Genomic DNA, 52409 nt, shown 5'->3' on the forward strand with positions numbered 1-52409 from the left:
GAAGCACGCCGTGCCGGGCCTGGCCCCAAGCCCCGATAGACGGCGTCTTTAAATACCAAAGCTACCAATCCACCAAATCCCGTAAACACCTCGAACCCAAAAATACTCTAGCTACTCATCCATCTGAGATTGCAGATAATTCTGCAACCCTACTTGATCGACGAGCTCGATTTGCGTCTCGAGCCAGTCGATGTGCTCCTCGGTATCGTTGAGTATGTCCTGGAACAAATCGCGCGACACAAAATCGCGCACCGACTCACAGTACGCCATGGCTTCCTTCACGGTTTCCTGAGCGCCGGATTCCAGCGTGTGATCGCACTTGAGTATTTCCGGCACATTCTCGCCTATCAGGAGCTTGTGCAAGTCTTGCAGATTGGGCAAGCCGTCAAGCATCAAAACCCGTTCGATCAGGCGATCGGCATGCTTCATTTCGCCAATCGACTCTTCGTATTCGTGCTTGCCCAGTTTGTTCAGCCCCCAATGGCGCAGCATGCGCGAATGCAGGAAGTACTGATTGATGGCGCTTAATTCGTTTTTAAGTTGTTTATTGAGATACTGGATAACGGTTTTATCGCCTTTCATGGCCATGCTCCTGAATCAGTCGGTCGAGCGCCCGCCAACAGCTGGATACGCCTGCGACGCTAATGGTCTGTACCGATGTAAGCCTACCACGCTGACACGATATTTTCATTGGCGGAGCGCGCCTGAAACCGTCCGTCGAGCCTTGCAAGACGAATCTTGATGTAAATGCAAATGATTTAATTTGTTGGTGTGAATCAACAAGAAATGGCGGCGGAAACAAGCCTGCTGGCACCTGCCGCGCGCGCGAAGCGCGAATCCGTGTCTGAATTATGGCTGAATGACGTCGCGGCCAGCCTCGCAATGCGTTCGTTGCGGCGGGCCATTTTTATTGTAACTACTTGTGTTTAAAACCACGGGAACCGTAGTTCTCCAGAAGGAAGATCCGGCCAGGCGCCGACAGGCAAATCAGGCGCGGCGGGCCACGACTTCGATCAATACGGAGGTATCTGCGGTAGAGTCGTTAGCCGCGGCACCCACCAGCGCACCCGCCCCCAGACCATGTTCGCTGGCGGCGTGTCCTGCATGGCGCCCGCCCGGCAGGTATTCAGCGGCGGCTTCGGCGCAGCAACCGCAGCAGGTCGCCACCCCAAGTCGGGCTTGAAGGTCGGAAAGCGTGCTGGCCCCTTCGGCTACTGCCGATTGAACATGACGCTCGGTGATTCCGTTGCAGATACAAATGAACATGAGAATAATTATCATCCAAGATACAAAAAAAATCAATCCTGGCTGGATTCTTTTGACTCACTGTTGCTGACAGGCCTCAGGCCAGCGCCGCGAACCTGCCTAACGCAGCTCCAGGGAGGCCCTGGCCTTACGCAGCGAGGCTGGCTCTATGCCCGCCGCCTCGCGGTATTTCGCCACCGTACGGCGCGCAATCACAACGCCCTGCTCATTCAGCCTGAGCGCTATCTGGCTATCGGACAGAGGCTTTTTGCCCGATTCCTCGGACACCAGCTTGAGGATCAGGGACCGTACAGCCGCCGCCGAAGTGGCCGTGCCGTCATCGGTGCCCAACGCAGCGCCGAAAAAACGTTTCAGTTCGAAAACGCCCCAGGGCGTCGTCACATATTTCTGCCGGGTGGCTCGCGACACAGTCGACTCGTGCATCGCGAGTTCGTCGGCGATATCGCGCAACAGCAGGGGGCGCATGCCTTGCATGCCCTGCTCGAAAAACTCCTGCTGCCGATCGACTATGGCTTGCGTCACGCGCAAAATCGTCTCGAACCGCTGGCCAACGCTCTTGATCAATCCGTAGGCCTGCTGCAATTGCTCGTGCAGCAGGCCGCGGCCCTGCTCCCGGGCCAGCCAGTGCTCGTACTGGGCATTGACGCGCAAGCGGGGCATTACCGCGGGATTCAGGCTCGCCAGCCATCGATTCCTGACTTTACGCACCAGCACGTCGGGGTTGACATAATCGGCCAGCGAGCTTGCCCAGGCGCGTCCTGGCCTGGGTTCCAGCGCCAGGAGCACGCGATGCGCCCGGCTGAGGGTCTCGTGAGTGCAGGACAGGGCCTCGCACAATTTGCCCAAATTGCCCGACGCCAGCAAATCGAGATGCCGCCGGGCCAGTTGGCGGGCGCAAGCCACTACGGACGCATCGCACCCTTTTACGGCCTCGGACTGATCCATTTGCAACAACAGGCAGTCTGCCAGCGACCGCGCGCCTACTCCGGGAGGATCAAAGGACTGCAGCAAGCTCAAGGCTGTGGCCAGTTCATCGGCATCGATTTCGATCTCGGGCGGCAAACAGGCTGCGATTTCCTCCAGGGACGACAGCAAGTAGCCATTTTCGTCCAGTTCCTCGATCAACAGCGTTACCAGCGCGATATCCCTGGGTAGCGCCCGCGTCAGATGCAGTTGGCGCAATAAATGCTGCTGCAGGGTTTCCGCCTGCGCCGCCTCGGGCCGCGTCGGTTCGCCGTCAGGGTCGTCGCCGCGGTTGGGTAAAGCCAACAATGACCAGTCCTCGCGCGGCGAGTCGGGCTCGCCGGGTTCCGCATCGGCCGTATCAATGTCATACTCTTCCTGCCGTTCAAGCAAGGGGTTGTCCAACATTGCCTGGGCGATTTCATTTTCCAGATCTTGCGCCGATAGCTGCAGGAATCGAATCGATTGCTGCAGCTGAGGGGTCAGCGTCAATTGCTGATGATGACGAAGTTCTAGGGACTGGCGCGATTGCATAGGTACAATATTTTGCATGAAACAGAATTCAACACCACAACCCACTCGTCACGACGACTCCTTGCTGCGCAACGCCCTGCTCAAGCTTACGGCCACGCAAAAAATCATCTGCACGGTCGTCATCGCCGTGGTTGCGCTTGTCTGGTACGACCTTCTTAACCGTCTGGTGGCCTTTGGCCACGGTATTGATTACTCGGGATTGCACGCATTCGGGCCGCAAGCCGTGGAACTGCTGAAACAATACAACCCCTTCTTCTGGTGGGCGGTGGTGGCGCTTTGCACCCTCATTATTGCCTATTTTCTGTACCGCTTCGTACGCAGCAGCCAGCGTCAGGTGCGCAGCAAGCTGGTCAGCGCCGAAATGTTCGACGAACTCGTCACACAGCTCTCCGAACCCGCCAAAGAGGTTTTGCGCTGGGCCTGGCACGATCGCCGCGATCCCGTCAGCGTTGGCGATTTACAACATACGGCGCGGGAATTGCGGGCGCGCCGCGCCGCAAAAATCAATCTGGCGCGCGAGCACGCGCTGGCCCTCGATGCAAAAACTCCCGCTGCCTCCGATGGCAAAAACTTGCAATCTTCATAAAAATATGGTCGACTAGCGGGATGGAACCACGTATTTTTTCTCTCAAGACAAATACTCGCAGCTGCGCTGCGGGTAGCGTCGCGGGTTCCCGTCTCCTGGCTATCACGCTATCGCTGCTACTACCGATCGGTTGCCGGACCTAGCGTCCTGTGGCAGTTCGGCAGCCCTCACGCCACGCATTTTCCGTCACCAGTACATTCGACGCGCCCGAATTCATTAATTCCGCATCCTGGTGACCATGGCTGTAGATTTTGCTAAATAGGTGCAATATGCTTTCCACCCCCTCAGACAAATACCGTCCATTCAGTCCGTTCGCCCGTGAGTTCTCGGAGCGAACCTGGCCCAGCAAACGCATCACTCATCCCCCTATCTGGATGAGCACCGATTTGCGCGATGGCAACCAGTCCCTGATCGAACCCATGAGCGTGGAACGCAAGCTGCGTTTCTTCGAGCAGCTTCTGAAAATCGGCTTCAAGGAAATCGAGGTCGGTTTTCCTTCGGCCTCGCAAACCGATTTCGATTTTGTGCGCAAACTGGTCGACGAGCACCGTATCCCGGACGACGTCACGATCATTGTCCTGACCCAGTCGCGCGACGAATTGATACGCCGCACGGTCGAATCGGCAGCCGGTGCCAAGCAAGCCATTGTGCATATGTACAACGCATGCGCTCCAGCATTCCGCAAGATCGTCTTCAACATGAGCAAAGACCAGATCAAAGAGGTTGCGGTCAACGGCACACGGCTTATCAAGGAATACACGAAGCAGCACCCCGAAACCCAATGGCGCTATGAATATTCGCCTGAAGTATTCAGCACGACCGAGCCGGAATTCGCACTGGAAGTCTGCAACGCCGTCGGCGAAGTCTGGCAGCCCACGCCTGAATCGAAAATCATTTTCAATCTGCCCGCCACCATCGAGGCCACCACGCCCAATCTGTATGCCGACCAGATCGAATGGATGCATAAAAACCTGGACCGCCGCGACAGCGTTGTGCTGAGCGTCCATCCCCATAACGACCGCGGCACCGCCGTGGCGGCTGCCGAATTTGCCGTGATGGCTGGCGCCGACCGTATTGAAGGCTGCCTGTTCGGCAACGGAGAGCGTACCGGCAACGTCGATCTGGTTACGCTGGCGCTCAATCTTTATACACAGGGCATACATCCGGGACTGGACTTCTCGGATATCGATGAAGTGCGCCGCTGTGTCGAGTACTGCAACCAATTGCCGGTTCATCCCCGCCATCCTTATGCGGGCGATCTGGTATTCACGGCATTTTCAGGCTCCCACCAGGACGCCATCAAAAAAGGCTTTGCGCTGCAGCAGCCCGATGCCTTGTGGGAAGTCCCTTATCTGCCCATCGATCCGGCCGACCTGGGCCGCAGCTACGATGCGGTCATCCGCGTCAATAGCCAGTCGGGCAAGGGGGGCGTTTCGTACCTGCTCGAACAAGAGCACGGCCTGACCCTGCCGCGGCGCCTGCAAATCGAATTCAGCCGCGCCATCCAGCGCGTCACCGACGAAACCGGCGCCGAAGTCACGGCCGCGGCGGTCTACGATATTTTCAGCAGGGAATACCTCGAGCAGGAACATCCCCTGAAATTAATCCGCCATCGCATTACCGGCGATCCCAAGGCGAATGCCGGGCAACAATTCAGCATCGAAGCCGAGATCGAAGAAAATGGCGAAGTGCGTCATCTGGTCGGCAAAGGCGACGGGGCCATTGCCGCTTTCGTCGATGCCCTGAACCTGCCCATACGCATCATGGACTATCACGAGCATGCCATCGGCACCGGTACCGACACACGCGCCGCATCCTATGTGGAATTGCGGGTGGGCGATTCAGCAACAGGCTTCGGCGTGGGAATACACCGCGACATCGTTACGGCCTCGTTTCTGGCGATCCTGACTGCCGTCAACCGCCACTCGGCAACGGTCGACCAGGCCGCCGAGGTGCTGCTGGCTTAAATCGGGAATCGTTCGCAAGCGGGATCCGGTGGCATTGGCCACCGGACGCGTGCAAAGAAGTCCGGCCGCGACGGCCGGGCGCGGCACTACGCGGCTCTTACCACTTGGGGGCAGGCTCCCATAAAACATCGGTATTATGCTCGCGCGACAGTTTGAGCATGGCCAGCAAGGGCCAGGCACGACGGCGAAAGCTCACGGCCTGCGCAATGGGGTGCTCTCTGGAGTCGCTGTGATCGTCGTCGGAGAATTCCGACTCGGTATCGGTCGCAATCGCATTTTCGATGCCGGCAATCGCCGAACTGAGCTGGTCGCGCGTAATGACGCCACGCTCGGGCAAAGTGTCGATGTAGGGTTTGCCGGCCGCCTGCAATATGGGAAGCGCATGCTTTTCAAACATGAGCACTTCAGCCGCAGCCTTGGAATAAAAAACAACTAACATGCTTCGGTTTCCCTCAATGGACACATGGATACACTACCTGATCTTTCATAGACTGCCAAGCAGCAATATGAATGCTTTCCATTTTAGCGGAGAGCGTCATGGCACGGCACTCCCGGGCATTTTTATTTCTGCTTGCGCTGTCGGCCGGCATCCCTGCGTGGGCGCAAACGACCTGCGGCCCGTCGGCGCTGGGCGAACCTTGCGCGCAGGGCGGCATCGCAACGCTGCCCGGCAACAACGAACCAGGCCTGAACCTGGGCGTCGGCAACCCCATTCATCTGGTCACCGGCAATAAGTACCAGCAAGAAATCGATCTTCCCGCCAGCCGCCATGCCCCCGAACTGGAACTGCGACGCCACTACAACTCGCTGGACCGCCGCGATTCTGCGCTGGGGCCGGGCTGGGCCCTATCCTACGACACGCGCCTGTTTCACGCGGGCGGCCGCTGGCAAATCATACAGGCCGACGGCAGCCGCATCACGTTCACCCATACGGGGCCTGAACGCACGCGACATGGCACCCTGCAGGCCCAGGCACAGCAATGGATCTGGACATGGCCCAACGGTCAGCAAAATCATTTTGACCGCCACGGGCGCCTGATCCGCATACTATTTACAAAAGGGCGCACTCTCGACATCGAACGCCGGAACACAGCTGGGCCGGAATTCGGCACTATTTCCAGGCTGACCGCCGGGCATGGCCCCAGCCTGGATTTCGCTTACCAAATACTGAACAATCGGGCATACCTAAGCCGAATCGACACCCACGCCGGATCCTTTCACTACCACTATGAAGCCATTCCCGCCCAAACCGATGGCGCCCGCCCGTCCGGCCCATGGCGTCTGCAACGGGTCACCCGGCCCGACGGCATGCAGCGGCGCTATCTGTACGAACCCGCGCTGCAGGCGGGCCACCCTTTCCATCTGACCGGCATCGAACTCGTCTCGGCCGACGGGCAACACCGCCAACGCATCCGCACATGGGCCTACAACGCAGGCGGACGCGCCATCCTGTCGATCCGCGGCGGTCCGCAAGACACCCAGGACAAACTGCGCATCCGCTACCTGAGCCAAGCCGGTACGCACAGCGAAGGAATCACCGAAATCACGAACACAGCGGGGCAACGCACCCTGTTCCATACCGCACTGAAAGGCGGGCGTCAGGTGCTGCTGAAAGTCACGGGCGCTCCCTGCGCCGGATGTGCGGCGCCCGAAAGCCAGGCCCGCTACGACCCGCAGGGGCGTCTCGCGCAAATCAACGACATGACGATCACCCGATCCGCCTCGGGTGCAATCGAACGGATCGGCAACCCGTCTTCCGGATGGCCCGGACTGGTGCTGCATTACCAGCAGCCAGGCCACAGAACATCCTGGAGCACGCCCCTGACCGGCACCGAACTCACGCAGTTCGATGCCCGGCGGCGTCCCGCGAAAAAGGTGTTTGCCAATGGCGACCGCTGGGAATACGACTACGATTCGGCAGGCCGCCCGGTTCAGATACGGCAAAAAAACGCAGAAACGACGCAAAAAACCCGGCTCGGCTGGAGCGGACCGCTGCTGGCACGCATCAACCATCCCCACGAAAACGAATATCGCGGCTACGACTCGAAAGGCCGCCTGACCCAGCGCCGCATCGAACGCCCGTCGCCGGCCTGGGGCCCCCGCGTGCGTTACACCGAAGCATTCGACTATGACGGCGAACACCGCCTGACGCGGCATCATTTGCCTGAAGGCGGCGCCTTGCACTACCGCTGGGACAAGCACGGACGACTCCAGGCTATCGACTGGCAAGACTCACGGCAGCAAATGCACAGTGTCATCGCCGGCACGGCGCAACAACCCGGCTATCAGTACGGCAACGGCTTGCAACTGCAGGGCTTGCTGTCCGGGCGGCACGTCACCGATCTGGTCCTGCATCGCGGCACCGAGCTGATCTGGGCGCAGCATCAGTCCTACGACCGATACGGCCGCCTGCAACAAGAACGGCACAATGCGCCTTCGGAAAATCATGCCGAAACCTGGCATTACGCCTATGATGCCGGCTCGCGGCTCGCCGGCGCCCGGAAACTTGCGAACCCCGCCGTCTGGTATGCCTGGCATGCCGATGGCTCGCTGGCGGCGCACGGCCGGCCACAGCACACACTGAAGCACTCCATACAGCGCGACGCCAGTGGGCTGCCCAAGACCTATCAGGACTACGCCTTGCATTACGGGCCCAATCGGCGCCTGACCGCTGTAAGCCGCCGGGGCAAACGCCTGGACACCTACCGTCACAATGCCTTTGGCCAGCGCATTGCAAAAATCTCGACCGGCAGTCGTACCGATTACTTCTACTGGAACAACCAGCTTGTGGCCGAAGCCCGCCACCGCCAGCGCGCCGGCACACCCTCGGGGGCCGAAGGGTCCCATATCAGCCGCCGCTATATTTATGCCGGACATGCGCTGGTCGGTTTCATCGACTACTCCGCCGAACCAGGCACTGCGGGCGACGTCCCATCGGCAAGCTTGTACGCCGTGCATTCCGATCTGCTCGGCGCTCCGCGCGTCGTCACCGATGCCCAACAAAAAATACGCTGGCTGGCCACCTACAGCCCGACCGGGGCGGCCACGCGGGTCGCCGGCGACCTGACGCTCGATTTGCGCCTGCCCGGCCAAATTGCCGATCAAAGCACCGGCTGGCACGACAACCTCCTGCGCGCTTACCTGCCCGGCCTGGGCCAATACCTGGAACCCGACCCGCTCGGCCCCATTCCCGTCAACCAGGCGCTGGGCTATGCGAATCAGCGGCCCAAGCGCTACACAGACCCCCTGGGGCTGTTGCTGTTTGCCTTCGATGGCACCCGCAACAGTCCCGTGTCGCAAACCAATGTCTGGAAAATGAGCCAGTGGTACCAGGATGGCCCGGTTTTTTATCACAGCGGGCCCGGCAACCCGAACTACCTGGACTGGGACGCCATCACCGCCTACAACGCGCCGCGCATTATCGACGCGCAATGGCAGGCACTGCTCGACGAACTCGCCCGCCCCAGCCTGCTGCGAGAAACCATACCCATCGATATCCTGGGATTTTCGCGGGGCGCCGCCCTGGCACGGCACTTCGGCAATCAGATCAACCAATATGTCGAGAACGGCCTTTTTTCCTATACCGACAGCGCCAGGGGGCTGATAAGCGCCTGCGTCGACCTGAGATTCATGGGGTTGTTCGACACCGTCGCCCAGTTCGGCCTGGCGGGCATGCATAACACCAGCTACGACCTGAGCATCGCCGCCGCCTGGGAGTGGGTGGCCCATGCCGTCGCATTGCAGGAACGGCGCTGGCTATTTCCGCTCACGACCGCGGCCGACAGCCTCGGAAACAATACCATCGAAGCGCCATTTGTCGGGGCGCACGCCGATATCGGCGGAGGCCTGGCCATCGACGACGAGGGCCGCCCCAACTCGCGCGGCGATCTGTCCGATGTGGCCCTGAACTGGATGCTGTGGCAGGCGCGGGCCGCCTCCCTGCGATTCGATACCGCGCCCTTGGCGGATCGCGAAATTACCGAGCCCATCCTGCACGATCAGCGCTCGGCGCTGGCCCGCTCCGCACAGAACGGCGACCGGGCCGTCGACGCCGCCGACGGCTCCACGCAACTCACCTACCAGGACGACCACCCGCAACTGGGCAGGGCCCGCCGAGAAGTCACCGAACAGCTCATCCGGCGCATCCAGGACTGGCGCCGCAGCGATACCACCGAAGTCGGAAGCGTCGATATGGACGGCTATGCGCAATGGCTGCAAAACGAATTGGGCTGGCAGGCCTTGCCGGTATAAGAGGGCCTCCCCCTTCCGCTTCAGGACGCCAGAAGGCAAATCACGCTATCATTTATACCTTCCCGGTTTTGCCGCAACATGCAGTGCGCGGCCCGGCCGTTCCAATACTATCGGGGTCCTTCCGCCGCCCTGTTTTGCCAACTACAAAGCCTTATGCTCCCAGAGCAACAAAAACAGCTTATTTCATTGATACGGGCCGCCGTAGCCCAGATCGTTCCCGATGCAGCGCCCAATATCCTGCTCGAACGCCCTAAAGTGGCCGCCCATGGCGATATCGCCACCAATGTGGCCATGCAGATCGCCAAGCCAGCCAAACGCAATCCGCGCGAACTGGCGCAACAAATTGTCCAGGCGCTACTGGCCCAGCCGGACACCCAGGCGCTGATCGCGTCGGCTGAAATCGCCGGCCCTGGTTTCATCAATTTCCGCCTGACCGCCGCGGCCCGCCAGGCTGTCATCGCCCAGGTCTCGACCCAGGGCGATGAATACGGCACCCTGGCACCCACCGGCGAAAAAATCCTGGTGGAATTCGTCTCGGCCAACCCGACCGGCCCGCTGCATGTCGGCCACGCCCGCCAGGCGGCGCTGGGCGATTCGCTCTGCCGCCTGTTCAAGGCCCAGGGCTACGACGTTACCCGCGAGTTCTATTACAACGATGCCGGCAATCAAATCGATAATCTGGCCATCAGCGTACAGGCCCGGGCCAGGGGCATCGCGCCCGATTCGGATCAATTCCCCGCCGATGGCTACCGGGGCGACTACATCCTCGACATTGCCCGGGACTTCCAGGCAGGCGCCACAGTCCAGGCCTCCGACGGCATAGCGGTCACAGCCACCGGAAACGTCGACAGTCTTGACGACATACGCCGCTTTGCCGTGTCGTACCTGCGCCGCGAACAAGACCTGGATCTCCAGGCCTTCAGCCTGAAATTCGATAACTACTATCTCGAAAGTTCGCTGTACACCAGCGGCCGCGTCGAAAAAACCGTCCAGCAACTGATTGCGGCCCACCATACCTACGAAAGCGAAGGCGCGCTGTGGCTGCGCACCACCGAACTGGGCACGGGCGACGACAAAGACCGCGTCATGCGCAAATCCGAGGGCGGCTACACCTATTTCGTGCCCGATGTCGCCTACCACGTGGCGAAATGGGAACGCGGCTTTCACCGCGCCATCAACATCCAGGGCAGCGATCATCACGGCACGATCGCGCGGGTGCGCGCCGGCCTGCAAGGCCTGGGCCTGGGCATTCCCAAAGACTTCCCAGCCTATATCCTGCATAAAATGGTCAAGGTCGTGCGCGACGGCGTCGAAGTAAAAATCTCCAAACGGGCCGGCAGCTACGTCACCATGCGCGACCTGATAGACTGGGTTGGGCAGGACGCTGTACGATTCTTCCTGATTCAACGGCGCGCCGATTCCGAATTCGTCTTCGATATCGACCTGGCCCTGTCCAAAAACGAAGAGAACCCGGTTTACTATGTGCAGTACGCTCATGCCCGCATCTGTTCGATGCTGAACCAGTCCAGCGACCAAGCGGCGCACATTGCCGCCGCCGACACGCGCCTGCTCACGGCTCCGACCGAATTCGCCCTGATGCAGCGCCTGGCCGAATACCCGAATACGATAACCCTGGCCGCCCAGGAACTGGCGCCGCACCACGTCGCGTTCTGGCTGCGTGATTGCGCCGCCGATTTCCATGCATGGTACAACGCCGAGCGCGTCCTGGTCGACGATACTAATCTGAAACTGGCACGCCTGCGCCTGGCGCATACCACCCGCCAGGTGATCGCCAGCGGCCTGGCGCTACTCGGGGTATCCGCCCCCGAAAGGATGTAATCCGCTTCCATGGCACGTTCCACTCGCAAATCATCAAACTCCAGGTCCGGGGGCAGCACTCTGTTCGGGATGCTGGCCGGACTCATCATAGGCCTCGCCCTCGCAGCGGGTGTAGCCGTCTTCGTGGTCCGCGCACCCATGCCCTTCGTGGATCACGCCACTCGCGATCCGGCGCAAACCCTGCTGCCCGATGTCAAAGATGCACCCGATCCCAATATTGGCCTGTACGGCAAGGACGGCGTAGCTGGCGCAGTACCGACCGGACCCATGAATACCACACCCCTGCCCTTGCCCAATAACGCTCCCCAGGTTGCGGGCAAGCCGGCGGCACCGGCGGCCAACGACAACATCAGCAAATTGATTGCCACGCTGACCGACAACAGCAAACCCCAGGCGGCCAAGCCCGCAACGCCACACACGGCCCCCGCAGCCGGCCGAGCATCCGCCGCCGCGCCCGAGTTCAAGCCCGCACCCGCAGCCAAAGCGGCACCTCCGGCCAACACCCAGACGATTTATTATCTGCAGGCGGGCGCATTTCATTCCAATAGCGATGCCGAAGCCGTCAAGGCACAGATTCTTCTCCTGGGCCTGCCCGCCGAAGTCCAGAAGGCCCAGGTCAACGGATCAACCATCAACCGGGTGCGAGTCGGGCCATTTAAAGGTATAGATGAAATGAACCGGTCGCGTGCGCGGCTTGGCGAAGAAAAAATCGCGTCGGCGGTCATGCGCCAGTAAACGGGCTGCGTGTGCCGTTTAGATTTATCGCTGCACTGTTCAGAATTGTTGCGATTACCGGGCCTGTCGCGAGGCTTCCCTGAACTTGTCGCAGTCTTTGCTGTCTTAATTTTCTGATTTGTCCTGGATTACGAAACCATGTCGCTAAAAAATCTTTTTCTACGAGCAATGGCAGTCATCACCATAGGTTCTGGCGCCCTGTTCACCCCCCTTTCCCATGCCGCCGACGCCAGCAGCCTGTACGTTACGCTCGACCAGGCCCAGCCCTCCGACACGCCCGATAAAATCGAAGTGCTGGAATTCTTTGCCTATACTTGCCCGCACTGCAATGCCATCGAGCCCATGGTAGAGAAATGGGTCAAGACGCTTCCGCCCAATGTGGTTTTCCATGCCGTCCCCGTTGCCTTCAACGCCAGCATGGCCGATCTGCAAAAGCTGTACTACACGCTCGTCGCCATGAATCGCCTGGATCTCCACGCCGCCGTATTCAAAGCCATACATGAAGAACACAAGCCCATATACGACCAGAAAGCCATTACCGACTGGATCGTCAGCCAAGGCGTAGACCGCGCAAAATTCGAAGCCGTGTTCACGTCCTTCGGTATTCAGTCCAAAGTCACCCGCGCCAACGAACTGGCCAAAAGCTACCAGATCGAAGGCACTCCCAGCATTTCCGTGGCCGGCAAATACGTGACATCGCCGTCCATGACCCAAAGCTATGAAGGCACCATCCAGGAAGCGCAAAAGCTGGTCGAAATGGCCACGAAAAAATAAGCATTCTTGAAAACAGGCTTTCTTCTTTAACGCAACACTTCCGCCTCAAGCGGGGGTGGCGGCCCAGGCGGGGTGAGCGAGCTTGAGTCCGCCGCGGCCGCAGCCTGGACCGGACGATGCGAGCTCCACCCCGCCTGGGCCGCCACCCCCGCGTCGTCTAAAGAACACGCTAAATTCCTGGATGATCGTACGCCGCAATCACCCCTGCGCTTTAGCCAGCGCCTGGGCCAAGTCGGTGATCAGGTCGTCCGGCGACTCCAGGCCGATATGCAAACGCACCACGGCATTGGCGCCTTTCGTCCAGTACCCGTGGGCGGCCAGGGGGCCATGGTCCACCAGTTGCACCAGGCTTTCGAAGCCGCCCCACGAAAATCCAATGCTGAACAGCGTCAACGCATCGACAAACGCTCGCGCCGCGGCCGCACCCAGCTTAAGCTCCACAGCCATCATGCCATTGGAACCGGTGCAATCGCGCTGCCAGATCGCGTGGCCTGGATCCGACGGCAGGGCGGGATGATAAATACGCCCGACCTCGGGGCGGCTGGCCAGGAATTCACAAACCCGCAGGGCATGCGCGGCATGCTGGCGCATGCGTATCGGCAAGGTTCGCGCGCCCCGCAAGGCAAGCCAGGCATCGTCGGCACTGATCGAATACCCCATGGCATAGTGGGTTTCATTGATCCGCTGCACAATTGCCGGATCACGGGCCATGACTGCTCCCAGCATCAAGTCCGAGTGGCCGCCCACATATTTCGTGCCGGCCACCACCGAGACATGAGCCCCCAAATCGAGCGGACGATAAATGTAGCCTGAGCCCCAAGTGTTGTCGGTGACCAGAATCAAGCCATGCTGCCTGGCGAAATCGGCCAACGCAGGAATATCGAGCATCTCGAACAACAGGGACCCAGGCGACTCTATGTAGAGCACGCGCGTATTGGGCCGCAGTTGCGCCGCCAGGGCTTCGGGCGTGGCACGGCAGTAGCTGACCTGTATGTCCATGCGCTGCAACACGGTCTTGTCCAGATGGCGCACCGGGCCATACACGCAATCGGCCGCCAGCACATGCTCGCCGCTGTTGAGCAAGGCAAACAGGGCCAGGGTAATGGCCGACAGGCCTGAAGGCGCCAGGAAACTTCGGCTCGCTCCCTCCAGCTCGCAAAAAACCTGTTCAAGCGCAGCGTGAGTGTCCATGCCCACTCTTCCGTACGTGACGGTACGTTCGCCTTTGGCCTTGCTGGCCTGCGCCTGCTCAAGCGCGGCGAGCGAAGAAAACCGTACCGTGCTGGTGCGCATCGAAGGCAGGGCAACCGGAGCCGCCCCGGTTTTGGGATTAAACTCGGCAATGCCCGAGTGTTGCAGCAAGGTATCCAGGTGTGCGGGGGTCGAAGTATTGGCCATGATATTTTGTGGGTGTTGTCGAAACAGTGAAATTCGATTCGCTAAAGCTAACATATATTCAAGCTGCCAGAGCCGGCAGCCCGCTCTTTCTTAACCCAACCCGCCAAGTTCAATCATGCTGACCTACCAAATCGCACTGTCTTTTTTTGGCATCGCCCTTTTGCTGGCCCTGGCCCCGGGCCCCGACAATCTGTTCGTACTGATGCAGTCGGCCATGTGGGGCCGCGCCTCGGGCATGCTGGTGGTGCTGGGCTTATGTACCGGGCTGGTGGGCCATACCGTGGCCGTGGCCATCGGCCTGGCGGCAATCTTTGCCGCCTCGGCCGCCGCCTTCACCGCCTTGAAACTGGCCGGCGCCGCCTATCTGGTTTATCTGGCCTGGGGTGCATTCAGGGCTCGAGGGCATCTTTCCTCGCACGCAAAAATCCCGCGGCTATCCAATGGAAAACTTTACCGCCGCGGCATCATCATGAACCTGACCAATCCCAAGGTATCACTGTTTTTCCTGGCCTTTCTGCCCCAGTTCACATCGCCGGAGCGCGGCTCGGTCGCGCTCCAGACACTGCAGCTGGGCGCGCTGTTCATGCTGGCCGCCCTGATCGTATTCGGCTGTATCGCATTCTTTTCTGGCGTCTTTGGCGACCGCGTGCAAAATTCGCCCAAAGCCCAGCGCCTGCTGAATCGATTCGCCGGCGTGGTATTCCTGGGACTGGCGCTGAAACTGGCCTTCTCCAGCCGCTGAAACCGCCGCCGAAGTGATGGGCACGCTCGAATTTGTCTGCGGTGGTCACCAAGGACGACCCCTACGAACCCGCGCCGCGATGGATACTCCTACATTCGCGTAAACCGAATCACGCCATCGGCACCCGTTTCACGCCGAAGCTTGCCCTCGAAAAACAGCGCATGCAAATGAGCCAGCGCCTCTCCCATCGCAAACGTAAGCTGATGCGAATCCAGCTTGCGCTTGAACATCAGAGGCACCACGTCGGCCGTGCTGAGCGGCGTGGCACAGGCATCCAGCACCTCGTCGAGCCGCTCGGCATGATGCGCCAGCTGCTGCGCCACCCGTTCATGCAAGCCTTTGAAAGGCCGGCCATGCGACGGCAGGACCAGAGTATCCTCGGGCAGCGCATCGTACTTGCGCAGCGAATTCAGATACATAGGCAGTGGATTGGCATCGGGTTCGTAATCGAACACACTGATATTGGTTGAAATGCGCGGCAGTACCATATCGCCCGAAATCAGAATTTTCAGCGTATCGCAATACAAGGACGCATGTTCCGGCGCATGCCCGTAACCGGTAATCACGCGCCAGTCGCGCCCGCCTATCGAAATGCGATTGCCATCCATGATCCGGCGGAAACGCGCCGGGACCGCGGGCACCATTCCCGGATAATAATTGGCGCGCTGGCGAATTTTCTCCTGGGCCTGCGGGTCGGCCAGACCGTGCCGGATGAAATGCTCGACCGCCGCCTGCCCTCCCGGGCCACCGGCCGCCGAGTTGTCGATAGCCGGCCGCGACCATAAGCGCGCTATCGCATAATCGGTCATGGTCATCCACAATGGCGCATTCCAGCGCTCGCACAGCCAGTAGGCCAGGCCCACATGATCCGGGTGCATGTGCGTCACCACAACGCGCAAAACCGGCAGGCCATCCAGCGCATTTTCAAACACCCGCTCCCAGAGCACCTTGACCTCGTCGCGCGATATGCCGCAATCGACGATCGTCCATCCCTGGCGGCCGTCGATCTCATCGCGCAACAGCCACAGATTGATGTGATCGAGCGCGAAAGGCAGCGGCATGCGTATCCATCGGACCCCGTCGGCGACGGCCAGGGCCTCGCCCGGGGCCGGCTGCTCTTCGCCCCACGGATAAGTAAGTTTCTGTTCGTTCGGATTCATCGACGGCCTCCATACCTAAGCTTGTATAGGCTTCTGCGGCATATTATGGCATCATAATTTACGTTAACGTAAACGGCCAGTACAACCATGACCTCACCCACCTGGACCATCTCCGAACTCGCCCACGAATTCTCGATCACGCCGCGCACGATTCGGTTCTACGAAGATCAGGGTATCGTCAGCCCCAGCAGGGACGGCCGCAATCGCGTGTACCATGCGCGCGACCGCACCCGCCTCAAACTGGCATTGCGCGGCAAACGCCTGGGCCTGCAACTGGCGGAAATCTGCAGCCTGATCGATATGTACGACAGCCCGGGCGACACCACTGCCCAGTTGCGCCACTACATGGCCGTGCTCGAACGCCATCGCACTATTCTGGAACAGCAGCAACTCGACCTGGAAGAAACCCTGGCCGAGATTCGACTGCAACAGGAAAATTGCGAAACCCTGCTCGCCAGACACGACCGGAATCCGGCCCAGTCAAGCAAATCAGGGTAAGCCCTTATAGTTTACGTTTACGTAAACGTAATATAAATAGACTTTTACGCTCGGGATCGCCAAGCTCGCCGCGGTTACGCGCATAATTTGACCTCTGACCCAAGATACCGGAGACGACAATGAACCTTCCTGGCCTGAATTTCGACCTGGGGCAAGACCTGGACATGCTGCGCGATGCGGTGCATAGCTTCGCCCAGGCCGAGATCGCGCCGCGCGCCGCCGAGGCCGATCGCAGTGATCAATTCCCCATGGACCTGTGGCGCAAGTTCGGCGATCTGGGCCTCCTGGGCATGACAGTCGGCGAGGCCTATGGCGGCACAAACATGGGCTATCTGGCGCACATGATCGTCATGGAAGAAATTTCGCGCGCCAGCGCCTCGATCGCCCTGTCCTACGGCGCCCACTCCAATCTTTGCGTCAATCAGCTGCACCGCAACGGCAGCGAGGCTCAAAAACGGAAATACCTGCCCAAACTGATCTCGGGCGAACATGTGGGGGCTCTGGCAATGAGCGAGCCGGGCGCCGGTTCGGACGTGGTCAGCATGAAGCTGCGCGCCGACAAAAAGGGCGACCACTACGTGCTCAACGGCACCAAAATGTGGATCACCAATGGGCCGGACGCCGATACGCTGGTGGTTTATGCCAAAACCGATCCCGCCGCCAAACAGCGAGGCATCACTGCCTTTATCGTCGAAAAGGGCTTCAAGGGTTTTTCAGTGGCGCAAAAACTCGACAAGCTGGGAATGCGCGGCAGCCATACCGGCGAGCTGGTATTCGAAAATTGCGAAGTACCGCAGGAAAACATCCTGGGCGAGCTCAACGGCGGCGTCAAGGTACTCATGAGCGGCCTCGACTACGAGCGCGCGGTTCTGGCCGGAGGGCCGCTGGGCATCATGCAGGCGGTCATGGATGTCGTCGTGCCCTACATTCACGACCGCAAGCAGTTTGGCCAGGCCATAGGCGAATTCCAGCTGATACAGGGCAAGGTGGCCGATCTCTACACGACTCTGCAAGCCTGCCGCGCCTTCTGTTACGCGGTAGGGAAAAATCTGGATCGCCTGGGCAGCGGCCATGTCCGCGAAGTGCGCAAGGATTGCGCCGCCGTCATTCTGTATTGCGCCGAGAAAGCCACCTGGATGGCCGGCGAAGGCATACAGATTCTGGGAGGCAACGGATATATCAACGAGTATCCTACCGGCCGCCTCTGGCGCGACGCAAAGCTGTACGAAATTGGAGCCGGAACCAGTGAAATCCGGCGTATGCTGATCGGACGTGAACTGTTCAACGAAACGAGCTGACTCGCGCAGCAAGCGTCCCAATCCGGTGAGACAATGTCATGGTTAAACCAAGCCGCCTGTTTTCGCTAGCCGCAGGAGCCCGGCCATGACTTTCGTGGGCGACCACCAGTACGTCGAACCGGTGTCCCGGCGGGGCCTGTCTCCGCAGGACGTCGCAGGCGTCCTGCTGGCCGGCTTCGATCGCCACTATTCCTTGTTCCGCTATAGCGCCCAGCGCGCCAAATCCCTATTCGAATCGGGCAACTGGCGCAGCATCCAGCAGCTCTCGCGCGAACGCATCGAATACTACGACACACGGGTACACGAATGCGCGACCACCCTGTATGCCGCCCTCAAAGGCAGCGATGCCAGCCCGGCGGGAGCCTCGGCGCAGCAAAGCCTGACCCGCGCGCAGCTTGATTTCTGGCAAGCCGTCAAAGCCGAATTCATCGGCCTTCTGCTGGGCCACAAGCAACCCGAATGCGCCGAAACCTTTTTCAACTCGGTATCGTGCCGGATTCTGCACCGCGATTACTTCCATAACGACTTCCTGTTCGTACGGCCCGCCGTGGCTACCGAATACATCGACAGCAAAGTCCCCTCCTACCGGGTCTATTACCCCAATGCCGAGGGGCTGGAACAGTCGATCATCAGCATGGTGGCCGATTTCGGCCTGGCGGCGCCCTTTGCCGATCTGCCCGCCGACGCGCGCAAGCTGGCACGCATGGCCATCCGCCAGCTTGGGCGCGCCCTGGTCAAAGACGGCGGGCGGCGCATTTCGCCCGACTGCCAGATCCACGTCCTGAACTCGCTGTTTTTCAGGAACAAAGGGGCTTATATTGTCGGACGGCTTATCAATCAGAGCGCGATTTACCCATTTGCCATCGCCCTGCTGCACACCCCTTCAGGGCATATAAGCCTGGATGCCCTGCTGCATTCCAGCGACGACCTGAGCACGCTGTTCAGTTTTACCCGGGCATACTTCCTGGTCGATATGGAAACGCCCGCGGCCTATGTGCATTTCCTGAACACCCTGCTGCCGCGCAAACCCAAGGCCGAGCTCTACACCACCCTAGGCTTGCAAAAACAGGGCAAGACCCTGTTCTATCGCGATTTCCTGCATCATCTGTCGCACTCGCACGATGCCTTCGATGTCGCTCCGGGTATCAAGGGCATGGTCATGACCGTGTTCACCTTGCCGTCCTACCCTTATGTCTTCAAGCTCATCCGCGATCGCATCAACAAGGAAGGCATGGATCACGCCACAGTGCGCCGCAAATACCAGATGGTCAAAATACACGACCGTGTGGGGCGCATGGCCGATACCTGGGAATACTCGCAGGTCGCGCTGCCGCGCGCGCGCTGCTCGCAGGCCTTGCTCGACGAACTGCGCAGTCAGGTTCCGAGCCTGTTCGAAGAAAACGCCGATACCATCATCTTGCGCCACGTTTATATCGAACGGCGCATGACCCCGCTCAACCTGTACCTGGCGCGCGCCTCCGATGCCGCGCTGGACGCCGCCGTCAGGCAGTATGGCGATGCCATACGCGAATTGGCGGCCGCCAATATCTTCCCGGGCGACATGCTCTTCAAGAACTTCGGCGTCACTCGCCTGGGCCGCATCGTCTTCTACGACTATGACGAAATCCAACGCATGACGGAAATGAACTTCCGCCGCATTCCGCCCGCCCCCAACGAAGAAGCCGAACTGTCGGGCGAACCCTGGTATCCGGTCGGCGCCAACGATGTCTTCCCTGAGGAATTCCGTTATTTTCTGCTGGGCGACCCCCGCGTGCGCGGCGCTTTCCTGAAGTATCACGCCGAACTGCTGGAAGCCGGCTGGTGGCAGGCTTGCCGCGATCGGGCGACGCAAGGACGCATCGAGGATATTTTCCCTTACGATAACAACCGTCGGCTGCATCGCGCGGCCGCTTCGAATATTCCACTTACAACCACAAGCACGCCGCTTCAAGGAGCTAATCATGTCTGATCCCATCGTTATAGTCTCGGTTGCACGTACCCCCATGGGCGGTATGTTGGGCAGCCTGTCCGGCCTGGCCGGGCACGAGCTGGGCGCCGTTGTCATCAAAGCCGCGGTCGAACGCGCCGGCATTTCCGGCGAAGCCGTCGACGAAGTCATCATGGGCAACGTGCTGCAAGCCGGACAGGGCCAGGCGCCGGCCCGCCAGGCCGCGCTCGGCGCCGGCCTGCCGCTGGGCGTGGGCTGCACCACCGTGCACAAAGTCTGCGGCTCCGGACTCAAGGCCGCCATGTTCGGCCACGACCTGCTCGTGGCCGGCAGTGCCGATGTCGTCGTGGCCGGCGGCCAGGAGAGCATGAGCAATGCTCCCTACTTGCTGCTGCGCGGCCGCCAGGGTTACCGCTATGGCCACTCCACGGTGTACGACCACATGGCCCTGGACGGCCTCGAAGACGCCTACAAGCGCGGCACGGCCATGGGCGTTTTCGCCGAAGACTGCGCGGCCAAATACACTTTCACGCGCGAACAGCAAGACGCCTTCTCGCTCGAATCGCTGCGCCGCGCCCGCGCCGCCACCGCGGACGGCAGCTTCAAATGGGAGATCGCACCCGTAACCATCGCCGGCCGCAAAGGCGATACCGTTTTCGATACCGACGAAGCCCCCACCAAGGCCATGCCCGAGAAAATCCCCACGCTCAAGCCGGCATTCAAAAAAGACGGCACGGTCACCGCGGCGAATTCGTCCTCGATTTCCGACGGCGCCGCCGCCATGGTGCTGATGCGCGCCTCGACAGCCCAAAAACTGGGCGCCAAACCGCTGGCGCGCATTGTGGCCCATACCCAGCACTCGCAGGAACCCGGCTGGTTCACCACCGCGCCGGTTGGCGCCATGCAAAAACTCTTCGCCAAGACCGGCTGGGCCGCGGGCGATGTCGATCTCTACGAAATCAACGAAGCTTTCGCGGTCGTCACCATGGCTGCCATGGTCGAGCTCAAGCTGCCTCACGACAAGGTCAATATCCACGGCGGCGCCACAGCCCTGGGCCATCCCATAGGCGCATCCGGTGCGCGACTGGTCACCACACTGATCGGCGCTTTGCGCAAGACCGGAGGCAAGCGCGGCGTGGCCTCGCTGTGTATCGGCGGCGGCGAAGCCGTGGCCATGGCCATCGAAATGCTGTAGTGCTGCGACGGATGCCGCCTGGAGCGGCATCCGCCCTATTTTTAGGAATGACAATGCCCGTTATTGAGTCCCGGATCAATCCGCGATCGCAAGCGTTCGCCGACAACGCCCAAGCTATGCAAGAGCAGGTCGACGACCTGCAAAAACAATTGGCGCATACGGCGCTGGGCGGCAGCGAAGCCGCCCGCGCCAAACATGTGGCGCGCGGCAAGCTGCTGCCGCGCGAACGCGTTGAACGGCTGCTCGATCCGGGCACGCCTTTTCTTGAACTCTCGCCGCTGGCGGCGCACAACGTCTACAACAACGCGGCCCCCGGCGCCGGAGTCATTACCGGAATCGGGCGCGTATCGGGCACGGAATGCGTCGTCGTCTGCAACGACGCTACGGTCAAAGGCGGCACCTACTACCCCCTGACCGTCAAGAAACATCTGCGCGCCCAGGAAATCGCCCAGCAAAACAGGCTGCCCTGCGTTTATCTGGTCGACTCGGGCGGCGCCAACCTGCCCAACCAGGACGAGGTCTTCCCCGACCGGGATCACTTCGGCCGCATCTTCTACAACCAGGCCACCATGTCGGCGCAGGGCATCGCGCAGATCGCGGTAGTCATGGGGTCGTGCACGGCCGGCGGCGCCTACGTGCCCGCCATGAGCGACGAATCCATCATCGTCAAGAACCAGGGCACGATCTTCCTGGGCGGCCCGCCGCTGGTCAAGGCGGCCACCGGCGAGGAAGTCACAGCCGAGGATCTGGGCGGCGGCGACGTGCATACCCGGCTGTCGGGAGTCGCCGATCACCTGGCCAATAACGATCTGCATGCGCTCCAACTGGCGCGCAGCGCCATAGGCCGGCTCAACCATCACAAGCCGGTGCAGTTGCGGCGCAAACCGTTCAGCGAACCGCTGTACGATCCCCGGGAACTGAACGGAATCATCCCCAAGGACACCCGCAAGCCTTACGATGTGCGCGAGGTCATCGCCCGTATCGTCGACGGCTCGGAGTTCGACGAATTCAAGACGCGCTACGGCACGACGCTGGTTACCGGTTTTGCACACATACACGGTATGCCGGTGGGCATTATTGCCAATAACGGCATCCTGTTTTCCGAAGCGGCGCAAAAAGGCACGCACTTCATCGAGCTCTGCTGCCAGCGCAAGATTCCGCTGGTGTTCTTGCAGAACATCACAGGCTTCATGGTGGGAAGAAAATACGAAAACGAGGGCATCGCGCGCCATGGCGCGAAAATGGTCACGGCTGTGTCGACCGCCGCGGTGCCCAAATTCACCGTCCTGATCGGCGGCTCGTTCGGGGCCGGCAATTACGGCATGTGCGGCCGGGCTTTCGGCCCCAGGCTGCTGTTCATGTGGCCCAACGCGCGCATCTCGGTAATGGGCGGCGAGCAGGCAGCCAGTGTACTGGCCACGGTGCGGCGCGACGGCATCGAAGCCAAAGGCGGATCCTGGAGCGCCGAAGAAGAAGAGAACTTCAAAGCGCCCCTGCGCGAACAATACGAAAAAGAAGGGCATCCCTATTACTCCACCGCCCGCTTGTGGGATGACGGCATCATCCAGCCCGCCGATACGCGTCGTGTGCTGGCGCTGGGCCTGTCGGCCGCGCTGAACGCGCCCATCGAAGACACACGTTTCGGCGTGTTCAGAATGTAATTCCAAGGAGTCCTTGTGTTTACCACCCTCTTGATTGCCAATCGCGGCGAGATCGCCTGCCGTGTCGCCGCCACCGCCCACCGCCTTGGCCTGCGCACCGTGGCGGTCTATTCCGACGCCGACGCCAATGCGCGCCACGTTGCCGCCTGCGACGCGGCTGTACATATCGGCGGATCCGAGCCCCGCGCCAGCTACCTGCGCGCCGATGCCATCCTTGAAGCCGCCCGACAAACCGGTGCCCAGGCCATCCACCCCGGCTATGGCTTTCTATCCGAGAATGAAGGCTTTGCCCAGGCCTGCGCCAAGGCGGGCATTATCTTCGTCGGTCCGCCCACCGGCGCGATTGCCGCCATGGGCAGCAAATCGGCCGCCAAGACTCTCATGGGCAAAGCGGGCGTGCCGCTGGTTCCGGGCTATCACGGCGATAAGCAGGACCCAGGCTTTCTGCAGTCCGAGGCCGACGCCATGGGCTATCCGGTGCTGATCAAGGCCAGTGCGGGAGGCGGGGGCAAAGGCATGCGCATCGTGGAAAGCAGCGCCGCCTTTGCCGACGCGCTTGCCTCCTGCAAGCGCGAAGCCGCCAGCAGTTTCGGCGATGACAAGGTGCTGCTCGAGCGCTATCTGCAAAAACCGCGCCACATCGAAATCCAGGTGTTTGCCGACACGCACGGCAACTGTGTGTACTTGTTCGAACGCGACTGCTCGGTCCAGCGCCGCCATCAAAAAGTCATCGAAGAAGCCCCCGCCCCCGGCATGAGCGAAGCGCGGCGCCGCGCCATGGGCGAGGCGGCCGTTGCCGCCGCGCGCGCCGTCAATTATGTCGGCGCGGGCACGGTCGAATTCATTGCCGAACCCGATGGCCGTTTCTATTTCATGGAAATGAATACGCGCCTGCAAGTCGAACACCCCGTGACTGAAATGATTACCGGGCACGATCTGGTCGAATGGCAATTGCGTGTGGCCGCCGGCGAGCCGCTGCCGCTCACCCAGGACCAGTTGAGCATCAACGGGCACGCCATCGAAGCGCGCATTTACGCCGAGAATCCCGAAAAAGGATTCCTGCCCTCCATAGGCACGCTGTCGGCCCTGAATTTTCCGCCGCATGCCGCATTCCAGAACGGCGATATCCGGGTCGATGGCGGTGTGCGGGCCGGCGACACCATCAGCCCCTTTTACGATCCCATGATCGCCAAACTCATCGTGCGCGGCGCCGACCGCGACCAGGCCCGCGCGCGCATGATCCAGGCGCTCGGTGAAATTCAAAGCGTGGGGGTGAACACCAATATCGCCTTTCTGCGCCGCCTCATGGGCGACCCGGCCTTTGCCGCCGCCGATCTCGATACCGGCCTTATCGAACGTCAGCACGATTCGCTGTTTCCCGCCGCGGAAAACGCTCCACTCAGCACCCTGGCGCTCGCCGCGGCCGCCCTGCTGGCCGACCAGGGGCTGGGCTCCTCTACCTTGCATGCGAATGTGGTGCATGCCGATCCCTGGGCCCAGACCGATGGCTGGCGCATTGCGAGCCTCTACCAGCGGCCCTTTACATTGATCGATAACGACGCCGTGCACGAACTGCGCGTCGGCCGCAATGGCGAACACTGGTCCTGCAGCGACGCCACCGGCACACAGGCTTTCGAATGGCGTGCCGAAGGACTTGCGCCCAAGCAGTATCGGCTGCGCATTCGTCTCGATGGCGTCGATACCTCGGGGGTCGTGGTTTTGCATGGCGATCATGCTCATGTGTTCGTTGCCGGCGGCGTACGCGTGCTGCAGGTCCGCGATGCGGTTGCCCATCCCCAGGATGAGGGCAATGTGCACCAGGGCGGCCTGACCGCGCCGATGCCGGGCAAGATTATCTCGATTGCCGTCAAGGCAGGAGATACCGTCAAAAGCGGCGACGCCCTGATGGTCATGGAGGCCATGAAAATGGAGCATACGATACATGCGCCTGGCAATGGCACGGTGCAGGAGTTGTTCTTTGCTGTCGGCGATCAGGTTGGCGACGGTGTGGAGCTGATCGCCATCGCTGCCGCATAGACAGGGGCTGATCGCCTGCATTGTGATTTTTTATGCGAGGCTTTAGCGCATTTTTGGTTTTGAGTGTTTATGGCATTCGACGTTTTGGTATTTAAAGACGCCGTCTATCGGGGCTTGGGGTCAGGGCCGGCACGGCGTGCTTGATCCGGATCTACCTCGTCCAGGCGGGCGTCGGGCCAAACTCGCTACGCCGCTGGCGCGGCTACGCTCAAACATGGCCCGCCGAAAGCCCCCGCCTTCCCTACGGTAGCATCCGGCGCACGCCTTACGCCGGTCCTGACCCCAAGCCCCGATAGACGGCTCGCGTTGTGGCATGCCTGGAATGAACGTGCCGGCCCAAGGTATACCTCGATGCATGACCTCAACGTTTCTCTCGGTGCATTGCCTCAACGCAAGCCGCAGGGTGGGCGGTGCTGTGTAGTCCGGCGGTAGTCCAGCGCCGGGGGCTGACGAAGGGAAGGCGGGGGCCTTCGGCGGGCGCTGTCTGAGTGGCGCCCCGCATCGCGGGGCGACGCGAGTTCGCCCGACGCCCGCCTGGACGAGGCAGACCCGGGCAGTCGGGGTGCGTAGCACCTCGACCGCTGGACGTGCCGGACTACACAGCACCGCCCACCCTGCGGCGTCTTTATAGAATTAACCGCCGCCAACACAACAACGCACAGTCCAAAGTCACCGCTCAAGCCAGTAAAAAGGCAGCCCAAATTCACAACCCAAGCCTAAAAACAGCTCAAAACAAAAACCACAGAAACACGTCCAGCACCGTCAACACTAGAACCAAAAAACGTTTTAGAATAGCGCACCATTAAAATAGAAATAATTCTCGTTCATGTCGTTTCGTTCGCACCGTAAGCTGACTGCCTGGCTCGGGCTGCTTGCCATCTGGCTCGGCCTGCTCATGCCTATCGCATCGCAAAGCGTGCAAAGGCACCACGACCCGGACCTGAAACTTTCATTCTGCTTTCCCGACGGCAAGCAGGACATTCACCTCGCTACCCCCGACTCACACCAAGACACGCACCAGTCCCACGACTGGAAGGCTTGCGGCTATTGCGGGCTGCTGGCCCTGCACATGCCGCTGGCCCATGCCGCCACCCTGGTGGTGGATACCCCCGATCGGCAAGTTTCCCTCCCGCCTTCGGCCAGCCTGGTTGTCGATCTACCGCTGGCGCACACACCGGCCTTTCCCCGCGCTCCGCCTCCCCTGTTTTCCTGACATCGAGCCTTCGTTCCATACCCAAAAGCTTACAGGTATGGCTTGTCGTAATGAGCACGACACCGGCCAAATAATTCCATTTCAAAATCAATCGTGATCGCGACAGCAAAACGCTGACTGGTCCGTGCGTACGGCGGCCATGGCCGTACTTGCTACGCATGAGCGCGATTCGACCGAAATGAAATAAGGCCGACTATGGAAAACAGCCATGAATCGCACTACCCGCCGCCTCGCGCCCTGGGCCCTGCTGGGCCTTTTGCAGCACCCATGCACTTTCGCCGCCGCACCCGCAGATGAAACCACGCTTGCGCCGATAACCATTACCGGCCAAGCCACCGCCCCCTCGGGACTGGACCCCCAGCTACCGGCCAGCACCCAGTCCGTGACCGCCAGGGATCTACAGCAAATCAACGTGGTCAACACCGAAGACGCAGTGAAATACCTGCCCAATTTTGCCATACGCAAGCGCTATATCGGCGACGCGAATTCCCTGATCTCGGTGCGTGGCACCAACAATTCGCAAAGCGCGCGCGGGCTGGTGTATGTCGACGACATGCTGCTTAGCAACTTTCTGGGCAACTCCTATGGCTTTGCACCCAAATGGTCCATGGTCTTTCCGGACAATATCGAACGGGTCGACACATTCTATGGCCCATTCTCGGCCCTGTATCCCGGCAACTCCATGGGGGCCACAGTCGCCATCACCACAAAAATGCCGAAAAAACTCGAGGCCACCGCCTCCGTGCAGGGCTTTTCGCAGCACTTCGATCAATTCGGCATGGACAGGAATTTCAATGGATCGCAATCCAGCGCCACGCTGGGAAACAAGATCGGCAATGCTTCGTTCCTGATCGGCATCGACCATTTGCAGAACACCAGCCAGCCCTTGCAGTTTGCCACGCCCCAAGCCGCCAACGGCGGCCAGCCCGGCGGTACTCCGGTAAGCGGGGCGCAATCCTACATCGACCAGTACGGCAAGCCGGGCGTCATCGCCGGCACCAGCAGCGAAGGTGTGGTCCACCTCGTGCAGGACCAGTTCAAGTTCAAGCTGGCCTATGACATTACACCCACCATAGAGGCCGGCGCCTCGCTGAGTTACTGGAACCGCCGCTACAGAAACGACAACGAAAGCTTCCTGCGAGACCCCCAGGGCCAGGTAGTTTACGCGGGCCGCGTGAATATCGACGGCAGCGCCTACAACATCGATCCGGCCACGTTCGCCAACAGCGCCGGCCGCACCGAAAGCGCCCTGTACGGCCTGTCGCTCAAATCGCACCAGCAGCATGGCTGGAATTTTGCGGTCGATTTTTCGAGCTTCGACGTCCTGAGCGACACGCTAAGAACAGCCGCCGCGGGCGGCACCAATGCCGGCCCGGGCACCATCGAATCGACCCGCGGCAGCGGCTGGAACGCCCTGGACGCCAAGTTGAGCTATACGCCGGCAAGCGACGCCCCCGGAGCGCACTGGATCACCGTGGGTTATCACTTCGACCGCTACCACCTCGACGACCAGGTCTTCAATACCGACGATTGGCAGACCGGCGGAATGCAGGCGCCCAAGAACGCCTTTTTGGGCAGCACCGCCACCCAGGCCGTTTACGCGCAGGACGCCTGGAAATTCGCGTCGAAATGGACGCTGACCACAGGCCTGCGGGCGGAATCGTGGCGGGCCTACAGCGGTGCGCGCAGTGCGGGAGACGCAAGCGTGGGATACGGCAATCGCCACGAGACGCATTATTCACCCAAGGCCTCGCTGGCGTACGCCGCCACCAACGACCTGACATTGCGGGCCTCGGTGGGCCGCGCCTACCGTTTTCCCACTGTCAGCGAATTGTTCCAGGGCAGCCTGTCGGGCCTGTCCATCGTCAACAACGACCCCAATCTGAAACCCGAAAGCACGCTCAGCAAAGAACTGGCGGCCGACTGGTATACGGATAGCGGCCTGTTCCACCTGGCCCTGTTCCAGGACGATGTCAAAGACACCCTGTATTCGCAGACCGACACCACCGTCATTCCCAACATCACCAATATCCAGAATATCGACCGGATCCGCAACCGCGGCATCGAGATCAGCTACCAGGGCGAGAATGTCGCGGTCGCCGGTCTGGACCTGAGCGCCGGCGTAGGCTACACCCGCTCGAAAATACTGGAGAACTCGCGCAGCCCGGAAACCGAAGGCAACAACTTCCCGCGCGTTCCCTTGTGGCGCATCAACGCAGTCGCCACCTATCACTTCACTCAACAAACCGCCCTCACGCTGGCGGGACGGTATTCGGGCCGCCAATACAACACGCTGGCCAATACCGATATCAACCCGGACACCTACGGGGGAAGCAGCAGCTTCATGGTGTTCGATGCCAAGCTGCGATACCAGGTTTCAAGCCGCATCGAGGCAAGCCTGGGAGTCGACAATCTGTTCGACAAACGCGCCTATATCTATCACCCCTATCCGGGCCGGACAATCTTTGCCGAACTCAAATTCAAGCTCTAGCCTTATGCCCGCAGGGGCCAAGCCCTTGCCCATACCGGGAACCCAATGATATGAATACCCATACATCCACGGACCAGGCCATTGCGGCCGGGCCGACACCGCAGCAACGTTACCGCACGCTCTGGCGCTGGCACTTTTATGCCGGCCTGTTCGTAATGCCGCTGTTGCTGCTGTTGTCCATCACGGGCACTCTTTATGTGTTCAAACCCCAAATCGAAGCCGTACTGTACAAGGACCGCCTGTTTGTCGCCGCGCCGGCGCAAAACGCCGCGCGGCTCTCCTACGACGAACTGGCCCGGGCCGCGCAAGCCACCCTGCCGGCTCAGGCAAGCCTGTTGCGCGTCAATGTCGACGACACGGCCGATCGCAGTGCCGAACTGGTTTACAAACTGCCCTCGGGGCGCAAGACCAGCGTTTACCTGGACCCTTATAACGGCAAGGTGCTCGGCCGCCTGGATGTCGACAGGCGTTTCATGCAAGTGGTCCGCAATCTGCACCGCGATCTGATGCTGGGTTTGTGGGGCGGCATCCTGATGGAGTTGGCGGCAACCTGGACACTGGTCATGCTGGCCACGGGAATCGCGCTCTGGTGGCCCGACAAGTCTCACCCGGGCCTCAACGCCAAAGGACGGTTGCGGCCTCGCGGACAACTCCAGGGACGCCTCTGGTGGCGCGACCTGCATACGGTCATCGGCATCTGGTTCGCCGCGGGCGCCTTCTTTTTCGTATTGAGCGGCATGCCCTGGTCGGGCGTCTGGGGCGCGAATTTCAAGGCCCTCGCCACCTCGATGAGTTTTGGCTATCCCGATGGCGCACGCCAGGCCGGGCACATACACAGCGCGCAGCCCGGACAGGCCAGGCTGGCCGACCAGCCTTTCACGCAAACGCCCTGGGCCACGGGCGACACCGCCGTGCCGCAATCCTCGCATGCCGGGCATGCGATCGCAACACCGTCCGCTGCCGCGATGGACAATATGCCTGACATGGGGGATATGCCCGGCATGTCCTCCTCCCATACGCAGCACACATCGACCCTGGGCCGTGCGTCGCTGGACAAGATCATTGCCTCGATCCGGCAGGCCGGGCTGGCCGGCGGCTACGAACTGGCCGTACCGCAAACGCCCGGTGGTGTGTTCAGCGCCTCGTACTACCCCGAGGACCCGCGCGGCCAGCGCACGCTCCACCTCGATCAATTCAGCGGTGAACTCATTGCCCAAGCCAGTTATGCGCAATATGGTCTTATCGCCAGGGCCATTTCATTCGGCACAGCCCTGCACATGGGTCAACTGGCGGGACTCGCCAACCAGATTATCTGCGCCGTCATTGCACTGGCACTGGGCGGATTGTCCCTAAGCGGACTGATCATGTGGTGGAGCCGGCGCCCGCGCGGCGCCTTGGCCGCCCCTGTCCGCACAGCTTCGGCCCAGGTTGCCCGGGGATGGAAACTGGGGCTGGGCGTATTGGGGCTGATTTTCCCCCTGATGGGCTTGAGCCTGGTACTGGTAGCGCTGCTGGACTGGTGGGTTTTCGCTCCCAAGAGCACCCATGCAGCTTTGCGGCAATCGCTTAGCGGCTCAAGCCCCGGGCGCTGATCGGCCAGATTGCCTCGACCCGCTGGCCGCGCACAGCCACGACCGAATCATGCAAATTGAAGGTTGGGTCGCAATGCCCCGGAATCAGGCGGACCTGGGCGCCCAGGCCAGGGCGGTTCCGGGCATGTTCCGCGTGCAAAATGGTGTGTTCGTCGTTAATGGCAACGCAGCTCCAGCCTTCTATTTCGGCCGATCGGGGAACACCGCTTTCGGCACTGGTCGATTTCAGGCCGATATCGACGACCGCCCTGTCGGCCGTGGGCGTGCTCATGACCGTGCCGAGCAGAAACAGACTGTGCCTGAACGACAGGGCCTCGCCCCAGTCGATACTGGCGTAATCCGCATCCATGAAGGGGTAGGAGCCGGCCTGGATTTCCGTATAGACCTTGCTGGCTACGTCGAATACAGCCGATCCAGTGCCGCCGCCGGTGACGGTCGGGCAGGGAATCCCGGCCTGCTCGAAGGCCGAGAGATAGCCGCGGACCAGGCGCGCCGCCTTGTCGCACGATTTTTGCCGCTGATCGAGCGAATGCTTGTGCTGCAGCCCGCCGTGATACGCCTGCAAACCGATGAAGTCTATATTGGGTAGCTTCTGCACCAGCCGCGCCAGCGCCAGCGCCTCGTCGGGCGTTTGCACCCCGCAGCGCTTCTGCCCCACATCTATCTCGACCAGCACGCCCAGCGAGGCCCCCTGCTCGACCAAGGCGGCCGACAAGGCCTGCACTGCCCGCGCATGATCGACGCAAACCGTTATTCGGGCCTGTTTGGCCAGGCGCGCCAGCAACGCCAGCTTGGAGGCTCCCACCACTTCGTTGCTGATGTGAATATCGTGCACACCGGCCGCCAGAAACGGCACGGCTTCGCTGACTTTCTGGCAGCATATGCCTTCGGCACCCAGCGCAATTTGCCGCAAGGCAATCTCGGGGCATTTATGCGCCTTGGCATGAGGCCTGAGCGCCACGCCATGGCGCTCGGCCAATACCTGCATAATGCGCAGATTGTCTTCAAATGCGTCCAGGTCCAGGATAAGGGCCGGCGTGTCGATACTGCCGACAGGGTCGCCCACACGCGCCGCTGGCGCCATGGCCACCGCGTCGATTCGGTTCAGCTCTTCCATAAGTCCCGCTCCCGTGCATTATAGAAAGGGCTCCCGCTCCGATCCCTGCCTGGAGGATTGCCAATCGAGACGCCGCGCCCCATGGAGCCGGCTCACGAGTTACCTTGCGCCCCGGTATTATCCCCGGGATAACCAAGAATTAGCATCTTTTTGGACAATTGACTAGAGTAGCATCACAAACCGCCCAAAAACCTGAATGCCCTCACAATGACGCCGGCGTCCAACAGCTTGCGCGCTTTCCCGGCCCCCGAGTTGCTCGTGATGGCAAATCAGCGTACAGTCGATTCTGACTTTACCGGTTAACCCTTAATTATTCGTTGACTCTGTAAAGGGCAACCCAATCGCCTATGTTCGATATATTGGTTTATTTATTCGAAAACTACTACACGCCCCAGGCCTGTCCCGAGGCCGATGTACTGGCGCACAAGCTGGCCGCGGTAGGTTTTGAACACGACGACATCGACGAAGCGCTCAGCTGGCTGTACGGCTTGGCTCAAACAACCGAACAATGCGTTCAGTTTGCGCAAAGCCCCCACGACGACAGCAAGCGCATTTTTACCGAGCACGAGTATCGCACGCTGGGAACCGAAGCCATCGGCTTCATCAGTTTCCTGGATAACTCCAACGTGCTGCCTACTGTGCTGCGCGAAATCGTCATCGACCGTGCCCAGGCCACCAACGAATCGCCGATTTCGCTGGAAAAGATAAAAATCATTGCGCTAATGGTGCTTTGGAGCCAGGAGGCCGAAATCGACCACCTGGTGCTCGAAGAACTCCTTACCGACGATCAGTCGCGACTGTCGCATTAAGCTTTTCCAATACGCATGTCGTTTTGCCCAGACCGCAATTCCGGCGGCTATGTAGGCCGTTTCGCCCCCAGCCCCAGCGGCCCCCTGCACGCCGGTTCGCTGGTGGCGGCCATGGCCAGCTACCTGGACGCGCGCAGTCATCACGGCCAGTGGCTTCTGCGCATTGAAGACATAGACGTCCCGCGCGTGGTGCGTGGAGCCGACCTCGTCATCATGCAGCAGTTGCAGGCGCTGGGCATGCAGTGGGATGGCGACCCGGTCTGGCAAACGCAACGCTACGGGGCATACCAGGAAGCCTTCGACTCCCTGGCTTCGCAAGACCTGGTCTATGGCTGCGCATGCACCCGCAAGGATATCGACATGGCGCTGGCCGCGCAGGAAACAGCATGGGATGATCCGTCGCGGCATTCCGCGGCAGCGGCGGCCGAAGGGCTGCATGAACGGCCCTACCCCGGCACCTGCCGGGCGGGACTGAAAGCCGGACAGACAGCCCGGGCATGGCGCTTTCGCACGCCTGAAGGCACGGAGCGCTTCAATGACCGCTGGCTGGGGCCGCAAAGCCAGGATGTAGCCCGCGAAGCAGGCGATTTTGTGCTGAAACGCGCCGATGGACTATGGGCCTATCAGTTGGCTGTCGTGGTCGATGACGGCCGGCAAGGCGTCAGCGATATCGTACGGGGCACCGATCTGCTCAGCTCGACCGCCAGGCAGCGAGTTCTGGCGCGCCACCTGGGCATGCCTGTTCCGCGCGTCATGCATGTGCCCCTGGTGCGCGACACCTCGGGGCGAAAACTGTCCAAGCAGAATCATGCCCCCGCCCTGGACTGCAGCCGGCCGCTGGAAGCGCTCAACCTCGCGTGGCAGCGCCTGGGTTTCGAAGCGCTTGCCTGCGCCGATGCCCAGGCCTTCTGGTCAGCCGCCCAACGGCGATGGGCCGCACGTTTTGGGATCGCGCCGCCATCGACGATGTAGAGGCATCCACGGCGACGGATATACGGGCCGCCCTCGACGCTATAGAGCGGCCCTTGTGGCCGCTCGCCGTTTGCCGACCCAAACACGGGCGGGCAAACGACCCGCCCCTACAGGGGTTTCATGTCTGCATCCAGCAAACGGGTCAGCAAACCCGTGCCGTCCCGGGCCACGCGGAACTCTCCGTATTTGGCCGCCTCGAAGCGCCGAGCCTGGCCTTCGGGAAAAAAATAGCCGTTGGTGACTATACGCACATCCGGGCCACGCAAGCGGAACTCCAGCGCAACGCCCTGATCCGCGCGAGGCTGAAACTGTATCGACTGCAACTGATACACCCCCTGCGCGTCGGGCTGCAAGATCATATAACCATGCCGCAGCGATGCATACTCTTTGGACGAAGCGAGCATGCGCCGAAGCGGCCGGACCAACGCAAAATTCAAGGCCATATAATCGCCCTGGATCAGGGACCGCGGATCGACCGGAGACAGTGCCAGCACCACGCGTTGCCCCGTCTGTAAAATTTGCCGATATTTGTACGTGCTTATATTCACTACGCACAAGACCAGCAACAAGCCGCCCAGCAAGCCCGCCCGGCGTAGCCAAAGCGGTGCATCACGCCCTGCGGCCGCCTTTGATGCCTGCATGCGCAGGCGCAACAAGGCCCACACGACCACGAGCGCAGCGCCGGCCACACCCAGCAAAAACGCTTTGTGCAAAAGACTCGTATCGAGCAAATAATAATAGCGCGCCAGGCAAGCCAGCAGGCCTGCCACACCGAACACCTGCAACGTTCGCCGGCCCAGGGCGAATCCCAGGACCATCCAGGCCAGGGCAAGCACAATGCCCGTCGACGGCATCAGCCAGGCCAGGCTCTGCGCCGAGACTGCCAGCGACCAGGCAAGCGGCGACCAGAATTCGCGGCGATCGTATCGGCTACCGGCATAAAACGCGCCCAGGGCCGCCAGGGATAGCGGCAACAAGCGCGCGGAAAGATCCAGAAAGGCCTGGACAGGCGCGGCCGTCTTCCCGAAAAGAGAGTCGTCCAGCACCCAGTACCATGAAAAATCGGTCCATGTCAGGTCCAGAAACGCCCAGATGGCCAGACAGGCCGCGAAGAACCTGAGCGCGAAATTGGCGCCTGCCGCATAAATCAAAACACTGGCGAGCACCATGGCCGCCACTCCCGTATCGCGCGGCAGGGTAAGGGATTCATGCCAGCTCAGGCACGCCAGGAACAGCCCCGCGGCCGCCACCGTGGCGCCTGCCTCGCGCATCGCCACACCCGAGGTGGTCCTGCATACCAGCAAGCCTGCGCCGCACAGCACAAGGCCTGCGATCCAGAGCCGCTCGATCTGCAGGTCCAGGCTTAATACCAGCAGGGCAATGATCAGGCTTGCCGTGATCCACATGACAAGCAAGCGAAACGCGCTCAAAAACCAAGGGTCGCGCGCATCGCCGCGCACATGGGGATATGGACTCGCGCCGGCTTTGGCGCTGACCCCCGGCCGACGACTCAGCCAACGCAACAGAACGCCGCTAAACAACATCAAAATCAGGATAAGCCCCAGCAGCGCCAACTCCGACTGGATGAAACTAAGCAGATCGACGGTTACGACAGTAAACGCGCCTACCGCAGCCAGGCACACCATGGCCAGATCAGGGCGTATGCGGGTGTAAATCCAGGCCATGAACCCGGTGACGCCCAGGCCGAGCAACGCCACAAAATGCGAGGAGTAGCTGCTGGGGCTGCCGAAACATGTCAATACGGCCCCCACCAGCAAGGCTGGCACGACCGCGCCCAGCACACGCGGTCCTATGCGCCAGCGATCGCCAAACTGCCCGATCCGGCACTCCCAGCACCACAGCAGCACACTATCAAGAGCCGCCAGGCCCAGGCATATCTCCAGATAAAAAGGGTAGGCCGGCAACCACATCCACCCATCGGTGAACCCGAAGTACAGGATTACTCCGACATTGACCACCAGCACCCAGAGCAAACCCAGGAAAACGGTCCGGACCGCAATCAGCCAGGGCAGCAAAAGCAGCGCCCACCAGGCGAACAGCTGCCATGAATCTGCGCCGGTCTGATATATTTGACCCACAAGCGCCAATAAAGCACCGATTGCCACACCCGCCAGACCCGTCAAATTGGCGGAAACGGAAAAATTCCGGTCTTTATGCGTGAGGGGATATCGCTCCAGCAAGCAGGCCACCAGAATGATGATTGCCATGACTGCCTGTGCGCCGGCCAATTTCTGGAAGGCTGTCGCATGCGCCCAATTGGCCGCAATCCAGCATATTGCGGCGCTCGCGAGTAATAACGAACCGAGCGAAAACGTCGTTTTCCGGAAAAATTCCACCCAATTTCCGTGGGATGCATGGACTTTTCGAGAGCCGTCGACTTGCATTGTGTGATTCCCACCTCGTATTATCCGCGCTACCACTGCCGAAATGCAGTCACTGGAAATTCATGAACAAAACGCTGATTATTGCCGAGAAACCCTCGGTAGCCCTAGACATTTCACGCGCTCTCGGAGGATTCACCCGGGAAGGCGACTATTTCGAAAGCGAGCAATTCGTGCTCGCTTCAAGCGTAGGCCATTTGCTCAGCCTGGTTGCTCCCAACGATCCGGTGCGCGGTAAATGGAGTTTTGCCCATTTGCCGGTCATCCCGCCCCAGTTCGAACTCGGTCCCACCGACAAGCGATCCGCCGAACGGCTCAAGCTGCTGGTCAAGCTGCTCAAGCGCAAGGACGTCAATGCGGTCATCAACGCCTGCGACGCCGGGCGCGAGGGCGAGCTGATTTTTCGCTACATCGTGCAATACTCTGGCATCAAGAAGCCCATACAGCGCCTGTGGCTGCGTTCCATGACGCAGACAGCCATCCGTGAGGCCTTTGCCAATTTACGCGATGACGAGGCCTTAAAACCCCTGGAATCGGCTGCCCGGTCCCGGGCCGAGGCCGACTGGCTGGTCGGCATCAATGGCACCCGGGCCATGACCGCGTTCAACAGCAAGGACGGAGGGTTCTTCAAAACCCCGGTGGGACGCGTGCAAACTCCCACCCTGGCCATCGTCGCCGAACGCGAAGAGCGCATACGCAAATTCGTATCGCGCGACTACTGGGAAGTGCACGCCACCTTCGTCGCGGCCGCCGGCTTTTACACCGGGCGCTGGTTCGATCCGAAATTCGCCAGGAACGAGCTCGACCCCGAACAGCGCGACTCGCGACTCTGGTCGCAAACGGCGGCGCAAACCATTGTTACCGCCTGCCGCGGCCAGGCCGGCCAAGTCAACGAAGAATCCAAGCCGACCACCCAGATGTCGCCGGCGCTATTCGACCTGACCTCGTTGCAGCGCGAAGCCAACTCGCGTTTTGGCTTTTCGGCCAAAACCACGCTTTCGCTGGCGCAAACGCTGTACGAGCGGCACAAGGCACTGACCTATCCACGTACCGATTCGCGCTACCTGCCCGAAGACTACCTGCAAACCGTCAAGCAGACCATGCAGGCCCTGTCCAGCGAGGGCTCGTCCGCCGCGGCCAGCGTGCGGCCTTTCGCCGCGACCGTATGCAAGCAGGATTGGGTCAAGCCCAACCGGCGGATCTTCGACAACAAGAAAGTCTCCGATCACTTCGCCATTATCCCTACCCTGCAAATCCCGCGCGACCTCAGCGAAGCCGAAGGAAAAATCTACGAGCTCATCACCCGCCGTTTCCTGGCGGTATTTTTCCCGGCAGCCGAATTCCGCGTTACAACCCGCATTACCGAGGTCTCGGGGCATCATTTCAAGACCGAAGGCAAGGTGCTCATCAATCCGGGCTGGCTGGCGATCTATGGCCGCGAAGCGCAAGGCGACGACACCAACCTGATCGCCGTGGCCGAGGGCGAAACGGTCAAGACCGACGAAATCGAAGCCAAAGGCCTGGTTACCAAGCCCCCGGCCCGCTACAACGAAGCCACGCTGCTTTCCGCCATGGAAGGCGCCGGCAAACTGGTCGACGACGAAGCCTTGCGCGAAGCCATGTCCGAACGCGGCCTGGGCACTCCGGCCACCCGCGCGGCCATTATCGAAGGCCTGCTCAACGAAGGCTATCTGCGGCGCGAAGGCCGGGATCTCATCCCCAGCGCCAAAGCGCGCCAGCTCATGACCCTGCTCTCGGGCCTGGGCGTAAACGAACTGACCTCGCCCGAACTGACCGGCGAATGGGAACACCGCCTCAAGCAAATCGAACATCGCGAACTGGACCGCGACGCCTTCATGCGCGAAATCGCGCAAATGACACAAATCATCGTCAAGCGCGCCAAAGAGTACGAACGCGATACCGTGCCGGGCGACTACGCCACATTGACTACGCCCTGCCCGAAATGCGGCAGTGTCGTGAAGGAAAACTACCGCCGCTACGCCTGCACCAATTGCGACTTCTCGATCGGCAAGCACCCGGGCGGACGTACTTTCGAAATCTCCGAAGTGGAAGAATTGCTCTCCAAGCGCACGCTTGGGCCACTGCCCGGCTTCATCAGCAAAATGGGTCGGCCGTTTGCGGCGCTATTGCGCATTACCGACGAATACAAGCTCGAGTTCGACTTTGGCCAGAACGATGACGACGACGGCGAACCCATCGACTTCTCAGCGCAAAGCCCGCTGGGCGCCTGCCCGAAATGCGGCAACCACGTCTACGAGCATGGCATGAATTATGTGTGCGAAAAATCGGTAGGACCGGGAAAAAGCTGCGATTTCCGCTCCGGAAAAATGATTCTGCAGCAAGAAATCTCGCCGGACCAGATCAGGAAACTGCTGGCCGAAGGCAAGACCGACCTGCTCGACGGCTTCGTCTCGAGCCGCACCAATCGCAAGTTCAAAGCCTTCCTGTCCAAGCAGGCCAACGGCAAGATCGGTTTCGAATTCGAAGCCCGCCCCGAAAAACCAGGCCGCAAAACAGCCGGCAAGACCGCGGCCAAAACCGGCGCCGGCAAGGTCGAAGCGGAAACTAGCGCCAAGACTGCGGCAAGCGCCAAAACGGCAGTGAAAAAAACCGCGGCCAAAAAAGCCACGAAAACAGCGGTCAAGCGGGCCAGCAAAACGGCTTCAAAGACCGCCGCGAAAAAAGCCGTCAAGAAAACCGCTGCCCACTCAAGCGCCGGCGACGACGACGATCCGCCATTCTGAGCCAGACGGCGGCCACAAAGGACTACCCCCAAAAAGTTGGACGCCGATTCAACTTTTTGGGGGATGGCATGGCTCCCCGTACACGGGCAGTTCAAGCGAACAGTGATAGAGGCATATTTAACGCGCCCGAACAACCCGCGCATAATCGCGTGAACTTATGGCCATAGTTCATAACTGCAAAAAAAGCAGGCCCCCGTGCAAAGAAAGCCCCCCCTACAAGATCTCTCACGCAAAAACCCTCATACGGAAAGCCCTCATGCAAGCGGGGGTGGCGACCCAGGCAGGGTGAGCGAGCTTGAGTCCGCCGCGGCCGGCGCCTGGATCGGGATGCAAGGGAGCGGCTGTTTGAGCGTCAAGGGTGTCCACAGCCCGGGGGGCTGTGGACGACGCGAGTTCCGCGACCGCCCGATCCAGGCGCCGGCCGCGGGCAGTCCTGGCGCAGCCAGGACCGGACGAGGCGAGCACCACCCTGCCTGGGCCGCCACCCCCGCGTCTTAAGAACGAAAATGGCCCCTATAAACAGCCCCTACGGGCGACCACAAGAGCCCCCTCAGTGCCCATACACCATCTGCTTCAAAAACAAACTGATCTCGGGCACATAAGTAATAATCATCAGACACGCCAGCACCACCCCCACAAAAGGCAGCAGCGGCTTGATCAGACGTTCGAGCGGAATATTCGCCACCGTGCACGCCGCGAACAAATTCACCCCGAACGGCGGCGTCACCATCCCCAGCGCCAGATTCACCACCATAATGATCCCGAAGTGCGCCGGGTCCACCCCGAACTGCACCGCAACCGGCAAGAGCAACGGCGCCAGCACCACAATCGACGCCGAAGTTTCAATAAACATGCCGATCACAAACAGCGCCGCATTCACACCCAACAGGAACAAATACTTGTCATGGAACAAATGGCTCAGCCATTGTCCCAGCGCATCGGGCACGCCGGCGCGATTCAGCAGAAAACCGAACACCCCCGCATTGGCAATGACAAACATGATCACCGCGGTGGAAATCACCGATTTGTGCAAAGTCTTCGACAATAGCGGCAAACTGAGCCGGCGATAAATGAATATGCCCACGACCAGTGCATACACCACCGCCACCACCGAAGCCTCGGTGGGCGTGAATACCCCGCCGTAGATACCGCCCAGAATAATGACCGGCATCAGCAAGGCCAGCCAGGCGCGCTTGAGCGCCGGCCACAGGGACAGACGCCCCTCGCCATCGGCCTTGCCCAGCCCGTTGCGGCGCGCGTAGAACCACACATAAAACATCAGGGCGCCGCCGATGAGAATGCCTGGCAGGATCCCTGCAATAAATAGCTCGCCCACCGAAGTATCGGTGGAGACCGCGAACAGAATCATGGGAATCGACGGAGGAATAATCACCCCCAGCTCGGCCGAGGACGCCTGCAGCGATGCCGCGAAAGGAGTCGGGTAGCCATGCTTGACCATCGCCGGGATCAGGATAGCGCCCACGGCAAATGTGGTTGCCACGCTCGATCCCGCCACCGCCGCGAAAATCATGCAGGTCAGCACACAACTGCAGGCCAGCCCGCCCTGAATGCCGCCGACCACGCTTTTGGCAAAATCCACCATGCGCTCGGAAATACCGCCGGCCTCCATCAAATTGCCCGCCAGTATGAAAAACGGCACCGCAACCAAGGGGTATTTATCCAGCGAAGCATAAATTTGCTGGGCCACGACCAGCCAGGTCATATGGCCGTCAAAGGCCACCCCCATCAAACTGGCAAGCCCAATCGCCACCGCAATCGGCACCGACAGGGCAAAGAAAAACAACATAGAAACAATCATCAACTGCGACATGCAACCATCCTTATACTTTCAGGCGCGGGCCGAGGCGCCTTAAACGGGAGCCTCGTCCGACACGGCCTCGCTGGGGCCTTCGGCCCAGCGCACAATCACGGCCAGGGCGGCCAGCGCCGTTCCGACAGGAATCGCCAGATAGATCCAGGAAATCGAAATATTCAGGCTCGGCACATTCTGAAACCGCACACGCCACGTCATTTCGCTGCCGACCCAGGCCATGAACACCAGAAACCCGACGCTGATCAGCATCAACAAATGCTCCAGCCAGCGTTTCTTTCGTCCGGCCAATACGCTGTGCAGCATCTCGACGCTGAGCATGGCTCCGCCACGGAAGGCCAGCACAATGCCAAGCAGCACCATCCAGATCAGCGACGCACGCGTCCACGCCTCGCTCCAGTCGGCAGGCGCCTGAAGGACAAAACGGGCAATAACCTGATAAAAACCGGCCGCGACGGCCGACAATATAAGCAACTGCGTCAGGATCGATATCAGGCGGAACAAAGTTCGATCCAGAAAACGAATGATAGGCACGGCTATGTCCTGTAGTGAAGCCGGATCGATGCACCGGCGGGTAATCGACAAGGGCCGGCACATGCGCCAGCCCTTGGGGTTGATCAGCCTTGCTACACCAAATGGCTATTGGGTATTGCGTATGGCTTCGACCAGGTCTTTGCCGTACTGCTTGTAGAATTGCGGATAGATGGGTTCCACCGCTTTCACAAACGCATCGTGGTCGACCTCGTTGACCTGCATGCCCTGCTTCTTGACCTCTTCGATGCCGCTCTTTTCAACGGCATCGACGTACTGTCGCATCGCCACGGCGGATTCATGCGCGGCCGTCTTGAATTTGGCCTTGTCGGCGTCGGACAGGCCGTTATAGACGGACGGAGACATCAGCACCAGCGCCGGCCCATACACATGAGCCGTCAGCGACAAGTATTTTTGCAACTGCGGCAATTTGGCCGACACAATGACCGACAGGGGATTTTCCTGGCCGTCGATCGTGCCTTGCTGCAAGGCGGTTGCCACCTCGGGCCATGCCATGGGGGTGGCCAGCACACCCAACTGACGGAACGCGGCAATATGAATCGGATTTTCAGTCGTGCGGATTTTCAGGCCCTTGATGTCGGCAGGCGTCTTTACCGGTCGAATATTGTTGGTGAGCTGGCGAAAACCCTGCTCGCCCCAGGCCAGGGCGATCAGGCCGCGCTTGGGAAATTCTTCGAGCATTTTTTGCCCGATCGGGCCGTCCATGACCTTGCGGGCGTGCGCCAGATCGCGAAACAGGAAAGGAATATCGAACACCCCGGTCTTGGGCACGAAATTCAGGGTTGCACCCGTGGACACAATGGCCACATCGATGGTGCCCAGTTGCAGGCCTTCGATGACCTCGCGTTCTCCCCCCAGCGCGCTGTTGGGAAACTGCTGGATCTTGAACTGGCCATTCGTGCTGGTTTCGAGCGACTTGGCAAACGCATTGGCCCCGGCGCCATAATGCGAATTGGTCGACAAGGCATAGGCCATTTTCAGCGTCGTTGCCGCCAGCACCGGGCTGGCGGCAAGAGCTCCGGCCACCGATGCCGCGATCATCCATTTAGTAGAAAGCCAAGTTTTTCGCATTTTCCCCAATACCTATAAATTTTAAATTTGAACGCTCGGTTTTACATGAAGTCGAGTTATATGGGTATTGGGGTTTTCTAGCGTTTTTCCGCGAATCGATATCGCAGTCGATATGCGGAAGCTTTGCCTTAATCTTCAACGTACCAGGTATCTTCCGAAAGCATGACTTGCTGATGGCCGCAGCCGGCCGGCATCATGGGGAAACAGTTTTCCTGGGCCAGCACCACTACGTCGAGAAAGAAGGGGCCGTCGTAGGCCATGCAGGCCGCCAGGGCCGCATCGAGTTCGGCGGGATCTTCGACCCGCGCCGCGCCCCAGCCAAAAGCCTTGGCCAGGGCCACAAAATCGGGAAGCGACGCGTTATAGCTGTGGCTGTAGCGGCCTTCGTGGATGAGTTCCTGCCACTGGCGCACCATGCCCATATGACCGTTATTGCACAGCACGACCTTGATGGGAGTCTGATGCTGAATCGCGCTGGCCAATTCCTGGATATTCATCAAGACCGACGCGTCGCCGCTGACACACACTACGGGCTTGCCGGGATGCGCGATTTGCGCTCCGAACGCGGCCGGCACGCCGTAACCCATGGTACCCGCGCCGCCGGAGGTCAGCCAGCGATTCGGGCGATTGAACTTGATGTACTGCGCGGCCCACATCTGATGCTGGCCTACATCGGTGGAAATAATGGCGTCGGTGCCGGTGAGGACATGATCGAGCCGCTGCATCAGATGCTGCGGCAAAATGTGTTCGGACGAAGGAGTGACCTTCAGGCACTGCTGGGAGCGCCACACGCCTATGCGCTGCCACCAGGCATCGAGGCGGCCACCGGGCTGATCGATGGGCCCCAGTTCTTTGCGCAAGGCGCGCAGCAGGGGGTAGCAGTCGCCCACCATCGCGACATCGGCCCGCACGACTTTATTGATGGAGGCCGGATCGATATCCAGATGAATCTTGCTGGCATGCGGGCAGAAATCGGACAGGCGACCGGTGATCCGGTCGTCGAAACGCGCGCCCACGCAAACGATCAGATCGGCATGATGCATGGCCAGATTGGCCTCCAGCGTGCCGTGCATGCCCAGCATGCCGACAAACAAGGGGTCATCGGCCGGAAACGCGCCCAGGCCCATGAGCGTCAGTGTGCAGGGAGCGCCCAGGTCTTGCACCAGGCTGGTGAAGGCATGGCACGCATCGATACCCGAATTCACCAGGCCGCCGCCGCCGTAAAACACAGGCCGCTTGGCATTGGCGATCAGGGCCGCGGCGCGCTTGACGGCCGCCTCGGCGGAAGGGCCGGAGACAGCCGCTTCGGCGGGGGCGACGGCGTCGAACACCGCAAAATCGGCGGGAACCTGGCCGATTTGTATATCTTTGGGAAAATCCAGCAATACTGGGCCCGGACGCCCCTGGGTAGTCAGGTGATACGCCTTGGCGACGATCGCCGCGACATCTTCGCCGCGCCGGATTTGCGCGTTCCACTTGGTAACCGGACGCGAGATGCCGATGGCATCGCACTCCTGGAAGGCATCGGTGCCGATGGCGCCGGTAGCGACCTGCCCGCTGATGCACAGCACCGGAATCGAATCGCACAGGGCGTCGAGCAGCCCCGAAGTCGTGTTGGCCATGCCTGGCCCCGAGGTCACCACCACCACTCCCGGCCTGCCGGTAGAGCGGGCATAGCCTTCGGCCGCGTGCATGGCGGCCTGCTCGTGGCGCACCAGCACATGATGAATGCGCGGCTCGGAATAAAGCGCGTCGTACAAGGGCAGGACCGCGCCTCCCGGATACCCGAAAATGGTATCGACACCAAGGGCGATCAGGGTCTGCAGCAGGGTTTCGGCGCCATTGCGGCTATTCGTTTCGGTAGAAGTATTCACGGCTTGCTTGAATTTGCATAAGATACGCTATTACCGCATATTATCCCTCACCCCGCCACACCGTAAAACCAACTTATGACCGAACCCACTTCGTCCTGGCATATCGTCAGGCAATCGACACTGCACGGAACCGGTGTCTTTGCCGCCAAAAACATCCCTGCCGAAACACGCATTATCGAATACGCAGGCAAACGCATCAGTCCCGAAAAAGCCGATGCCCTGCATCCCGTCAATCCAGACGATCCGTTCCATACATTCTTCTTCGCCATCAGCTCGGGCAAGGTGATCGACGGCGGCAACCAGGGCAACGACGCGCGCTGGATCAATCATTCCTGCGCCCCCAATTGCGAGGCCCAGGAAAGCGCCAAAGGCAAACGTGTGTATATCGTTGCCCTGCGCGATATCGCGGCGGGCGAAGAACTGTTCTACGACTACGGCCTGGTCATGGAAGGCAAGATCACCAAAAAACTGAGGCGGGAATATCGCTGCCTGTGCGGTGCCAAGACTTGCCGCGGAACCATGCTGGCGCTGCCCAAGAAGAAGGCCAAATCGTAGGCATGGGTTTGGGTAGGGGTGCCCCTTGCGGGCGCCCGCAGGCAACACGCGGCAAGCGCACCGCCCCCGGGCCTGGGACACTCAATGATTAATCAGGCCGGTGGTCGTGAAACCGCCGTCCACGGATATGGTCTGGCCCGTCACGTAGCTTGATTTCCCGCCATCGAGCAGCCAGTTGATTGTGCCGCACAGTTCTTCGGGCGCGCCGTAGCGATGCATGGGCACGGCCGAAACCCATAGTTCCCGGGCCTCGCCGCTGTGCATCCGGCGCTTGAAGCTCTTTACGGGCCGCGGCAATCCGGTCTTCGAGCAGATCCAGCACCAGCACCTTCCAGCCCTCGTGCAAAAGTCCCTGGCTGAGCGCCTGGCCGATTCCGGAAGCGCCGCCGGTGACCACAATAACGTTCGAAGTTCTGTCCATCTGCCCTTGTCTCCTGATGTATATCGACCTTCAATACTCGAACCCGCCGGGGCGTTTCGACAACCGGACGGATCGGGCATCAAGCAAGCCGAACACCTCCGGCCTGTCGGTTGAGGCCTCATGTCAATGCAGCGGCAACGATCCCTGTGCCAGCAGTTCCTGGTAGATGATTTTCTTGGTGACTTTGCCGTATCCCGATTTGGGCAGTTCCGGCCAGATCACTATTTTCTGAGGATGCTTGTAGCGCGCGATGTTCGCGTCGAGCCAGGCCTGGAAAGCGGCATCGTTCCACTGCGCCTGTTCCTTCAGCACACACACCATCACGCCCGCCTCGCCCCATTTCGGATGCGGCACTCCCAGCACGCATACTTCCTTGATGCCTTCGTAGCCGAGTACTTTTTCCTCTATTTCGCGCGGATACACATTGGACCCTCCGGAAATATACATATCGGATTCGCGGCCGGTAATGTACAAGTACCCTTGCTCATCCATATGCCCCACGTCGCCGGTGCGGAACCAGCCGTCGCGGAATGCCTTGCGGTTGGCCTCCGGGTTGTTGTAGTAGCCCGCAAATACGGCCGGACCGCACACACAGATCTCGCCGGTTTGACGGGCATCGAGAACCCGGCCGGTGGAATCCTGAATCGATATTTGCATGCCGGTGCGCGCAAAGCCGCAGGATCCGGGCCTGGTCATCAGGCTGTCGTCGGACGAATGCTCATGCGGCGGCAACACCGTAATGTTTCCCGTTACCTCGCCCAGCCCGTAGTACTGCACCAGAACCGGTCCCAGCTTGTCGAGCGCGCGCTTCTGATCCGCCCTGTACATCGGGGCGCCGGCATAAATGATGTGCCTCAGCGACGAGTGGTCGTAACGATCGACGCTCTCGTGCCCGACCAGCATGTTCAGAATCGTCGGCACTGTAAAGAAATTGCTGATTCTGTATTTTTCCACCAGACGCCACGCCGCTTCCGGCGAGAACTTGGACTGGGTTGAAAATACCGTGGCGGCGCCGCGCACCGCCTGCGTGAGAAAATGGATTCCCGCCCCGTGCGATAAGGGCGCCACAACCAGGCTGGCGTCGGCTTCAGACAACCCCGGCATCAGGTCGCACAGGTGATTCGTCAGCACAAAAGCCATTTGCCCGTGAGTCAGCACGGCCGCCTTGGGCTTGCCCGTCGTGCCGGACGTAAAGAAAAACCAGCAGGGGTCGTCGTAATCGACACGCTCGACCTGGTGCGACCCGCTGCCCAGCGCTGCGTCTATCAGCGCGTCGATCGAACCGGTGCCGAAGTCGGCGGCCCCGATCCGGGCAAACAGCTTCAAACCGGCAATCGCATCGACAATTTTTGCATGCTCGGGAAAATCGGCATGGCATATGAACGCCGACACGCCCGCGCTCTGCGCCAGGTACAGCACTTCGTCGGGCGTAATCCGGAAATTGGTCGGTACCCACACGGCGCCGATCCGGAACGTGGCCAGCATCGATTCAAGCAATTCGCGGCAGTTGGATGAATGAACCAGGACGCGGTCGCCCTTGCCCAGCCCCTTGCTTGCAAAGACCAGCGCCAGCGCCTGAACCCGCTTTTCCAGCTCGCCCCAGCTTGTGGCCGTTTCATCGCAAACCAGCGCCGGCCGATTTGCAAACCGGGCCGCAGTCTGGCTGAGAAACGTCGCCAGATTCATCACCCGCCGCGAAATGGGTACCAGCCCTCCCGCGGGCTCGCGAACGTCAACCGCTATCATTTAACGCGCTCCAGGATGCTGACGTAATTGGCCACGGCCGCACCGCCCATATTGAAGACGCCGGCCAGACGGGCATCGGGAATCTGCATATCGCCCGCGGTATTGGTCAGTTGCATGCACGCCATGACATGCATGGAGACGCCAGTGGCGCCAACCGGATGGCCTTTCGATTTAAGCCCGCCCGACGGATTGACGGGCAAACGGCCATCTTTGCGGGTCGTGCCGTCCTGGACAACCTTGTAGCCTTCGCCTCGAGCCGCCAGGCCCATGGCTTCGTATTCGATCAGTTCGGCAATCGTGAAGCAATCGTGGGTTTCGACCAAGTCCAGGTCGGCAAGAGACAGGCCCGACGCAGCCAGCGCCTGCCGCCAGGCCCGTGTGGCGCCCTCGAACGCAATCGGATCGCGTCGGCTGAGCGGCAGAATATCGTTGACATGCTGCCTTGCCTTGAAGCCGATTGCGCGCTGCAGCTGGGCCGCGAATTCCTCATCGGCCAGGACAATGGCCGCCGCTCCATCGGAAATCAGCGAGCAATCCGTGCGCCGCAGGGGCTGCGCCACATACGGATTCTTTTCGGATATCTCGTTGCAAAAATCGAAGCCCAGGTCCTTGCGGATTTGCGCATAAGGATTGCTGACGCCGTTATGATGATTCTTGGCGGCAATCATGGCAAGCTCGCGACTCTTGTCGCCGTAGCGCGTGAAGTATTCCTGCGCGATTTTGCCGAACACTCCGGCAAAGCCGCCTTCGATGTCGGCCTCTTCCTTGCGATAGCTGGCGTTGAGCAAAATATCGCCGATTTCGGGAGTCGGGCGGCTTGTCATTTTTTCGGCGCCCACGACCAACGCCACACGGCCACGGCCGGACTCGATGAAATCCATGGCGGTGTACAGTGCCGCCGAGCCCGTGGCGCAGGCGTTCTCCAGGCGTGTCGCCGGAACGTAAGCCAGGTCGGGATCGGCCAGTGCAACCAGGGCGCCCTGGAAATCCTGTTTCTGAAAACCATTGTTCATGACTCCGACATAAATGCCGTCGACTTCCTTACCCGTGATGCCGGCGTGTTCCAGCGCCGCACCCGATACCCGCGCCATCAGGGTTTCGGTATCGGGATCGATGAGCTTCCCGAAAGGAATATGCGACCATCCCACAATTACCGCTTTCTTTGCCATGACTGATTTCCTTGAAATGAATTTCGTAAATAGCCGCCCGTCCTGTTCACGCGCTAGGCATGAGACAAGGCTTCCGTTTGCAGGTGTTTTTCCAATTTGTCGACTTCCCGCCTGAGCAATTTGTACAGCTCGATTTCTCGTTCCGGCCCCAGCCTTCCTTCGACCGTGGCGATACTGAGGGCGCCGACTACCGCGCCGTGCTCGTTGCGCACCGCCATGCCTATGCCCAGCGAACCGGCCAGTATCAGCCCCGGGTTGACGGAATAGCCCTTAGCCCGCCCTTCCTTGACCAGGTTTTCGACAAGAGCCCGTGTGTACTTCGGATACGTGGCCAGGATGTAGTCGATATTCTGCTGTATGCAGTACTCGACCTCCTTGTCGCTCAAGGCGGCAAGCATGGCCTGGCTGCCGGCGCCAACCCCCAGGGGATGACGATCGCCCGCCAGCAGCGCATGAGACTTCAAGGGATAGTCCCCTTCTTCCCTAAGCAGGCAGACGGCATTGATATCCTGCCTGACCGAGAAAAAAGCGGTGTCCCCTGTTTCCTGGGCAAGCCTGGCCACATGCTTGGCGGCCGTCTTGTGCAAACCGAAACGGTTCGACGCAATCAGGCCCAGGGCGTGGCACCCGGATCCCAGGTAATAGCGCCGTGTTTTCAGGTCCTGCTCCACCAGCCCTTCTGAAATCAAAGCCGTCGTAAGCCGGTGCGTGGTGGACTTGATCAGATCGGCCTGCTTGCTCAGGGCGGACAAGCCTATCCCTTCGTTGCGGCTGCGGGCAATGCAGCGCAGCACCTTGATTGCACGATGGATGGCCTGACTGCCAGAAGCCTGGCGCAGTGGCGCCGGGCTCTTTTTTTGTTCCATATTATGGACCTAAAAACTGAATTTGATAATTTCCTATTTGCGATTCTACGTAACACCCAATGATTGTCAATGAATTTGAAAAAAAATTATTATTTTTTGTTCCATAAGGTAGAATTCGAGAATACAATACTTCGACAGTCCACACTGTACCGGCCAACGCCGAAGCAAGAAAATACCTGGATGCGTCTGTTATAACTGTAGGCGCGAGTCAATCAATAGGCCACATAATGGCCAAGGAGACAAATCAATGAAGTTAAGCCGTCGTTCCTTCATGCTCACCACCGCCGGTGCCGGCGCCGCCATCATCGCCGCGCCTCTCCAGAGCGTCATGGCCGCTACAACCTATCGCTACAAATACGCCAACAACCTGCCCGTCACTCACCCCATGAATGTCCGGGCCAAGGAAATGGCCAAAAAAATAGAAGAAGAAACCAAAGGGCGATTCAAACTGCAAATCTTCCCCAGCAGCCAACTGGGTTCCGACACCGAAACCCTGAATCAGCTGCGCGCCGGGGCGGTCGAATTCTTCACCCTGTCCGGGCTGATCCTCTCCACACTGGTGCCCGCGGCCGCCATCAGCGGCATCGGCTTTGCCTTCCCCAGCTATGACAGCGTCTGGAAGGCCATGGACGGCGACCTGGGCTCCTACATACGCGGCGAAATCGGCAAAAGCGGCCTGGTCGTCATGGACAAGATCTGGGACAACGGCTTCAGGCAGGTCACGACCAGCAACAAGCCTATTGTCACTCCCGACGATTTCAAGGATCTGAAAATCCGCGTGCCGGTAAGCCCGCTCTGGACTTCCATGTTCAAGGCCCTGAAATCGGCACCGACCAGCATCAATTTCAATGAAGTGTATTCGGCCCTGCAGACCAAAGTGGTCGACGCCCAGGAAAACCCCCTGGCCATCATCCAGACCGCCAAGCTTTTCGAAGTGCAGAAATACTGCTCCCTCACCAATCACATGTGGGACGGCTTCTGGTTCCTCGGCAACCACAATGCCTGGAACCGCCTGCCCAAAGACATCCAGGCCATAGTCGCCAAGCACGTCAACGAAGCCGGCGTGAAAGAGCGCGCCGATGTAGCCGCGCTCAACGACGATCTGCAGAAGAAACTCACCAGCGAGCACATGGTGTTCAATACGCCCAAGACGGGGCCCATCCGCGACACGCTTCGCCAGGCAGGCTTCTATGCCGAATGGAAAAAGAAGTTCGGCGATTCCGCCTGGGCCACACTGGAAAAATCGGTCGGTTCCCTGACGTAAGGGCGCGCCATGTTGTCGCAAGCTTCCGAATCACAGGCCGCTGACGACAATCTTCGCGAGAGCCCGCTTTGGTTGACAAAGCTGGACAATTTTCTGGGGCACCTGGTAGAGATTCCCGTCGCTCTGCTGGTGCTTGCAGAAATTGTCATCCTGTTCTCGGGGATTTTCGCCCGCTACGTGCTCAACACCCCCCTTATCTGGTCCGACGAGCTGGCTTCGCTGCTGTTCTTGTGGCTGGCCATGCTGGGGGCGGCGGTCGCCTTCCGCCACGGCGAACACATGCGCATGACCGCCCTGGTCAACAAGGCCACACCGAAAACACGGGCATTCCTGGAAGTGTTCGCTGTTTTATGCTCGCTGGCCTTCGTACTGCTCGTGCTGCTGCCCAGCTTCCAGGCCACTCGCGATCAGGCCGTCATCACCACTCCGGCCATGGGCCTGAGCCTGGCATGGCGCACGGCGGCACTGCCCACGGGGCTGCTGTTCATGGCCTGCTTTGCCCTGATCCGGCTCTATAAAGTCTCAAACTGGCAACTGGTGGCGAAATCCCTGGGCCTGATTCTACTGATCGGCGCGGGCCTGTACCTTCTTAGCCCGCTATTCGAAGAACTCGGCAATTACAACCTGCTCATATTCTTCGTAGGCCTGGTGGCGGTCGGGGTTTTCACCGGCGTTCCGATCGCCTTCTCGTTCGGACTGGCCACCTTCGGCTACCTGATCCTCAGCACCACGGTGCCAGTCACCGTGCTGGTCAGCCGCATGAACGAAGGCATGTCGCACCTCATCCTGCTGGCGGTGCCCTTGTTCGTGTTCCTGGGCCTGCTCATTGAAATGACCGGCATGGCCCAGAAAATGGTCAGTTTCCTGGCCAGCCTGCTGGGTCACGTGCGCGGCGGGCTGTCTTATGTGTTGATCGGCGCCATGTACCTGGTCTCGGGCATTTCGGGCGCCAAGGCCGCCGACATGGCCGCCATCGCTCCGGTCCTGTTTCCCGAAATGAAAAAACGCGGCGCGGACGAAGGCGAACTCGTCGCCCTGCTGTCGGCGGCGGGAGCACAGACGGAAACCATTCCTCCCAGCCTGGTACTCATCACCATAGGCTCGGTGACCAGCGTCTCCATTACCGCCCTGTTCACCGGCGGCCTGCTGCCCGGCGCGGTGCTCGGCATCATGCTGTGCCTGGTCGTTTGGTACCGCAACCGCGGTGAAGATCTCAGTCGTGTCGTGCGCTCGAGCAAAAGCGACATTCTGAAAGGCTTCATCATTGCCTTGCCGGCCCTGGCTCTGCCCTTCGTCATCCGCGCGGCCGTCGTCGAGGGCGTTGCCACAGCCACCGAAGTGTCGACCATAGGCATTGTGTATTCGTGCATCATCGGCCTGCTGGTCTACAGGCGCTTCGACATACGGCGCATTTATCCCATGCTGATCGATACGGCGTCATTGTCCGGCGCCATCCTGTTGATTATCGGCGCGGCCACCGGCATGGCCTGGGCGCTGACCCAATCAGGCTTTTCAAGCGATCTGGCCGATTTCATGGGCTCTCTGCCGGGCGGGGGTGTTACCTTCCTGTGCGTCTCGATCGTCACCTTCGTCATTCTCGGCAGCGTTCTGGAAGGCATTCCAGCGATTGTGCTGCTTGGCCCCTTGCTGTTCCCCATTGCGGAAGAACTCGGCGTGAACGAAGTCCATTATGCGATGGTGGCCGTACTGTCGATGGGCATAGGCCTGTTCGCCCCGCCATTCGGGGTGGGCTATTACGCGGCCTGCGCAATCGGACGCGTGGCACCCGATAAAGGCATCAAGCCCATTATCGGATACATGTGCTCGATCGCCATCGGGCTGATCATCGTCGCCGCGGTCCCATGGCTGTCGACAGGCTTCCTGAAATAGACGGGCATAGGCAGGTATCGATTCCGGCCGGGAGCGCCAAGCTCCCGGCCCCAGCAAACAAAGGTTGAATCATGAGTGAAAAACGATTGGCGGGCCGTGTAGCGCTGGTCTTTGGCGCGGGCTCGGTCGGCGAAGGCTGGGGCAACGGCAAGGCCGCGGCCGTTGCCTATGCACGCGAAGGCGCAAAAGTCATTGCCATCGACCTCGACAAAAAGGCGGCCGACGCAACTCGCGACATCATTCTGTCGGAAGGGGGGCACTGCGACGCCTACGCCGCCAACGCCACGAATTCGGAGCACATAGCCAACATTGTTGCCGAAACGCTGGGCAAGCACGGCCGTATCGATATACTGCACAACAACGTCGGCATGGCAAAAATGGGCAGCGTCACCGACCTGAGCGAATCCGACTGGGATCTCGCGCTGGCCGTGAACCTGAAAAGCGCTTTCCTGACCTGCAAGCACGTGTTGCCGGCCATGCTTGCGCAAAAAAGCGGCTGCATCATCAATATATCGAGCCTGGCCGCCATTCGATACACCGGCTACCCTTATCCCGCCTATTACGCGGCCAAAGGAGGCCTGAATCAACTGACCGTCGGCCTGGCGCTGCAATATGCCGCCGCGGGCATACGTGTCAATGCCATCATGCCCGGGTATATCGATACCCCGCTCATCTACAAAGACATCTCTGGCCAATACGAAAGCAAAGAGGCCATGGTGGCCGCGCGCAATGCCCTCTGCCCCATGGGACGCATGGGCACGGGCTGGGATATCGCCAAGGCAGCCGTATTCCTGGCGTCGGACGATGCGAACTACATCACCGGCGTTTGCCTGCCTGTGGACGGCGGTGTGCATATGGCGACGGCTTAAGGTATTTTTGGTTCGAGTGGTTTTGCGGGATTCGATGGGTTGGTAGCTTTGGTATTTACGGTTTGGTATTTGAAGACGCCGTCTATCG

Annotated in this window: 39 protein-coding genes and 1 pseudogene; 23 read left to right on the forward strand and 17 right to left on the reverse strand. The window is 60.4% G+C overall.

What is annotated here, in order from left to right; genetic code table 11:
* Positions 1-111: 111 nt before the first annotated feature.
* The 3 genes from bfr to rpoN all read right to left on the reverse strand — a co-directional run bounded on the left by bfr (position 112) and on the right by rpoN (position 2781).
* Complete coding sequence (gene bfr / locus ACYVIS_RS00005; protein ID WP_460872910.1) at positions 112-582, reverse strand: bacterioferritin; 471 nt, start codon at positions 580-582, stop codon at positions 112-114.
* Between the two features lie 405 nt (positions 583-987).
* A complete protein-coding gene (locus tag ACYVIS_RS00010) occupies positions 988-1266 on the reverse strand; it encodes a (2Fe-2S)-binding protein (RefSeq protein ID WP_232741750.1) in 279 nt (92 codons plus the stop codon).
* 99 nt (positions 1267-1365) lie between these two features.
* Positions 1366-2781, reverse strand: coding sequence for an RNA polymerase factor sigma-54 (rpoN, locus tag ACYVIS_RS00015; RefSeq protein ID WP_232741751.1), 1416 nt, complete (start codon positions 2779-2781; stop codon positions 1366-1368).
* On the opposite strand from rpoN, the gene ACYVIS_RS00020 reads away from it, so the two are divergent.
* Together ACYVIS_RS00020 and leuA are read left to right on the forward strand one after the other, a co-directional pair.
* Positions 2780-3349: a hypothetical protein gene (locus ACYVIS_RS00020; RefSeq protein WP_460872911.1), complete on the forward strand. Its 570-nt coding sequence runs from the start codon at positions 2780-2782 to the stop codon at positions 3347-3349. The two genes, rpoN and ACYVIS_RS00020, sit on opposite strands and share 2 nt — an antisense overlap.
* Positions 3350-3618: 269 nt before the next feature.
* Positions 3619-5316: a 2-isopropylmalate synthase gene (gene leuA, locus ACYVIS_RS00025; RefSeq protein ID WP_232741753.1), complete on the forward strand. Its 1698-nt coding sequence runs from the start codon at positions 3619-3621 to the stop codon at positions 5314-5316.
* 97 nt (positions 5317-5413) lie between these two features.
* Here the strand turns inward: leuA and ACYVIS_RS00030 are convergent, their stop codons facing one another.
* On the reverse strand, positions 5414-5755 hold the full coding sequence (locus tag ACYVIS_RS00030) for a DUF1840 domain-containing protein (protein ID WP_232741754.1): 342 nt from the start codon (positions 5753-5755) through the stop codon (positions 5414-5416).
* A 98-nt stretch (positions 5756-5853) separates the two neighbouring features.
* On the opposite strand from ACYVIS_RS00030, the gene ACYVIS_RS00035 reads away from it, so the two are divergent.
* The 4 genes from ACYVIS_RS00035 to ACYVIS_RS00050 all read left to right on the forward strand — a co-directional run bounded on the left by ACYVIS_RS00035 (position 5854) and on the right by ACYVIS_RS00050 (position 12915).
* Positions 5854-9567 carry a phospholipase effector Tle1 domain-containing protein gene (locus ACYVIS_RS00035; protein ID WP_232741755.1) on the forward strand — a complete coding sequence of 1238 codons (3714 nt, stop codon included), beginning with the start codon at positions 5854-5856 and terminating at the stop codon, positions 9565-9567.
* A 153-nt stretch (positions 9568-9720) separates the two neighbouring features.
* A complete protein-coding gene (argS, locus tag ACYVIS_RS00040) occupies positions 9721-11406 on the forward strand; it encodes an arginine--tRNA ligase (protein WP_460872913.1) in 1686 nt (561 codons plus the stop codon).
* Between the two features lie 9 nt (positions 11407-11415).
* Complete coding sequence (locus tag ACYVIS_RS00045; RefSeq protein ID WP_460872914.1) at positions 11416-12141, forward strand: SPOR domain-containing protein; 726 nt, start codon at positions 11416-11418, stop codon at positions 12139-12141.
* A 138-nt stretch (positions 12142-12279) separates the two neighbouring features.
* Entirely contained in the window at positions 12280-12915 is a 636-nt protein-coding gene (locus tag ACYVIS_RS00050; protein WP_460872915.1) for a thiol:disulfide interchange protein DsbA/DsbL, read from the forward strand.
* Between the two features lie 198 nt (positions 12916-13113).
* Here the strand turns inward: ACYVIS_RS00050 and metC are convergent, their stop codons facing one another.
* On the reverse strand, positions 13114-14313 hold the full coding sequence (gene metC / locus ACYVIS_RS00055; RefSeq protein ID WP_232741759.1) for a cystathionine beta-lyase: 1200 nt from the start codon (positions 14311-14313) through the stop codon (positions 13114-13116).
* 115 nt (positions 14314-14428) lie between these two features.
* Between metC and ACYVIS_RS00060 the strand changes: the two genes are divergently transcribed.
* A complete protein-coding gene (locus tag ACYVIS_RS00060) occupies positions 14429-15055 on the forward strand; it encodes a LysE family translocator (RefSeq protein ID WP_232741760.1) in 627 nt (208 codons plus the stop codon).
* 89 nt (positions 15056-15144) lie between these two features.
* Here the strand turns inward: ACYVIS_RS00060 and ACYVIS_RS00065 are convergent, their stop codons facing one another.
* Positions 15145-16215: an MBL fold metallo-hydrolase gene (locus tag ACYVIS_RS00065; protein ID WP_460872916.1), complete on the reverse strand. Its 1071-nt coding sequence runs from the start codon at positions 16213-16215 to the stop codon at positions 15145-15147.
* 87 nt (positions 16216-16302) lie between these two features.
* On the opposite strand from ACYVIS_RS00065, the gene ACYVIS_RS00070 reads away from it, so the two are divergent.
* From ACYVIS_RS00070 to ACYVIS_RS00110, 9 genes are all read left to right on the forward strand, one after another.
* Positions 16303-16713: a MerR family transcriptional regulator gene (locus ACYVIS_RS00070; RefSeq protein ID WP_232741762.1), complete on the forward strand. Its 411-nt coding sequence runs from the start codon at positions 16303-16305 to the stop codon at positions 16711-16713.
* 119 nt (positions 16714-16832) lie between these two features.
* On the forward strand, positions 16833-18011 hold the full coding sequence (locus tag ACYVIS_RS00075; RefSeq protein ID WP_232741763.1) for an isovaleryl-CoA dehydrogenase: 1179 nt from the start codon (positions 16833-16835) through the stop codon (positions 18009-18011).
* 85 nt (positions 18012-18096) lie between these two features.
* Complete coding sequence (aceK, locus tag ACYVIS_RS00080) at positions 18097-19980, forward strand: bifunctional isocitrate dehydrogenase kinase/phosphatase (RefSeq protein WP_232741764.1); 1884 nt, start codon at positions 18097-18099, stop codon at positions 19978-19980.
* Entirely contained in the window at positions 19973-21154 is a 1182-nt protein-coding gene (locus tag ACYVIS_RS00085) for an acetyl-CoA C-acyltransferase (protein ID WP_232741765.1), read from the forward strand. The genes aceK and ACYVIS_RS00085 overlap by 8 nt, the downstream gene beginning before the upstream one ends.
* A gap of 53 nt (positions 21155-21207) precedes the next feature.
* The gene (locus ACYVIS_RS00090) at positions 21208-22815 is read left to right on the forward strand and encodes a carboxyl transferase domain-containing protein (RefSeq protein WP_232741766.1); all 1608 of its coding nucleotides are present in this window, start codon (positions 21208-21210) and stop codon (positions 22813-22815) included.
* 15 nt (positions 22816-22830) lie between these two features.
* The gene (locus ACYVIS_RS00095; protein WP_232741767.1) at positions 22831-24852 is read left to right on the forward strand and encodes an acetyl/propionyl/methylcrotonyl-CoA carboxylase subunit alpha; all 2022 of its coding nucleotides are present in this window, start codon (positions 22831-22833) and stop codon (positions 24850-24852) included.
* Positions 24853-25678: 826 nt separating this feature from the next.
* Complete coding sequence (locus ACYVIS_RS00100; RefSeq protein ID WP_232741768.1) at positions 25679-26065, forward strand: DUF2946 domain-containing protein; 387 nt, start codon at positions 25679-25681, stop codon at positions 26063-26065.
* 208 nt (positions 26066-26273) lie between these two features.
* Positions 26274-28556 carry a TonB-dependent receptor gene (locus ACYVIS_RS00105; protein ID WP_460872917.1) on the forward strand — a complete coding sequence of 761 codons (2283 nt, stop codon included), beginning with the start codon at positions 26274-26276 and terminating at the stop codon, positions 28554-28556.
* A 50-nt stretch (positions 28557-28606) separates the two neighbouring features.
* Positions 28607-30148, forward strand: a complete 1542-nt coding sequence (locus ACYVIS_RS00110) for a PepSY-associated TM helix domain-containing protein (protein WP_460872918.1) — start codon at positions 28607-28609, stop codon at positions 30146-30148.
* Here ACYVIS_RS00110 and ACYVIS_RS00115 read toward each other — a convergent pair.
* Complete coding sequence (locus ACYVIS_RS00115) at positions 30123-31265, reverse strand: DSD1 family PLP-dependent enzyme (RefSeq protein ID WP_232741771.1); 1143 nt, start codon at positions 31263-31265, stop codon at positions 30123-30125. The two genes, ACYVIS_RS00110 and ACYVIS_RS00115, sit on opposite strands and share 26 nt — an antisense overlap.
* A 347-nt stretch (positions 31266-31612) precedes the next feature.
* Here ACYVIS_RS00115 and ACYVIS_RS00120 point away from each other — a divergent pair, with 347 nt between their 5' ends.
* Positions 31613-32074, forward strand: coding sequence for a Smg family protein (locus ACYVIS_RS00120; RefSeq protein ID WP_232741772.1), 462 nt, complete (start codon positions 31613-31615; stop codon positions 32072-32074).
* 15 nt (positions 32075-32089) lie between these two features.
* Positions 32090-33046 carry a tRNA glutamyl-Q(34) synthetase GluQRS gene (gluQRS, locus tag ACYVIS_RS00125; RefSeq protein WP_232741773.1) on the forward strand — a complete coding sequence of 319 codons (957 nt, stop codon included), beginning with the start codon at positions 32090-32092 and terminating at the stop codon, positions 33044-33046.
* 107 nt (positions 33047-33153) lie between these two features.
* Here gluQRS and ACYVIS_RS00130 read toward each other — a convergent pair whose 3' ends face one another.
* Positions 33154-35451 (reverse strand): GDYXXLXY domain-containing protein, encoded by a 2298-nt coding sequence (locus ACYVIS_RS00130; RefSeq protein ID WP_460872919.1) that lies wholly within the window; start codon positions 35449-35451, stop codon positions 33154-33156.
* Between the two features lie 62 nt (positions 35452-35513).
* On the opposite strand from ACYVIS_RS00130, the gene ACYVIS_RS00135 reads away from it, so the two are divergent.
* Complete coding sequence (locus ACYVIS_RS00135; protein ID WP_232741775.1) at positions 35514-38213, forward strand: DNA topoisomerase III; 2700 nt, start codon at positions 35514-35516, stop codon at positions 38211-38213.
* Between the two features lie 550 nt (positions 38214-38763).
* Here the strand turns inward: ACYVIS_RS00135 and ACYVIS_RS00140 are convergent.
* The 4 genes from ACYVIS_RS00140 to ilvB form a co-directional block, all read right to left on the reverse strand.
* The gene (locus ACYVIS_RS00140) at positions 38764-40044 is read right to left on the reverse strand and encodes a TRAP transporter large permease (protein WP_232741776.1); all 1281 of its coding nucleotides are present in this window, start codon (positions 40042-40044) and stop codon (positions 38764-38766) included.
* Positions 40045-40083: 39 nt separating this feature from the next.
* A complete protein-coding gene (locus ACYVIS_RS00145; protein WP_232741777.1) occupies positions 40084-40578 on the reverse strand; it encodes a TRAP transporter small permease in 495 nt (164 codons plus the stop codon).
* 105 nt (positions 40579-40683) lie between these two features.
* Positions 40684-41667, reverse strand: a complete 984-nt coding sequence (locus tag ACYVIS_RS00150) for a TRAP transporter substrate-binding protein (protein ID WP_232741778.1) — start codon at positions 41665-41667, stop codon at positions 40684-40686.
* Positions 41668-41795: 128 nt separating this feature from the next.
* Complete coding sequence (gene ilvB / locus ACYVIS_RS00155; RefSeq protein ID WP_232741779.1) at positions 41796-43541, reverse strand: biosynthetic-type acetolactate synthase large subunit; 1746 nt, start codon at positions 43539-43541, stop codon at positions 41796-41798.
* A gap of 75 nt (positions 43542-43616) precedes the next feature.
* Between ilvB and ACYVIS_RS00160 the strand changes: the two genes are divergently transcribed.
* On the forward strand, positions 43617-44096 hold the full coding sequence (locus ACYVIS_RS00160) for an SET domain-containing protein (protein WP_232741780.1): 480 nt from the start codon (positions 43617-43619) through the stop codon (positions 44094-44096).
* An 81-nt stretch (positions 44097-44177) separates the two neighbouring features.
* Here ACYVIS_RS00160 and ACYVIS_RS00165 read toward each other — a convergent pair whose 3' ends face one another.
* The 5 genes and pseudogenes from ACYVIS_RS00165 to ACYVIS_RS00185 all read right to left on the reverse strand — a co-directional run bounded on the left by ACYVIS_RS00165 (position 44178) and on the right by ACYVIS_RS00185 (position 48298).
* Positions 44178-44393: an SDR family oxidoreductase gene (locus ACYVIS_RS00165; RefSeq protein ID WP_370635885.1), complete on the reverse strand. Its 216-nt coding sequence runs from the start codon at positions 44391-44393 to the stop codon at positions 44178-44180.
* Between the two features lie 28 nt (positions 44394-44421).
* Positions 44422-44517 (reverse strand): annotated as a pseudogene (locus ACYVIS_RS00170) (3-oxoacyl-ACP reductase); the annotation flags it as partial.
* 123 nt (positions 44518-44640) lie between these two features.
* Complete coding sequence (locus ACYVIS_RS00175) at positions 44641-46263, reverse strand: acyl-CoA synthetase (protein ID WP_232741782.1); 1623 nt, start codon at positions 46261-46263, stop codon at positions 44641-44643.
* Entirely contained in the window at positions 46260-47432 is a 1173-nt protein-coding gene (locus ACYVIS_RS00180; RefSeq protein ID WP_232741783.1) for an acetyl-CoA acetyltransferase, read from the reverse strand. Before ACYVIS_RS00180 ends, ACYVIS_RS00175 begins: the two co-directional genes overlap by 4 nt.
* A gap of 53 nt (positions 47433-47485) precedes the next feature.
* Positions 47486-48298, reverse strand: a complete 813-nt coding sequence (locus tag ACYVIS_RS00185; protein ID WP_232741784.1) for an IclR family transcriptional regulator — start codon at positions 48296-48298, stop codon at positions 47486-47488.
* 247 nt (positions 48299-48545) lie between these two features.
* On the opposite strand from ACYVIS_RS00185, the gene ACYVIS_RS00190 reads away from it, so the two are divergent.
* The 3 genes from ACYVIS_RS00190 (at position 48546) to ACYVIS_RS00200 (ending at position 52321) form a co-directional block, all read left to right on the forward strand.
* Positions 48546-49562 (forward strand): TRAP transporter substrate-binding protein, encoded by a 1017-nt coding sequence (locus tag ACYVIS_RS00190; protein ID WP_460872920.1) that lies wholly within the window; start codon positions 48546-48548, stop codon positions 49560-49562.
* A 9-nt stretch (positions 49563-49571) separates the two neighbouring features.
* Positions 49572-51452, forward strand: coding sequence for a TRAP transporter large permease (locus ACYVIS_RS00195; RefSeq protein WP_232741786.1), 1881 nt, complete (start codon positions 49572-49574; stop codon positions 51450-51452).
* Positions 51453-51523: 71 nt separating this feature from the next.
* Positions 51524-52321, forward strand: coding sequence for an SDR family NAD(P)-dependent oxidoreductase (locus ACYVIS_RS00200; RefSeq protein WP_460872921.1), 798 nt, complete (start codon positions 51524-51526; stop codon positions 52319-52321).
* Positions 52322-52409: the final 88 nt, after the last annotated feature.

The organism is Paralcaligenes ginsengisoli (genome assembly GCF_054781135.1).

What these genes read in the sequence shown, in the direction of transcription:
- ACYVIS_RS00130 (WP_460872919.1), bottom strand. Translation starts at nt 35,451, where the DNA reads ATGCAAGTCGACGGCTCTCGAAAAGTCCATGCATCCCACGGAAATTGG.
- ACYVIS_RS00160 (WP_232741780.1), top strand. Translation starts at nt 43,617, where the DNA reads ATGACCGAACCCACTTCGTCCTGGCATATCGTCAGGCAATCGACACTG.
- ACYVIS_RS00030 (WP_232741754.1), bottom strand. Translation starts at nt 5,755, where the DNA reads ATGTTAGTTGTTTTTTATTCCAAGGCTGCGGCTGAAGTGCTCATGTTT.
- aceK (WP_232741764.1), top strand. Translation starts at nt 18,097, where the DNA reads ATGACTTTCGTGGGCGACCACCAGTACGTCGAACCGGTGTCCCGGCGG.
- ACYVIS_RS00010 (WP_232741750.1), bottom strand. Translation starts at nt 1,266, where the DNA reads ATGTTCATTTGTATCTGCAACGGAATCACCGAGCGTCATGTTCAATCG.
- ACYVIS_RS00200 (WP_460872921.1), top strand. Translation starts at nt 51,524, where the DNA reads ATGAGTGAAAAACGATTGGCGGGCCGTGTAGCGCTGGTCTTTGGCGCG.
- ACYVIS_RS00045 (WP_460872914.1), top strand. Translation starts at nt 11,416, where the DNA reads ATGGCACGTTCCACTCGCAAATCATCAAACTCCAGGTCCGGGGGCAGC.
- ACYVIS_RS00035 (WP_232741755.1), top strand. Translation starts at nt 5,854, where the DNA reads ATGGCACGGCACTCCCGGGCATTTTTATTTCTGCTTGCGCTGTCGGCC.
- ACYVIS_RS00190 (WP_460872920.1), top strand. Translation starts at nt 48,546, where the DNA reads ATGAAGTTAAGCCGTCGTTCCTTCATGCTCACCACCGCCGGTGCCGGC.
- ACYVIS_RS00175 (WP_232741782.1), bottom strand. Translation starts at nt 46,263, where the DNA reads ATGATAGCGGTTGACGTTCGCGAGCCCGCGGGAGGGCTGGTACCCATT.
- argS (WP_460872913.1), top strand. Translation starts at nt 9,721, where the DNA reads ATGCTCCCAGAGCAACAAAAACAGCTTATTTCATTGATACGGGCCGCC.
- metC (WP_232741759.1), bottom strand. Translation starts at nt 14,313, where the DNA reads ATGGCCAATACTTCGACCCCCGCACACCTGGATACCTTGCTGCAACAC.
- ACYVIS_RS00060 (WP_232741760.1), top strand. Translation starts at nt 14,429, where the DNA reads ATGCTGACCTACCAAATCGCACTGTCTTTTTTTGGCATCGCCCTTTTG.
- ACYVIS_RS00065 (WP_460872916.1), bottom strand. Translation starts at nt 16,215, where the DNA reads ATGAATCCGAACGAACAGAAACTTACTTATCCGTGGGGCGAAGAGCAG.
- ACYVIS_RS00110 (WP_460872918.1), top strand. Translation starts at nt 28,607, where the DNA reads ATGAATACCCATACATCCACGGACCAGGCCATTGCGGCCGGGCCGACA.
- ACYVIS_RS00070 (WP_232741762.1), top strand. Translation starts at nt 16,303, where the DNA reads ATGACCTCACCCACCTGGACCATCTCCGAACTCGCCCACGAATTCTCG.
- bfr (WP_460872910.1), bottom strand. Translation starts at nt 582, where the DNA reads ATGAAAGGCGATAAAACCGTTATCCAGTATCTCAATAAACAACTTAAA.
- ACYVIS_RS00140 (WP_232741776.1), bottom strand. Translation starts at nt 40,044, where the DNA reads ATGTCGCAGTTGATGATTGTTTCTATGTTGTTTTTCTTTGCCCTGTCG.
- ACYVIS_RS00020 (WP_460872911.1), top strand. Translation starts at nt 2,780, where the DNA reads ATGAAACAGAATTCAACACCACAACCCACTCGTCACGACGACTCCTTG.
- ACYVIS_RS00075 (WP_232741763.1), top strand. Translation starts at nt 16,833, where the DNA reads ATGAACCTTCCTGGCCTGAATTTCGACCTGGGGCAAGACCTGGACATG.
- ACYVIS_RS00105 (WP_460872917.1), top strand. Translation starts at nt 26,274, where the DNA reads ATGAATCGCACTACCCGCCGCCTCGCGCCCTGGGCCCTGCTGGGCCTT.
- ACYVIS_RS00120 (WP_232741772.1), top strand. Translation starts at nt 31,613, where the DNA reads ATGTTCGATATATTGGTTTATTTATTCGAAAACTACTACACGCCCCAG.
- ACYVIS_RS00185 (WP_232741784.1), bottom strand. Translation starts at nt 48,298, where the DNA reads ATGGAACAAAAAAAGAGCCCGGCGCCACTGCGCCAGGCTTCTGGCAGT.
- ACYVIS_RS00050 (WP_460872915.1), top strand. Translation starts at nt 12,280, where the DNA reads ATGTCGCTAAAAAATCTTTTTCTACGAGCAATGGCAGTCATCACCATA.
- ACYVIS_RS00195 (WP_232741786.1), top strand. Translation starts at nt 49,572, where the DNA reads ATGTTGTCGCAAGCTTCCGAATCACAGGCCGCTGACGACAATCTTCGC.
- ACYVIS_RS00180 (WP_232741783.1), bottom strand. Translation starts at nt 47,432, where the DNA reads ATGGCAAAGAAAGCGGTAATTGTGGGATGGTCGCATATTCCTTTCGGG.
- ACYVIS_RS00115 (WP_232741771.1), bottom strand. Translation starts at nt 31,265, where the DNA reads ATGGAAGAGCTGAACCGAATCGACGCGGTGGCCATGGCGCCAGCGGCG.
- ACYVIS_RS00150 (WP_232741778.1), bottom strand. Translation starts at nt 41,667, where the DNA reads ATGCGAAAAACTTGGCTTTCTACTAAATGGATGATCGCGGCATCGGTG.
- ACYVIS_RS00085 (WP_232741765.1), top strand. Translation starts at nt 19,973, where the DNA reads ATGTCTGATCCCATCGTTATAGTCTCGGTTGCACGTACCCCCATGGGC.
- rpoN (WP_232741751.1), bottom strand. Translation starts at nt 2,781, where the DNA reads ATGCAAAATATTGTACCTATGCAATCGCGCCAGTCCCTAGAACTTCGT.
- leuA (WP_232741753.1), top strand. Translation starts at nt 3,619, where the DNA reads ATGCTTTCCACCCCCTCAGACAAATACCGTCCATTCAGTCCGTTCGCC.
- ACYVIS_RS00090 (WP_232741766.1), top strand. Translation starts at nt 21,208, where the DNA reads ATGCCCGTTATTGAGTCCCGGATCAATCCGCGATCGCAAGCGTTCGCC.
- ACYVIS_RS00135 (WP_232741775.1), top strand. Translation starts at nt 35,514, where the DNA reads ATGAACAAAACGCTGATTATTGCCGAGAAACCCTCGGTAGCCCTAGAC.
- gluQRS (WP_232741773.1), top strand. Translation starts at nt 32,090, where the DNA reads ATGTCGTTTTGCCCAGACCGCAATTCCGGCGGCTATGTAGGCCGTTTC.
- ACYVIS_RS00100 (WP_232741768.1), top strand. Translation starts at nt 25,679, where the DNA reads ATGTCGTTTCGTTCGCACCGTAAGCTGACTGCCTGGCTCGGGCTGCTT.